Annotated in this window: 52 protein-coding genes and 1 riboswitch (1 of these 53 cut by a window edge); of the genes, 34 read left to right on the forward strand and 18 right to left on the reverse strand. The window is 41.6% G+C overall.

Annotated features, from left to right (window positions below; translation table 11 throughout):
- From BOD01S_RS17290 to BOD01S_RS17305, 4 genes are all read left to right on the forward strand, one after another.
- A protein-coding gene (locus BOD01S_RS17290; RefSeq protein WP_036151763.1) for a polysaccharide deacetylase family protein crosses the window boundary here: on the forward strand, positions 1-622 show its 3' portion. The gene continues 77 nt to the left of window position 1, outside the view; only the last 622 of its 699 coding nucleotides appear in the window; its start codon lies off the left edge, out of view; the stop codon is at positions 620-622.
- Positions 615-1,211, forward strand: coding sequence for a DedA family protein (locus tag BOD01S_RS17295; protein WP_036151766.1), 597 nt, complete (start codon positions 615-617; stop codon positions 1,209-1,211). Before BOD01S_RS17290 ends, BOD01S_RS17295 begins: the two co-directional genes overlap by 8 nt.
- Before the next feature lie 22 nt (positions 1,212-1,233).
- Positions 1,234-2,361 carry an MGDG synthase family glycosyltransferase gene (locus BOD01S_RS17300; protein WP_036151768.1) on the forward strand — a complete coding sequence of 376 codons (1,128 nt, stop codon included), beginning with the start codon at positions 1,234-1,236 and terminating at the stop codon, positions 2,359-2,361.
- 83 nt (positions 2,362-2,444) lie between these two features.
- Positions 2,445-3,317 carry a radical SAM/SPASM domain-containing protein gene (locus tag BOD01S_RS17305; protein ID WP_036151771.1) on the forward strand — a complete coding sequence of 291 codons (873 nt, stop codon included), beginning with the start codon at positions 2,445-2,447 and terminating at the stop codon, positions 3,315-3,317.
- Positions 3,318-3,471: 154 nt separating this feature from the next.
- On the opposite strand, the gene BOD01S_RS17310 is transcribed toward BOD01S_RS17305, so the two are convergent.
- Positions 3,472-4,062 (reverse strand): TetR/AcrR family transcriptional regulator, encoded by a 591-nt coding sequence (locus tag BOD01S_RS17310; RefSeq protein WP_036151773.1) that lies wholly within the window; start codon positions 4,060-4,062, stop codon positions 3,472-3,474.
- A gap of 106 nt (positions 4,063-4,168) precedes the next feature.
- Between BOD01S_RS17310 and kynU the strand changes: the two genes are divergently transcribed.
- Genes kynU through kynB form a run of 4 tightly spaced genes read left to right on the forward strand, consistent with a single transcriptional unit; the run spans position 4,169 to position 8,317 of the window.
- Complete coding sequence (gene kynU, locus BOD01S_RS17315) at positions 4,169-5,431, forward strand: kynureninase (RefSeq protein ID WP_036151775.1); 1,263 nt, start codon at positions 4,169-4,171, stop codon at positions 5,429-5,431.
- Positions 5,432-5,470: 39 nt separating this feature from the next.
- Positions 5,471-6,328 carry a tryptophan 2,3-dioxygenase gene (gene kynA / locus BOD01S_RS17320; RefSeq protein WP_036151778.1) on the forward strand — a complete coding sequence of 286 codons (858 nt, stop codon included), beginning with the start codon at positions 5,471-5,473 and terminating at the stop codon, positions 6,326-6,328.
- A gap of 17 nt (positions 6,329-6,345) precedes the next feature.
- On the forward strand, positions 6,346-7,692 hold the full coding sequence (locus BOD01S_RS17325) for a sodium-dependent transporter (protein WP_036151781.1): 1,347 nt from the start codon (positions 6,346-6,348) through the stop codon (positions 7,690-7,692).
- A gap of 10 nt (positions 7,693-7,702) precedes the next feature.
- Complete coding sequence (gene kynB / locus BOD01S_RS17330) at positions 7,703-8,317, forward strand: arylformamidase (protein WP_036151785.1); 615 nt, start codon at positions 7,703-7,705, stop codon at positions 8,315-8,317.
- A gap of 145 nt (positions 8,318-8,462) precedes the next feature.
- On the opposite strand, the gene BOD01S_RS22700 is transcribed toward kynB, so the two are convergent.
- Positions 8,463-8,615 (reverse strand): YpzG family protein, encoded by a 153-nt coding sequence (locus tag BOD01S_RS22700; protein ID WP_081977888.1) that lies wholly within the window; start codon positions 8,613-8,615, stop codon positions 8,463-8,465.
- A 285-nt stretch (positions 8,616-8,900) separates the two neighbouring features.
- Here BOD01S_RS22700 and BOD01S_RS17335 point away from each other — a divergent pair, with 285 nt between their 5' ends.
- Complete coding sequence (locus BOD01S_RS17335) at positions 8,901-10,655, forward strand: methyl-accepting chemotaxis protein (RefSeq protein ID WP_036151788.1); 1,755 nt, start codon at positions 8,901-8,903, stop codon at positions 10,653-10,655.
- A gap of 49 nt (positions 10,656-10,704) precedes the next feature.
- On the opposite strand, the gene BOD01S_RS17340 is transcribed toward BOD01S_RS17335, so the two are convergent.
- Entirely contained in the window at positions 10,705-11,322 is a 618-nt protein-coding gene (locus tag BOD01S_RS17340; RefSeq protein ID WP_322786766.1) for a metallophosphoesterase family protein, read from the reverse strand.
- A gap of 132 nt (positions 11,323-11,454) precedes the next feature.
- Between BOD01S_RS17340 and BOD01S_RS17345 the strand changes: the two genes are divergently transcribed.
- The 10 genes from BOD01S_RS17345 to BOD01S_RS17390 all read left to right on the forward strand — a co-directional run bounded on the left by BOD01S_RS17345 (position 11,455) and on the right by BOD01S_RS17390 (position 25,472).
- On the forward strand, positions 11,455-12,600 hold the full coding sequence (locus BOD01S_RS17345) for an acyl-CoA dehydrogenase family protein (RefSeq protein ID WP_036151792.1): 1,146 nt from the start codon (positions 11,455-11,457) through the stop codon (positions 12,598-12,600).
- Positions 12,601-12,656: 56 nt separating this feature from the next.
- Positions 12,657-14,147: a class I adenylate-forming enzyme family protein gene (locus BOD01S_RS17350; RefSeq protein ID WP_036151794.1), complete on the forward strand. Its 1,491-nt coding sequence runs from the start codon at positions 12,657-12,659 to the stop codon at positions 14,145-14,147.
- A gap of 20 nt (positions 14,148-14,167) precedes the next feature.
- Complete coding sequence (locus BOD01S_RS17355; RefSeq protein ID WP_036151796.1) at positions 14,168-15,349, forward strand: acetyl-CoA C-acetyltransferase; 1,182 nt, start codon at positions 14,168-14,170, stop codon at positions 15,347-15,349.
- Between the two features lie 186 nt (positions 15,350-15,535).
- On the forward strand, positions 15,536-16,765 hold the full coding sequence (locus BOD01S_RS17360) for a carboxylate--amine ligase (RefSeq protein WP_036151798.1): 1,230 nt from the start codon (positions 15,536-15,538) through the stop codon (positions 16,763-16,765).
- Positions 16,766-17,461: a cysteate racemase gene (gene cuyB, locus BOD01S_RS17365; protein WP_036151800.1), complete on the forward strand. Its 696-nt coding sequence runs from the start codon at positions 16,766-16,768 to the stop codon at positions 17,459-17,461.
- A 111-nt stretch (positions 17,462-17,572) separates the two neighbouring features.
- The gene (locus BOD01S_RS17370) at positions 17,573-18,814 is read left to right on the forward strand and encodes a DEAD/DEAH box helicase (RefSeq protein ID WP_052124723.1); all 1,242 of its coding nucleotides are present in this window, start codon (positions 17,573-17,575) and stop codon (positions 18,812-18,814) included.
- A 3-nt stretch (positions 18,815-18,817) separates the two neighbouring features.
- Entirely contained in the window at positions 18,818-20,047 is a 1,230-nt protein-coding gene (locus tag BOD01S_RS17375; RefSeq protein WP_036151802.1) for an aminopeptidase, read from the forward strand.
- Positions 20,048-20,149: 102 nt separating this feature from the next.
- The gene (locus BOD01S_RS17380) at positions 20,150-21,016 is read left to right on the forward strand and encodes an SGNH/GDSL hydrolase family protein (protein WP_036151805.1); all 867 of its coding nucleotides are present in this window, start codon (positions 20,150-20,152) and stop codon (positions 21,014-21,016) included.
- Positions 21,017-21,228: 212 nt separating this feature from the next.
- On the forward strand, positions 21,229-22,398 hold the full coding sequence (locus tag BOD01S_RS17385) for an exonuclease SbcCD subunit D (protein WP_036151806.1): 1,170 nt from the start codon (positions 21,229-21,231) through the stop codon (positions 22,396-22,398).
- Entirely contained in the window at positions 22,395-25,472 is a 3,078-nt protein-coding gene (locus tag BOD01S_RS17390; protein ID WP_036151808.1) for an AAA family ATPase, read from the forward strand. The genes BOD01S_RS17385 and BOD01S_RS17390 overlap by 4 nt, the downstream gene beginning before the upstream one ends.
- Before the next feature lie 392 nt (positions 25,473-25,864).
- On the opposite strand, the gene BOD01S_RS17395 is transcribed toward BOD01S_RS17390, so the two are convergent.
- The gene (locus BOD01S_RS17395) at positions 25,865-26,185 is read right to left on the reverse strand and encodes a DUF4870 domain-containing protein (protein WP_036151811.1); all 321 of its coding nucleotides are present in this window, start codon (positions 26,183-26,185) and stop codon (positions 25,865-25,867) included.
- Between the two features lie 118 nt (positions 26,186-26,303).
- A riboswitch (TPP riboswitch) is annotated at positions 26,304-26,413 on the forward strand.
- 82 nt (positions 26,414-26,495) lie between these two features.
- On the opposite strand from BOD01S_RS17395, the gene thiT reads away from it, so the two are divergent.
- Positions 26,496-27,050: an energy-coupled thiamine transporter ThiT gene (thiT, locus tag BOD01S_RS17400; protein ID WP_036151813.1), complete on the forward strand. Its 555-nt coding sequence runs from the start codon at positions 26,496-26,498 to the stop codon at positions 27,048-27,050.
- A gap of 107 nt (positions 27,051-27,157) precedes the next feature.
- Entirely contained in the window at positions 27,158-27,910 is a 753-nt protein-coding gene (map, locus tag BOD01S_RS17405) for a type I methionyl aminopeptidase (protein WP_036151816.1), read from the forward strand.
- Between the two features lie 160 nt (positions 27,911-28,070).
- Here map and BOD01S_RS17410 read toward each other — a convergent pair whose 3' ends face one another.
- Positions 28,071-28,802, reverse strand: coding sequence for a hypothetical protein (locus tag BOD01S_RS17410; RefSeq protein ID WP_036151818.1), 732 nt, complete (start codon positions 28,800-28,802; stop codon positions 28,071-28,073).
- A gap of 113 nt (positions 28,803-28,915) precedes the next feature.
- Here BOD01S_RS17410 and BOD01S_RS17415 point away from each other — a divergent pair, with 113 nt between their 5' ends.
- From BOD01S_RS17415 to BOD01S_RS17425, 3 genes are all read left to right on the forward strand, one after another.
- Positions 28,916-29,800 (forward strand): polyphosphate kinase 2 family protein, encoded by an 885-nt coding sequence (locus tag BOD01S_RS17415; protein ID WP_052124724.1) that lies wholly within the window; start codon positions 28,916-28,918, stop codon positions 29,798-29,800.
- A 111-nt stretch (positions 29,801-29,911) separates the two neighbouring features.
- The gene (locus BOD01S_RS17420; RefSeq protein ID WP_036151822.1) at positions 29,912-31,702 is read left to right on the forward strand and encodes a M3 family oligoendopeptidase; all 1,791 of its coding nucleotides are present in this window, start codon (positions 29,912-29,914) and stop codon (positions 31,700-31,702) included.
- On the forward strand, positions 31,662-32,276 hold the full coding sequence (locus tag BOD01S_RS17425) for a GNAT family N-acetyltransferase (protein ID WP_052124725.1): 615 nt from the start codon (positions 31,662-31,664) through the stop codon (positions 32,274-32,276). The genes BOD01S_RS17420 and BOD01S_RS17425 overlap by 41 nt, the downstream gene beginning before the upstream one ends.
- A 539-nt stretch (positions 32,277-32,815) precedes the next feature.
- On the opposite strand, the gene BOD01S_RS17430 is transcribed toward BOD01S_RS17425, so the two are convergent.
- From BOD01S_RS17430 to BOD01S_RS17435, 3 genes are all read right to left on the reverse strand, one after another.
- Positions 32,816-33,382 carry a beta-class carbonic anhydrase gene (locus BOD01S_RS17430; RefSeq protein WP_036151828.1) on the reverse strand — a complete coding sequence of 189 codons (567 nt, stop codon included), beginning with the start codon at positions 33,380-33,382 and terminating at the stop codon, positions 32,816-32,818.
- 218 nt (positions 33,383-33,600) lie between these two features.
- Entirely contained in the window at positions 33,601-33,756 is a 156-nt protein-coding gene (locus BOD01S_RS23410) for a hypothetical protein (protein ID WP_169745602.1), read from the reverse strand.
- A gap of 194 nt (positions 33,757-33,950) precedes the next feature.
- Positions 33,951-35,186 (reverse strand): aminopeptidase, encoded by a 1,236-nt coding sequence (locus BOD01S_RS17435; protein ID WP_036151829.1) that lies wholly within the window; start codon positions 35,184-35,186, stop codon positions 33,951-33,953.
- Between the two features lie 193 nt (positions 35,187-35,379).
- Here BOD01S_RS17435 and motA point away from each other — a divergent pair, with 193 nt between their 5' ends.
- The 4 genes from motA to BOD01S_RS17455 all read left to right on the forward strand — a co-directional run bounded on the left by motA (position 35,380) and on the right by BOD01S_RS17455 (position 39,168).
- Positions 35,380-36,180: a flagellar motor stator protein MotA gene (gene motA / locus BOD01S_RS17440; RefSeq protein ID WP_036151831.1), complete on the forward strand. Its 801-nt coding sequence runs from the start codon at positions 35,380-35,382 to the stop codon at positions 36,178-36,180.
- A complete protein-coding gene (gene motB / locus BOD01S_RS17445; protein ID WP_052124726.1) occupies positions 36,164-36,976 on the forward strand; it encodes a flagellar motor protein MotB in 813 nt (270 codons plus the stop codon). The genes motA and motB overlap by 17 nt, the downstream gene beginning before the upstream one ends.
- A gap of 195 nt (positions 36,977-37,171) precedes the next feature.
- Entirely contained in the window at positions 37,172-38,260 is a 1,089-nt protein-coding gene (locus BOD01S_RS17450) for a carbohydrate kinase (protein ID WP_036151876.1), read from the forward strand.
- The gene (locus tag BOD01S_RS17455) at positions 38,260-39,168 is read left to right on the forward strand and encodes a pseudouridine-5'-phosphate glycosidase (protein WP_036151834.1); all 909 of its coding nucleotides are present in this window, start codon (positions 38,260-38,262) and stop codon (positions 39,166-39,168) included. Before BOD01S_RS17450 ends, BOD01S_RS17455 begins: the two co-directional genes overlap by 1 nt.
- A gap of 94 nt (positions 39,169-39,262) precedes the next feature.
- Here the strand turns inward: BOD01S_RS17455 and BOD01S_RS17460 are convergent, their stop codons facing one another.
- Positions 39,263-39,484 (reverse strand): DUF1128 domain-containing protein, encoded by a 222-nt coding sequence (locus tag BOD01S_RS17460; protein WP_036151835.1) that lies wholly within the window; start codon positions 39,482-39,484, stop codon positions 39,263-39,265.
- A 124-nt stretch (positions 39,485-39,608) separates the two neighbouring features.
- Here BOD01S_RS17460 and BOD01S_RS17465 point away from each other — a divergent pair, with 124 nt between their 5' ends.
- From BOD01S_RS17465 to BOD01S_RS17475, 3 genes are all read left to right on the forward strand, one after another.
- Positions 39,609-40,310 (forward strand): SDR family NAD(P)-dependent oxidoreductase, encoded by a 702-nt coding sequence (locus BOD01S_RS17465; RefSeq protein ID WP_036151837.1) that lies wholly within the window; start codon positions 39,609-39,611, stop codon positions 40,308-40,310.
- 108 nt (positions 40,311-40,418) lie between these two features.
- On the forward strand, positions 40,419-40,748 hold the full coding sequence (locus tag BOD01S_RS17470) for a hypothetical protein (protein ID WP_036151838.1): 330 nt from the start codon (positions 40,419-40,421) through the stop codon (positions 40,746-40,748).
- 32 nt (positions 40,749-40,780) lie between these two features.
- Entirely contained in the window at positions 40,781-41,719 is a 939-nt protein-coding gene (locus BOD01S_RS17475) for a YihY/virulence factor BrkB family protein (RefSeq protein ID WP_036151840.1), read from the forward strand.
- A 114-nt stretch (positions 41,720-41,833) separates the two neighbouring features.
- Here BOD01S_RS17475 and BOD01S_RS17480 read toward each other — a convergent pair whose 3' ends face one another.
- On the reverse strand, positions 41,834-43,735 hold the full coding sequence (locus tag BOD01S_RS17480; protein ID WP_036151842.1) for a heavy metal translocating P-type ATPase: 1,902 nt from the start codon (positions 43,733-43,735) through the stop codon (positions 41,834-41,836).
- A 190-nt stretch (positions 43,736-43,925) separates the two neighbouring features.
- Positions 43,926-45,476 (reverse strand): fumarate hydratase, encoded by a 1,551-nt coding sequence (locus BOD01S_RS17485; RefSeq protein ID WP_036151844.1) that lies wholly within the window; start codon positions 45,474-45,476, stop codon positions 43,926-43,928.
- Between the two features lie 230 nt (positions 45,477-45,706).
- On the opposite strand from BOD01S_RS17485, the gene BOD01S_RS17490 reads away from it, so the two are divergent.
- On the forward strand, positions 45,707-46,480 hold the full coding sequence (locus BOD01S_RS17490; RefSeq protein WP_036151846.1) for a YwqG family protein: 774 nt from the start codon (positions 45,707-45,709) through the stop codon (positions 46,478-46,480).
- 129 nt (positions 46,481-46,609) lie between these two features.
- Here BOD01S_RS17490 and BOD01S_RS17495 read toward each other — a convergent pair.
- Positions 46,610-47,751, reverse strand: a protein-coding gene (locus BOD01S_RS17495) for an IS3 family transposase (RefSeq protein WP_156475394.1) whose coding sequence is annotated in 2 segments (ribosomal slippage) — positions 46,610-47,478 and positions 47,478-47,751 — 1,143 coding nt in all. Because the reading frame shifts where the segments join, the coding sequence is not laid out codon by codon here.
- A 110-nt stretch (positions 47,752-47,861) separates the two neighbouring features.
- Positions 47,862-48,056 (reverse strand): SE1561 family protein, encoded by a 195-nt coding sequence (locus tag BOD01S_RS17505; protein WP_036150644.1) that lies wholly within the window; start codon positions 48,054-48,056, stop codon positions 47,862-47,864.
- Positions 48,057-48,483: 427 nt separating this feature from the next.
- Here BOD01S_RS17505 and BOD01S_RS17510 point away from each other — a divergent pair, with 427 nt between their 5' ends.
- The gene (locus tag BOD01S_RS17510; protein WP_174523099.1) at positions 48,484-49,662 is read left to right on the forward strand and encodes an MFS transporter; all 1,179 of its coding nucleotides are present in this window, start codon (positions 48,484-48,486) and stop codon (positions 49,660-49,662) included.
- A 159-nt stretch (positions 49,663-49,821) separates the two neighbouring features.
- Here the strand turns inward: BOD01S_RS17510 and BOD01S_RS17515 are convergent, their stop codons facing one another.
- Together BOD01S_RS17515 and BOD01S_RS17520 are read right to left on the reverse strand one after the other, a co-directional pair.
- Positions 49,822-50,661 (reverse strand): DegV family protein, encoded by an 840-nt coding sequence (locus BOD01S_RS17515; protein WP_036150641.1) that lies wholly within the window; start codon positions 50,659-50,661, stop codon positions 49,822-49,824.
- 346 nt (positions 50,662-51,007) lie between these two features.
- The gene (locus BOD01S_RS17520) at positions 51,008-51,847 is read right to left on the reverse strand and encodes a DegV family protein (RefSeq protein ID WP_052124687.1); all 840 of its coding nucleotides are present in this window, start codon (positions 51,845-51,847) and stop codon (positions 51,008-51,010) included.
- A 223-nt stretch (positions 51,848-52,070) separates the two neighbouring features.
- Between BOD01S_RS17520 and BOD01S_RS17525 the strand changes: the two genes are divergently transcribed.
- The gene (locus tag BOD01S_RS17525; protein WP_036150636.1) at positions 52,071-53,066 is read left to right on the forward strand and encodes a M23 family metallopeptidase; all 996 of its coding nucleotides are present in this window, start codon (positions 52,071-52,073) and stop codon (positions 53,064-53,066) included.
- Positions 53,067-53,223: 157 nt separating this feature from the next.
- Here the strand turns inward: BOD01S_RS17525 and BOD01S_RS17530 are convergent, their stop codons facing one another.
- From BOD01S_RS17530 to BOD01S_RS17540, 3 genes are all read right to left on the reverse strand, one after another.
- Positions 53,224-54,615: a membrane protein gene (locus BOD01S_RS17530; RefSeq protein ID WP_036150633.1), complete on the reverse strand. Its 1,392-nt coding sequence runs from the start codon at positions 54,613-54,615 to the stop codon at positions 53,224-53,226.
- A 756-nt stretch (positions 54,616-55,371) separates the two neighbouring features.
- The gene (locus BOD01S_RS17535; RefSeq protein WP_036150631.1) at positions 55,372-56,580 is read right to left on the reverse strand and encodes a SpoIIE family protein phosphatase; all 1,209 of its coding nucleotides are present in this window, start codon (positions 56,578-56,580) and stop codon (positions 55,372-55,374) included.
- Positions 56,581-57,423 (reverse strand): alpha/beta fold hydrolase, encoded by an 843-nt coding sequence (locus BOD01S_RS17540; protein ID WP_036150628.1) that lies wholly within the window; start codon positions 57,421-57,423, stop codon positions 56,581-56,583.
- Positions 57,424-57,671 lie beyond the last annotated feature (248 nt).

Consider the following 57,671-nt stretch of genomic DNA (forward strand, 5'->3'; position numbering starts at 1 on the left):
ACGTAATCAGTCCTTTGTAGAAAAACGTTTTTCAGGGAAAGGAATTGCCCTGACGTTTGATGATGGTCCCCATCCGGTTTATACACCGCAACTTCTTGATTTATTAAAACGTTATGACATTAGGGCTACATTTTTCGTCGTTGGAAGCAAAGTCGAAAAGTACCCATATATTATAAAACGAATACATGAAGAAGGGCATGCTATCGGTATCCATCATTATGAGCATAAATCTAATTGGGTGCTTACACCGCGCCAGTTACAGAAACAGCTGGAAAAGACAGCCGCAGCTATTTCGCATTGCACAGGCAAAAGACCTATTCTGTATCGCCCGCCTTGGGGGCATTTTAATGCAACAACTCCTTTTATTGCGAGAAACTACCGGATGGTTTTATGGTCGCATATTTTTGGAGACTGGAAGGTTGAACGTGCGAAGATGCTTTATAATGATTTACACAATGCTGCAGAGGACGGCGCAGTATTTTTATTGCACGATTGTGGAAAAACGCTGGGGGCAGATGAGGAGGCACCAAAATACATGCTTGAATGTCTAGCTCGTTTTTTAGCGGATTGCGAGAAAATAAATGTCCCATTTGTACAGCTCGAAGGTTTGTACAATGGATGAGTTATTAAGACAAGTTGAATTGCACGGCTATACTGTTATTTTTCTTTCCTTATTTTTTGGGATTGTCGGTATACCAGCACCAGAAGAATCGTTGTTGTTTCTTGTCGGTATGCTCATCTGCTATGGTCAGCTGCAGCTTTTATTAACCATCTTAAGTTCTATGATAGGTGTCTTTAGCGGAATGGTAGTCGCCTATGTGCTTGGACGTAAAGTGGGGGAGCCGATCCTTTCGAGGTTTGGAAAGTATATAGGGCTGAATGAGGAAAATTGGGCACGTGTGAGCAGGGGATACAGCAAGAATGCTTTCCGCACGATTGTATTCGGGTTGTACGTACCCGGGTTGCGTCAGCTGAGCCCTTATTTTGCTGGCATGGTTAAGGTGCCATTTTTAAAATACTGCTTCTATGCTGCGTGTGGAACGATATTATGGACGATTCCCTTTATACTTGGCGGGTACTATTTAGGAACTGCCTTTCATATTAATCCAAAGTATACACCGTATATTGGTATAGTATCCTTTGTACTCTTTATTGTTTATGTCTTATGGAAAAAGGGGAAAGCGGGTAGAAATAAACGACGGGCTAATTAGCGGAAAAAGAGAGGTGGCTATAATGAGAAAAGCGCTATTTTTACCGTTCTTAACAATGCAAACAGGCCATCATCAGGTAGCGGATGCTTTAATGGCGCTTGTTGACCAACACATTGAAAATGTAGAGGTAAAGAAAATTGATTTATTACATTACGCAAATCCAACGATTGAAAAAATCGTTTCACAAAGCTATTTAAAATGGATCAGCTATGCGCCGGGCATTTTTAACCATGTCTATACAAGAATATACGATCAACCGGTAGAGGCTCAGCCGAACTTTAAAGTGTATGAACTTTTACTGAAATATTTGCAGGAGCTATTAAAGGAAGAAGAGCCAGATGTCATTTTCTGTACACATAGTGTACCATCCTATTTATTGAACGTATTGAAAAAGAAAAAAGAATGCGACATACCGGTCGTAAATGTATATACAGATTTTTTCGTCAGTAAATTGTGGGGGAAGGAATTAATAGATTACCATTTCCTCCCTATGGAAGAAATGAAGGAGACATTACGCCGCTATCATATAGATGAGTCACGCATGCTTGTAACAGGAATTCCTCTTCATGAAGAACTGATGAGAACAACTTCCATGTTTCACACCGGTCAAAATGTACTTATTGCCGGTGGTAACTGTGGTATTATCGATAATCATTTTCTATCCGGTCAATTGAAGAAGGAAAAGAAATTCCACTTTTATGTATTATGCGGGAATAATGGAAAGCTTTATCACAAAATTCTCCATTGGCGTCTGCCCAATGTCACGCCGCTTCGCTATATTTCATCCCGGTCGGAAATGAATGCTCTGTATGAGCGGATGGATGCGATTGTCACAAAGCCTGGAGGAGTGACGGTAAGTGAAGCGCTTCGGAAAAAACTGCCGATCTTTGTACACTCTGTTTTACCTGGGCAGGAGGAACGGAATTTTACTTATTTACTGAATCGGGGTCTTGCTTTCTCTTTGAAACAGCAGGGCTCACTGCAGGAACAGCTTGAACAAATTCTGCTGAATGAGCAGGCAATGCAGCATTATAAGCAGGCAGTCAATTTGTATCATGAAGAGCTGGCCATTAAAACGACAGATGATTTTATTAAGGTAATGCAAGGAATTCTCTACGGAAAAGTTACGCAGGTTTTTACTGCGGTGTAGACTTTGTAAAAATCCCCACTATCTTTCTTTTAAAAGTCTGTTAGAATAAATACGACTTAAGAAAGAAGAATGGTGAATGGAAAATGAAGACATTTAAAAAAGTATATATAGAAATTACGAGCGTATGTAATCTAGCTTGCAGTTTTTGCCCGCCGACGGAGCGTGCTAAGGGACTTATAAAGGTGGAGCAGTTTGAAAAGGTCCTGGATCAAATTAGACCTCATACAAAGTATATTTATTTGCATGTAAAGGGCGAACCACTGCTGCACCCCCGCATTGACCAATTACTAGATGCAGCTCATGAGCGCGGCTTTAAAGTGAATATTACGACAAATGGGACATTGATTAGAAAACAGCGGGAAAAATTGCTTGGGAAGCCGGCACTCCGCCAAATGAACTTCTCCCTGCATAGTTTCGACGGGCATGAAGGCTCTGAAAACAGGGAGAAATATTTAGGTGATATTCTGGAGTTTGTACGTGATGCCCGGGAGCATAATGTCATTTTTTCATATCGGTTATGGAACTTGCAGCGGGATGATCAGACGGATGTAGATCGCCGTAAAAATGCTGAGACATTGGAAATATTAGAAAAAGAATATGATCTTGATTTCAAAATTGAGGAGCGGGTCGAGCCGGGGAAAGGCGTGAAGATTGCTCCGAATATTTACCTAAATCAGGATCACGAATTTAAATGGCCAAGCCTGCTGGAGCCGGAATATACGGGGAAAGGCTTCTGCCATGCTCTGCGTAGTCAGGCGGCCGTACTGGTGGATGGTACTGTTGTTCCTTGCTGCCTGGATGGGGAAGGGGTCATTAAATTGGGGAATGTTAATGAACAGTCATTCTCGGAAATTATAGAAGGTGAACGGGCCAACAATCTGGTGGAAGGCTTTTCCCGCCGAGAAGCGGTTGAAGAGCTATGCCGTAAGTGCGGCTACCGTCAAAAGTTCGGATGAATATAGCTCATCTCTCTAAGCCGGGGAAAAAGTTGCGGCGTTTCCTGTCTAATAAAAGCACAGCCATATGGAGTCGGTAAACCGATTTTGGATGGCTGTGCTTTTTTATAACATATGAAAATAGAGGCGAGGATGCTGCCTGCTCAAACAGGGCTTACTGATAAAGTCCTTTCGTATACATTACGACAATCGTCTTTGCCACGTAAGAAACATCCGCTTCCTCCTGCTTAATAATAGAAAACAGCATTTGCTCATTTAGGTGAAACCAGCTTTCCGCGATGATGGAAATATCAAGCTGCTTAGCTAATCCAGCCTGCTGTACGTATTCAATATCCTTTTTAATCCCTTTTACAAAATGTTCACGCACAGTCTTCCATTTCTCTTCGACAATAGCAGAATGGCGGATTGCCTCCTCTATAATAATAAATACTTCACGGTCATTATAAGCTGCCTGCAGGAATGCTTCTGTCTGCTTTTCAATTCTTTCTACCGCTTCTTCTACTGAAGTAGGAGTAAAAGGGCAGCTGGCTACTTCAAGCATCTTCTGAATATATATGTCGATTACTTCGCAGAAGAGCGTATCCTTATTAGGAAAATAAACATATGCTGTCCCGTATCCCACATCTGCCTCTGTAATGATATCCTTCATCGTACAATGCTGAAATCCCTTCTCCGAAAATATTTTTCGTGCCGCTTCTACTAACCTCAGACGAGTCATTTGAGCCTTGCGCTGCTTATGTTTCATTTTATACACCACCTTCATTAAGTAGCCTAAATTGAAATTGACATCATGTCAATGACACGATATCATTTATTTTGAAAATACAGAAAATTAGATAGGGGGGCCAATTATGATGAATAAAGAAGCAGCAATTCGTATGGATGAGCAAGACCCATTAAAAATATACCGGGATGAATTTTATGTAAAAAAAGGCCAGTACTATTTAGACGGCAATTCTCTCGGCCTGCTGTCAAAGCGAGCGGAAAAAGCGGTGCTGTCATTACTTGATTCTTGGAAGGAATATGGAATAGACGGCTGGACGAAAGGCGATAACCCATGGTATTACCTATCAGAGAAATTAGGGGAAATGTGTGCACCGTTGATAGGAGCTAAGGCGGAGGAAGTCATTTTAACTGGATCAACGACAGCCAACCTTCATCAGCTGCTCGCTACATTTTATAAGCCGCAAGGCAAGAGGGTGAAAATTCTTGCAGACGAATTGAATTTTCCTACCGACTTGTATGCTATTTCGAGCCATCTAGCTGTTCATAATTATGATGCTTCTTATATGAAGCTTGTAAAAAGTGAGGACGGCCATTTACTACAGGAAGAAGCAATTATAGAGGCGATGACAGAAGAGGTGGCCATGGTCATTTTGCCGGGAGTGCTATACCGAAGCGGCCAAGTACTTGATATAGAAAAACTGACAAAAGCAGCCCATGAAAGAGACATTTTAATCGGATTTGATTTATGCCATTCAATCGGCTCCGTGCCACATGAATTGCATAATAGTGGTGTCGATTTTGCATTTTGGTGCAATTATAAACATCTTAACGGGGGACCGGGCTCTGTAGCAGGTATATTCGTTCATGAAAAACATTTTGGCACAAGGCCGGGGCTTGCCGGCTGGTTCGGCTCAGATAAGTCGAAGCAGTTTGACTTGTCTATCGAAATGACGCCCGCGGATACAGCCGGAGCTTATCAGATTGGAACCCCTCATATATTAAGCTTGGCCCCTATTTACGGCTCTTTAGAAATGTTCCGTGAAGTAGGAATCGAAGCTATCCGGAAAAAATCTTTACAGCTTACGCAATTTTTTATGGATTGTATTGATCAAGAGCTCGCACCGTTCGGTTTTACATTAGGCAACCCGAAAGATAAAACAAGAGGGGGACATATTTACTTAGTTCATGAGGAGGCAGCACGTATTTGCAGCGCATTAAAAGAGGCTGGGGTAACGCCGGATTTCCGTGCACCGAATGGCATCCGTCTTGCACCGGTAGCTCTCTATAATTCCTTTACGGATGTATGGGAAACGGTACAGATTTTAAAAGACATCATGGAAAATGAAATATATAAGAAGTTCGAAAATAAGCGGGGCGTTGTTGCATAGGTAAAAGCATAGAACTGTATACACAAAGGGGGATTCTGCATGGCTGAGCGTTCCATTTCAGAATTAGGGGAGAAAATTAAGCAGGAAAAGGGCATCCATACAAATTTTAAGGATGACATGACATATGGGGAATACTTATCACTTGAGCAGGTTTTAGGCAGTCAGAACCGGCTGTCCGATCATCATGATGAAATGTTATTTATCATTATCCATCAGGTGAGTGAGCTGTGGATGAAGCTCATTTTGCATGAAATGACCGGAGCTATAGCCGCTATTCAACGAAACGAAATGCAGCCTGCATTTAAAATGCTGGCACGTGTATCGAAAATACAGACGCAAATTATTCAGGCATGGGATGTACTCGCAACAATGACACCAGCCGAATATTTGGAATTCCGAGATGATCTGGGGAAGGCATCCGGCTTTCAATCCTATCAATATCGCCTCATAGAATTTGCGCTTGGGTATAAATCTTCTCATATTTTAAAAATATACGAGAAAAATCCGTCTCTCTCCGCTATTCTTAAAGAAGCACATCAAGCACCAAGTATTTATGATGTGACAATACAAGCATTAGCAAGAGCGGGTTTGCCAATCAATCCAGAACTGCTGACACGTGATACGAGCATCACGTACGGCGGGGACGAGACGGTTGCGAAAGCCTGGAAAACTGTATATGAAAATGTGAATCAGTACTGGGACCTTTATCAGCTAGGTGAAAAACTTGTAGATATTGAAGATTGGCTCCAACAGTGGCGCTTCCGTCATATGAAGACAGTAGAGCGGATTATCGGCTTTAAGGTCGGCACAGGTGGCTCATCAGGGGTCAATTATTTACGTCAAGTGCTGGATCACCGTTTCTTCCCTGAGCTTTGGGATGTACGTACAGTTTTATAGAGAGCGGAGGTTTTTGAGTGGAGAAGAGTAAAAATCAGTGGTCAAGCAAACTAGGGTTTGTCTTGGCATCAGCAGGAGCTGCTATTGGTTTAGGTGCTATTTGGAAAATGCCTTATGTAGCCGGCCAAAGCGGCGGTGGTGCGTTTTTCCTTATTTTTATCCTGCTGACATTATTAATCGGCTTACCGATGCTTTTGGCTGAATATATTATTGGGCGAGGCACACAGAAGGAAGCCGTAACAGCTTATAAAATATTAGCTCCGAATGCACCGGCCTGGTCCTGGATAGGCAAGATGGGCATTATCGGCTGTTTTCTATTATTATCATTCTATAGTGTAGTAGGCGGATGGATTTTCGTCTATAGTGGTGTATCTGTCGCTGGAAATATTATTGATCCAGCGGTCGATCCAGGTGCTTTTTTTGGAGAAGTAACAGGTACACCGTGGGTTGTGCTGATTGGCTTGGCCCTCTTTACCCTGGCGAATGTAGCTGTTATTGCATTGGGAGTTCAAAATGGTATTGAAAAGGCCAACAAATTCATGATGCCGCTTTTATTTATCATGTTCTTTATCCTTGTTATTCGGGCTGTGACATTGGATGGTGCTATGGAAGGTATCAAATTCTTCCTATATCCGGACTTCTCACATATAACAGGTGAATCTATTTTATATGCCCTAGGACAGTCATTCTTTGCGTTGGCAGTTGGATTTTCCTGTTTAGTGACGTACAGCTCCTATTTAAAGAAGGATGTAAGTCTGCCAAACTCTGCAGGCTCTGTTGTCGCATTAAGCTTATTCGTATCGTTTCTAGCAGGTCTTGCGATTTTCCCGGTTGTATTTGCATTTGATATGGAAGTTGCCAGTGGACCGCCATTATTATTCATGGTATTGCCTGCAGCATTTTCACAAATACCGTTTGGCGAAGTATTTTTAGCCATGTTCCTTATTCTTTTCCTGTTTGCTACATTGACATCATCTTTCAGTATGTATGAAATCATTGTGGCTGCTGTTGTAGAGAAATGGAAGATTTCACGTGGCAAGCTGACGATAATCATCGGCGTCCTTGTCTTTATTGCCTCGATACCATCGGCCTTGACGTATAGTACGCTGGCAGATGTCTCGATATTTGGCCGTAATATTTTTGATGCTACGGATTTTATCGTTTCAAACGTCATTTTGCCATTAGGTAACTTGCTGATCGCCATTTTCCTTGGGTATGTCATGGATAAACAACTTGTGAAGCAGGAACTGCTGCAGGGCAGTGAAATGAAAGAGGGATATTTCAATACGTTTTATACTTTGATGAAGTATGTTGTCCCACTAGTAATTCTCATCGTTCTGGGCTACTCGATCATTCAATATTAAGAGGTGCGATATGTGGATTGATATTACGCAGACTTTGAAAAGAGGCATACCAAACTGGCCGGGAGATACACCCTTTTCATTTGGGGTTTCGTATTCTAAAGAACAGACAGGATCGGTCAATATCGGAAAAATGGAGACATCGATGCATACAGGCACTCATGCTGATGCCCCATTCCATTTTGATTCTGCCGCTCCGACAATCGAGCTGCTTGATATAAACTTATTTATCGGGGATGCGTATGTTGTAGATTGTGTAGGGGTACAGGAGATTGGTCCGGAGCATATTGAGAACGTCAATTTACAAGGTGCACCGCGTCTATTGTTAAAAACTGTCCCTACGATTAGCAGTACATTTCCGGATGAGATTCCTATTATAAAGCCGGAGCTTGCTGATTACTTGAAAAAGCAGGGGGTCTTTTTAATCGGTGTTGATAATCCTTCTGTAGATCCTATCGATAGCAAGCAGGTGGCTGCACATCATGCGCTGTATCAGCATGGTATTACGATCGTAGAAGGACTTATGCTGGAGCATGTGGAGCCGGGTCTGTATGATTTTATTGCCCTTCCATTAAAAATAGAAGGGGCAGACGGTGCCCCTGTCCGGGCCGTTATCCGGAAAAAGTAAAGACTGGCCTGAGCGTCTTATAGACGGCTCAGGCTTTTTTATATATCCATGTAAAGATAAGGAAGACGAGAAGGAAAAATGTATATGCGAGAAAAAGCCCGGAAATATGCTTCCGGGCTTTCGTTTCATTCCATCCTTCATCAAATTAAAACTGTCTCGCTTTGGCTTCAGTTCTCAATATTTGGTTGTGGAGAGAAATCTCCGTTTCGCCATTTACTTGAGATTTTGAATGCTTTATTCTCGTCCAGTTCTGGCGGATCTTCTGAGATTTCGGATCTAATTGTTCCTTCTTGCTCATCGGTATCTCCTCCTTGTTGATGTTAGGACATATGTGAATGAAATCCTTATTAGTATGGTACCGCTTTTTTTCTTTATTCATCAGAGATATGTTCTTTTTGCGCAGGCATAGGTCGTTATTTAAAAAAAGGCAGAGAAGGATAGTAACAGTAAGTAGAAGAAGGAAACTTTAAAATTTTTTGAGAGGGAAATAATATCGAATATTTAGAATAATTTCTGCCGTTTTAAAGAAAAAATACATAAATAGGTATATAATATCATAAAGGAACCATGAGGAGGGAATCATATGTTAGGAAGAAAAAGTAAAAATTTAGAGAATTATGAGTACTTTTCGAAAGCTGCTTTTTCAGATATTGAAGCAAATGAGCGATTTAAAGAAAAACTAGATTTTCTGTCGCTCTCTCAAATCCGCCGTGAATCCGTTAATGATCTAAAAGAGATTTATGTACAAAATCGCGACTATATTTTAAGTAATTTTTACAGCCGACTGTTGGAAATCCCGGAATTCAATCAAATTATTAATACATACTCATCGGTAGAACGATTGAAAAAAACATTTGATCGACATTTTATGAGTTTATTTGAAGATGAATTGAATATTAATTATGTTTTCACACGGCGACGTATTGCTCATACCCATGCACGAATCGGCGTTCTTCCCAATTGGATGCTCTCTGCCTATACATTGATTAATCAGCTGATTGTGCCGCTCATCGTAAAGGCATGCCAAAGGGATCATTATAAAATGCTTGATATCCTTTTGGCTTATGACAGCCTGGTAACCATTGATCAGCAAATTATCGTAGAAACGTATATTGAGATTCAGGGAGGATCGGTAGTAAACGGTCTTGGAGAAATCATCCAATACAATGTACAGCTGGACCAAATTAAAGATTTACTGCAATTCCAGGAAGTACAACAAAAGGATGTGCTGCAGGCTTCGGAGCTGATGGAACAACTAGATACAAGCATCGAGGAAATCGCTGCATCTATCGGCGACATTTCTCAGCATACGCAAATCTCATTGGAGGAATTAAATAGTGATCTATCTTCCTTACAGCATGTGACAGTGATTCTGCAAAACACGGATGAAGGGCAGCAAAAGGTACAGCAGGATGTAGCTCATCTAGTGGAACGGGTAAACAGCGTGGCAAAGCTAATGGAGCTGATTAAAGGTATCGCTGATCAGACGAATTTATTAGCCCTTAATGCATCCATTGAAGCTGCACGAGCCGGAGAAGCAGGAAAAGGGTTTGCGATTGTAGCAGAGGAAGTACGTAAACTGGCTGATGGAACGAAAAAATCTGTAGAATCCATTAATACGGATATTCAGGAGTTACTGCAGTTGACAAACAGCATTAACCAGCTGACAAAAAATTCTGCTCAGGCCCTTCATGAAGGGGTGGAAGATGCGATGCAGGTGTATAGTACATTAGCTGAGCTGAATAAAACATTACAGACACAGGGGGCACGCTTTGAACAAATAGCCTTGACGACAAGACAACAGGCAGTATCGGCCTCCGAGATTACGAAAAGAAATAAAAATATCGCCCAAAGCACGGTACGAAGTAAGCAAATTGTATTTGAAACAGGAGAAGCAATTTATAAGTTAAGTAAGATGATCGACGAGTACCGTTCAACAACCATTTCCAAAAACTTTATTATTAGCCAGGAGGATATCATCGAACTGACAATCACGGATCACCTTCTCTGGCGTTGGAAAATTTATAATCTTATGCTTGGTTTTGAAAAAATGTCCGAGCAGGATGTTGGTTCGCCGCAGGAATCACGTCTTGGACAATGGTATTACGGCAAGGGACGTGAGCTTTTCGGGGGCGAGCGGGTATTTAAGGAGCTGGAAAAACCCCACTTCGAAGTGCATGAGATCGCCCTAAATGCAGTAAATGCTTATAATAGCGGGGATAAAGATGCAGCTGAGCAATACTTGCAGAAGCTAGCCGAAGTTTCTTTTACCGTCATCGAGAAACTGCAGGAGCTGCAAAAAATAATCCTTCATCAAAAAGAAACACATATGAAGTAATAAAAAAACGATCCAGGAAGGTTCCCGGATCGTTTTTTCTAAATACAAGTTATTTATGAAGAGGCGCCTGAAAGAAAGTGACTGTCATTTGCTCACTATCATACAGGCACCAGTCTCGCGATTCTACAACGGAGCCTACATTAATCTCATATGTTTGTCCATTCCCTACATGAATCGGTAGATTGTAATCAATTTTTGTCCGGATTTTTTCAATATAAATAGCTGCACGGTGGCTGTGTCCAAAAAATAACAGCGGTGTTTCATAAGTCGGAAAGCGCGGCTCAAACTTTTCATTCCAGTGAAATTGATGGCCGTGGAGCAATGTCGCTTTTTCAATGATAACTTGCTCCTTATATTGAAGAAACTTTTGTTCCCCGGTTACGTGTGCAATCCGTTCTTCTTGGTTGCCGATAATAGAAGGGAATGTAAGAAGCTTACAAAACTTTTCCTGTAGAATGACTGCCTCTTTGAGAGGAATAAGGCTTGTTAAAGAAGCGGCTTTCTTTTTGCCGATTTTACATTCGAATAAATCGCCTAAGCCGATTATCTGCGCATTCGGTGCTATTTCTCCGATATGGTATAGAACGGATTTTGTATTTTCGTAATGAGAGTGCAAATCTCCGAGCAATGCATACTGCATAGTGTTTTCCTCCATTTCTCTTTTCATTATAGTGAAAAAACAAGAGAGTAAAAGCTTCTTTTTCTTGTAAAACGGCGGAATTCTCATTGCCATGAATAGGTATTCATTGTTAAAATATCAATAAGTTTTAATTTTCTGACTTATAAGGGGCTGACAAGTATGGGGTGTTTGTTTACAGAAGAACATGAAATGTTTCGTAAATCGCTACGAAAAATGCTTGATAAGGAAGCATATCCTTATTTTGAAGAGTGGGAAAGAAAGCGGGACGTCCCCCGGGCGTTTTGGCACAAGCTTGGGGAGAATGGCTTTTTATGTCCGATGGTCAGTGAGGAATATGGCGGCCTTGGGCTGGATTTTGGCTACTCTATGATTTTGACAGAGGAGCTGGAACATGTCGGGGCAGGATTGGCAAGTGGCATTGCCCTCCATTCGGATATCGTTACCCCCTATATAGAAGCATATGGGACAGAAGAACAGAAACAACGTTGGCTGCCAAAAAGTGTGACAGGAGAGCTGGTTTCGGCAGTCGCCATGACAGAGCCAGGTGCCGGGTCAGACTTGGCGGGAATCGGTACGACCGCTAGGAGAGAGGGGGATTACTACATTTTAAATGGTGAGAAAACCTTTATTACGAATGGGGTCAATGCTGATTATGTAGTAGTAGTCTGTAAAACCGACCCGCAGGCAAAACCTGCCTACAAAGGGATCAGCCTTCTTGTAGTGGAGACAGGAACACCTGGCTTTAAGCGGGGGAAAAAGCTCGATAAAATCGGCATGCATTCGGCAGATACTGGAGAGCTGATTTTCGAGGATGCGAAGGTGCCTGCTGAAAACCTTTTAGGAGAAGAAGGAAAAGGCTTTTATTACTTGATGGATAAACTGCAGCAAGAACGTCTCATTGTAGCGATTGAGGTACAGGTTGAGGCTGAAGCGATGCTGAAGCTGACAATGGACTATGTGAAGGAACGAAAGGCATTCGGCAGCCGTATAGCAGATTTTCAGAATACACAGTTCAAGCTGGCGGAGATGGCAACAGAAATCGATATTGGCCGTACATATGTAAATTCTTTAGCTGCCAAGCATATTGCCGGTGAGGAAATTGTGAAAGAAGTATCGATGGCCAAGTGGTGGATTAGTGAAATGGCCAAACGTGTGGCGAGTGAATGTCTACAGCTTCACGGGGGATATGGCTATATGGAGGAATACGAAATTGCCCGCCGTTACCGGGACATTCCTGTTGCGGCGATTTACGCAGGTACAACCGAGATTATGAAAAACATCATTGCAAAACAAATTTTAAAATAGAAACTGGTAAGCATGTAAGAGAAATTGAAGGCTTTAAATTAGGGGGAGGGCTTCAAATGTTTATGACAAATGTATTAACACAGCATGCACTCGACAGACCAGAAGAAACGGCAATTATATTTGAGGGCAATGAATGGTCGTACCGTGAACTTTATCATCATGCAAAGAAAATTGCTGGCTATCTGCAAAGCCACGGTTATCAAAAGGGGGATATTATCGCCCAGTTTATGCTTAATTCAGATTTATTCATGGCTGTTTATTACGGAGTGCAGCTGGCAGGATGTACCGTAATGCCGGTCAATACAAAGCTTGCAGCACCCGAAGTGGATTATATTTTCATGCATTCGGAAGCAAAAGCAATTTTTTATGATGATGCCATCGCCCAAACACTTGAGGCGACAAACTACCATTTTAAAGAAGAGCTGAATCTACAGGATATCCGTTCTATTTTAGAGGGCGATTCTTTTGAAGGTGAGGATTTCATTTCCCTGGAAGCTGATGATACGGCAGTCGTCATGTATACATCAGGAACGACTGGCAAGCCGAAGGGTGTGATGCTGTCGCACCGGAATATATACGAAACGGCAGAAATATGGTCAGAGTCTATGAACATGACACATGAGGACCGCATGTATATTTGTACGCCGCTGTTCCATTGTGCAGGAAGCCATGTATTTGCAGTCCCGACAATGTACCGCGGCGGGACAGTGATCATAGCAGAAAGTTTTTCAGCTGACCATACACTTACACATCTAGTAGAAACAGAGGCCACTATTTTCTTTGGTGTACCTGCTATGTATACAATCCTTCTTAATAAGCCTGAGTTGAAAAACTATAATTTTGAACATCTCCGCCTGTTCTGCTACGGGGCAGCGCCGATGCCATATGAACTAGTGAAACGCTTAAAGGAGGCATTTCCAAAAGTAGCCGTACAAAACTTATACGGCCAGACGGAAAATACCCCGGCAGCGACTTCGTTACTTGATGAGGCAGCTCTTGTAAAAATAGGTTCGGTTGGAAGACCGCTTGCAAGAACAGATGTAAAGCTTGTTGATGCTGAGGGAGAGGAAGTACCAGTTGGGGAAGTAGGAGAAATCTGTGTTCGCGGACCTCAAGTAATGAAAGGGTACTTGCGGAATCCGGAAGAGACATCTGCTGCAATCCGGAATGGATGGCTTCATTCAGGAGATTTAGGGAGATTTGACGAAGAGGGCTATCTTTATATCGTAGATCGCAAAAAGGATATGATCATCCGGGGCGGAGAGAATATTTATCCGGTTGAAATCGAGGAAGTGCTTTATCAAATGCCGGAAGTTCTGGAGGCAGCAGTAGTCGGTATACCGCATGAAGTTTACGGAGAAGTGGCCAAAGCTTTCGTCGTCCTAAAGGAAGGGGCATCACTTACAGAAGCAGATATTTTACAACATGCAAGAACACAGCTGGCAAAATATAAAGTGCCTGCCGATATCGAATTTATTAGTAGCCTGCCGCGTAATGCTTCGGGGAAAGTGCTGAAACATACACTGCGCCCAACACAAAATGTTTAAATAAGCAAAGGGGATTTGACATGACAAATATATATATAGTAGATGGAGCAAGAACTGCCTTTACAGCATTCGGTGGTTCGTTTGCAGGAATGGATGCTGTACAGCTCGGAACAGCCACAGCAGTGGAAGCGTTAAAACGTTCGGGAATAAAGCCGGAGCAGGTGGATCATGTAGTATATGGGGGAGTTATAACAACGGGGCCGAATTCGGCTTATTTAGCAAGACATATCGGTTTATATGCCGGTGTACCGCAGGAAGTACCTGCCCTTACACAAAATAGACTTTGTGGTTCAGGTATGCAGTCTGTCATAACTGCTGCCCAACAAATCCTGCTTAAAGAGGCCGATGTCGTATTGGCAGGCGGGGCGGAAAATATGTCGCAGTCACCTTATTCGAATTTTACACAGCGGTTTGGCGGTGCGAAAATGGGGGATTTAACATTCATTGATATGCTGTCGGCGACGTTAACAGACCAGTACACAGGCAACGGCATGGGGATGACAGCGGAAAAGCTGGCAGAGCAATACGATATTACGCGAGCGGAGCAGGACGAATTTGCTTTATTGTCCCATGCACGTGCGGCGGCTGCCCGCCAAGCAGGGAAATTTAAAGAAGAGATAGTACCAGTGACGATCACAACACGTAAAGGTGATATCGTGATCGATACAGATGAACATATTAAAGAAGGCGGGACATTGGAATCGCTTGCGAAGCTCCGCCCGGCATTTAAAAAAGACGGGACAGTAACAGCAGCCAATGCTTCCGGTATTAATGATGGGGCTGCTTCCGTTGTTGTCGCAAGTGAGCATTTTGTTGAGGAAAACAGACTGAAGCCGATTGCCCGCATCGTATCATGGGGAGTAGCCGGCGTTGACCCTACTGTCATGGGAATTGGCCCTGTACCTGCTATTAACCAGGCATTGGAGCGTGCAAATCTACAGCTGGAGGACTTGGATTTAATAGAGGTAAATGAAGCGTTCGCAGCACAGTATTTAGCAGTGGAAAAAGAGCTTGGACTGGACCGTGAAAAAACAAACGTTAATGGCGGGGCGATTGCTCTTGGTCATCCGGTTGGAGCAAGCGGTACACGGGTCATCCTCAGTGCAGCGTACGAACTGCGCCGCCGTGGAGGCAAATATGCAGCCGCGAGCTTGTGTATTGGCGGAGGGCAAGGGATCGCTTTAATTATCGAGGCGGTTTAGTTTTTTCACATAATGTGCATGAAAAGATAATTATTTGATAGGAAAACTAGTGTGATGATGTTCATCATGCTAGTTTTTTGTTTATTTCTGCGTATCAAATCTTGCAATACTTTCCGCGTAACCGTAGTATAAAATGTGATAAAATAAACTTTAACGAAATTAAAGCCAAAGAGAGTTGAATAGATAATGGTAGTAAAAGAACAACCATTTTTACCGATATTATTAGGTTCGGATATGAATGCATATGGGATGGCACGGGCTTTTTATGAAGCGTATGGTTTAAAGCCGGTCGTACTGGGCCGTTCCCATTTAACACCAACACAGGACAGCCGTATTTTACATTTCCAGCAAATCGATGATCTTAACAGTCAGGAAGTGTTCGTAGGAGCAATGGAAAAAGTAGCGGCACAGTATCCTGACAAAAAGCTATTGCTTTTAGCCTGCGGAGATGATTATGCAAAACTGATCATCAAAAATAAACCGACATTGCAGCAATGGTTCACTGTTCCATATATTGATGAATCATTGATGGATCAAATCCTGTTAAAAGAAAACTTCTATAAAATGTGTGAGAAGTACGGATTCAAGTATCCGGGTACAACAACGGTTACAGCAGAAGATTATGAATCTTTCATCCCGCCTTTTGATTATCCGATTATTTTAAAAGCATCCAATTCCGTGGAATATTGGGCTTGTAAATTCCCGGGGAAAAAGAAGGTGTTCATTGCTCATGATGAGGCGGAAAAAACGGCGATTTTAAAAGCGATTTACAGCTCTACATACCAGGACACAATGATTGTCCAGGAATTCATCCCAGGTGACGATTCCTATATGCGCGTGCTGAATGCTTATGTAGGAAAAGACGGAAAAGTAAAGCTGATGTGTCTTGGTAACCCGATTTTAGAAGAACATTCCCCGGAAGGTATTGGCAGCTATGCAGCTATTGTCACAACATACGACAAGGAATTGATGGACCAGGTGAGATTCTTCTTGGAAGATATCGGTTATGTAGGGTTTGCAAACTTTGACATGAAATATGATGTACGTGACAAACAATATAAGCTCTTTGAAATCAACCTCCGTAATGGACGTTCAAGCTATTATGTGACAGCTGCCGGCTATAATTTGATGAAATACGTAGCGGATGACCATATGCTTGATATTAAGCAAAATCTGACATATGCAGATAATGAACATTTATGGATGATCATTCCAAAGGGTGTACTGTTCAAATATGCCTCTAACGAAAAATTAAAATTGAAGGCGAAAAGCCTGATCCGTGAAGGGAAATATACAAATTCCCTGTTTTTCAATCAGGATATGAATGTGAAACGGTGGACTAAATTGTCGTTAAACAGTTTAAACTATTACCGTAAATACAAAAAATACTTCAACAATAAAGGTCTGTCTGAATAAATGAAAAAAGTTTTAGGAATTATAGGCGGAGTTGGTCCGCTTGCTACAATGCTGATCGGTGAGATGATTGTGCGCCGTACAAAAGCAAAAAAAGATCAAGAACATATTCATACGATTATCGACAATGATACGTCAATCCCTGATCGTACAGCATATATACTGGACGATTCAAAGGAGAATCCTATGCCGTATTTAGCCCGGGATGCAAAAAAACTTGCGGAATATGGGGCAGGGGTCATCTGTATTCCGTGTAATACAGCCCATTCGTTTTATGAGGACCTTCAGCAGGCATCCCCTGTGCCGGTCCTCCATATGATTCGTGAAACGGCTGAACGTGCCAAAAAGCTTGGCGCAAAACGTGTCGGCATTTTGGCTACGGACGGGACACTGATGGCTGGTGTCTATCAAAAAGCGCTGGAGGAACAGGGGTTAGTACCGGTCACACCATCTGCTGATATCCAAAAGCAGGTGATGTCTGTTATTTATGATTATGTCAAGGCTGGCCGTGAGGTGACGGAAGAAATATGGGCACCGATCGAGCAGGCAATGGAAGGGTGCGATTATGTCGTACTGGGGTGTACAGAGCTCTCCATCGTCAATAAAGAGCTAAAGCTTGGTGAGCATTATATTGATTCGCTCATTGTGCTAGCAGAAGCGGCTATTACTGCCTGCGGATACGATGTATGCGCAAACTAGCACAAGTTATTTTCATCTGAATAAGCTTCATAAAGACCTGTCGTTAAGGCAGGTCTTTTGCTACGTATATATGTTACACTAAACTCAAGTAAACAAAGGTAGGTATAAACAATGTCAGTTATTCAACTTTTAAATGAAACGCTACAGAAGAAATGGCCGTTTGATTCTGAAATGAAAATACAGCAGGAAATGATTCCGACTATGCTGGAAGGGAAAGATATCGTCGCAGAATCTCCGACAGGCTCGGGAAAGACCCTTGCCTATGTGCTGCCTATTTTAAATAAGGTAGATGGCTCGAAAAAACAGACGCAGGCCTTGATTGTGGCACCATCTCAAGAGCTGGCTATGCAAATTGTAGAAGTGATCCGTGAGTGGACAGCTGGAACGGATATTACAGTGCAGCAATTAATTGGAGGGGCTAACTCAGCGCGCCAAATTGAAAAACTTAAGAAAAAACCGACAATTGTTGTCGGGACACCCGGAAGATTAAATGAGTTGGCAAGAAGTGGGAAGTTAAAGCTCAAGGAAATTGAAACGATTGTGCTTGATGAATGTGACCAGTTGCTGAGCCGTGAATATCGGGTTGTAGTGAAATCATTCATTGATGGATCTGCCTGGGGACGCCAAGTTGTGGTTGTGTCTGCGACGATAACTGAGGAAATCGAGCTTGTGGCGGAGCGAATGATGTTTGATCCAGCCCGTTTTAAAATTAAACCTGAAGAAATGGTGAAAGTAGGGGAAGTAGTCCATTCCTTCGTAAAGGTAGAGGAACGGGATAAAACAAATATGCTTCGGCGCCTGGCTAACCAAGAGGGAATGCATGGTCTGGCCTTTGTTAATAACATTGATCAAGTATTGATGAAAGAAACAAAGCTGAAATATAAAGAAACACCGATTGTTACCCTTCATTCTGATATGAAAAAGGAAGAGCGGAAGAAAGCTCTGGATGCTTTTCGTAAAGGGGAAGCCCGTATTTTAATCGCTACGGATATTGCAGCACGCGGACTTGATATTGCTGGACTGACACATGTTATTCATGTGGATGTTCCCCGTACAATTGAGCAGTATCTTCACCGTTCAGGACGTACAGGACGGGCCGGAGCCGATGGAGAAGTATTGACGCTTCTTTCCTACAAGGATGAGAAGACATACAAAAAATGGACGCGTGAAATTTCAGCGAAGCCGGTCCAAAAAGTATGGGCCCAAGGTATGTTAATTGAAGGAAATGCAAAAACTGTAGAAAAAACGTTGAAGAAGGATATAAGCAAGGAAGACAAGAAGCCGGCAAAAAAGCCATATAAGTTAAAGGATGGCGCATTAAAAACAAAAAGAACATTTAAAAAGGGGCAGTAATCTATGACGTTTGGGGAGAAATTGTCTGCGTTTGCAGAGCTGGTTGTAAAGATTGGAGTAAATATTCAACAAGGGCAGTATCTATTAATCAACACTTCCACAGATACGCTTCCGTTCACACGAGAAGTGGTGAAAAAGGCGTATGAAGCTGGTGCAGGGCGGGTTCATGTCAATTTGACAGATGATGTGTTTGAACGCGCTTTTTTTGAAAATGCGACAGTTGAGGAGCTTGAAAAATTTCCGCGGTGGATTGTTGAGCAGCGTCAGGAACTCATCGACCGCCATGGCGCATTTTTATGGATTGATGCGGCAGACCCGGATTTACTGAAAGGCATCGATGTAAAAAAGATTTCTACTCACCAAAAGGCAGCGGGTACAGCGCTTGCAGGGTATCGAAAGGCTGTCATGAATGATGATGTAGCGTGGTCTATTGTAGCGGTACCTTCACAGGAATGGGCAGCGAAAGTATTTCCCTCTTTACCGGAGGAAAAGCAGATGGATGCCCTTTGGGATGCAATTTTCCAAACTGTACGTATCGGCGAAGGGGATGCTGTGCAAGCTTGGCGTGAGCATGTAGCTAACTTAGAAAAGCGGGCAGCCATGCTGAATGAAAAGCGCTATAAAAAACTGCACTACAAAGCTCCGGGAACAGACTTAACAATTGAGCTGCCGGACAAGCATATCTGGCTGACAGGAGGAAGTAAATCCCCGCAAGGAGTAACATTTATTGCAAATATGCCGACGGAAGAAGTTTATACAATGCCAGCCAAGTACGGCGTGAATGGGACAGTATCCAATACAAAGCCGCTTGCTTATAAAGGTAATATTATTGACCAGTTTTCTTTAACATTTGAAAAAGGAAAGATCATAAAGGCACATGCGGAAGTAGGAAACGATCTGCTGCAGCAGCTTATTACAGCAGATGAAGGGTCTGGCTATTTAGGGGAAGTAGCCCTTGTTCCACATGAATCACCTATTTCTTCTTCTAATATTTTATATTACAATACATTGTTTGATGAAAATGCCTCCAATCATCTCGCTATCGGCGAAGCATATCCTACTTGCTACGAAGGCGGGCGCACATTAGAGGAAGGACAGCTTGAAGCACTTGGTATTAATACATCCATCACACATGAAGACTTTATGATTGGCAGTGCACAAATGGATATTGATGGGGAGTTGGCAGACGGAACATTGGAGCCGATCTTCCGGAACGGAAGCTGGGCATTCTAACGAAGCCTTTGTTTTTGTTAAAAAAGCCGTATTCTATCGCCGCCAACCTGGGCAGCCGTACAAATAATATTTATTAAATACAGTAAAAGGGAGGGGTGCAGGATGAAAAAGGTGTTGATTGTTCTCCTTGCATCTTTTCTGTTCACATCTAGTGCTTCAGCCAAGGAATTGTATGTTGCACTTGGAGATTCACTAGCGGCCGGGCAAACACCATATGCAGAAATTGATAATGGCTATACCGATTTAATTGCTATGCAATTAATGCGCTCCGGCCAGCTGGCATCATTTACAAAGCAGCTTGCCTTTCCGGGTTATACAGTAGGGGATGTTCTGGAGCGGGTTCAGACGGAAGAAGCACGCCAGTTATTGAAGAATGCAACCCTTGTTACTATTTCAGCCGGCGCGAATGATTTGCTTTCCCTTGTATCGCATAATTCTGCGACCGGCTCCATTAGCTACTCTCAACTAACGGCTAATTTTGCCTTGAATAAGGCAAGGAAAGATTATACAGAGCTTTTGATGCAGGTGAATAAGCTTGCACCGCAGGCAAAGGTATATGTAATGGGATATTACTTCCCTTATACAAGTGTACATGAGACGCAAATACAAGGAGTCAAAGAGCAGCTTAGTATATTGAATAACATTTTACAGCGTATAGCTGAGCAATCCGAAGCTGAGTTTGTCCCTGTAAGCTTTGGCGGGGAAGAAGCCAGGTTTTTGCCCAATCCTTCTGATGTTCACCCTAATATGGAAGGATATATGTTGATGGCAAATGCATTTTTGGAAAAACGCGGCTTGCAGAAGCTAAGTGCAGCAGAATTGCCGAAACCAAATCCGGTGACTTTTAAAGAACTGTTAAAGCAGCGGGAGCATCAGCAGACAAGGGAAGAAAAGAGCCAGGTAGCAAAACCGATTGAAGAGGTCGTAGGCTATTATGGCTATGAACGTTGGAAGCGATTCTTTCTATAAGAAGGAGTCGCTTTTCCCTTTCCGGCAAAACAAAAAATGAATGCTTAAAAGTGCCTGGGGAGAAAATCCTCCTCTTAGCGAAATAGCAGGAAGTGATGTCGGGAAAGGGCCAAAATAATAATTTCGGACATAAATAGAACGTATGTTTTAATTATCGTTGACATGATGTATGATATTGGTAATTCAACGGAGATTGAAAGGAGGCAAATAGTATGAAAATCTTTCATACGGCTGACTGGCATTTAGGAAAGCTGGTCCAGGGTGTGTACATGACAGACGACCAACGATATATTTTACAGCAGTTCCTGGATGCCATTGATAAAGAAAAACCAGATGCCATCATTATAGCGGGAGATTTATACGACAGGGCCATCCCCCCGGTGGACGCTGTGAATTTACTGGATGATACTTTTGCGGAAATCGTGTTAAAGCGGAGAATCCCGGTAATCGCTATTTCGGGTAATCATGATAGTCCAACACGACTGCAGTTTGGCAGTAAGCTTATGCAAGATGCTGGGCTTTATCTGGCAGGGGAGATGAGTGGAGATCTGAAGCCGGTTGTGCTGGAGGACGAGCATGGGGAAGTGCATTTTCATCTTATTCCGTTTGCTGAACCGAGCATTATTAGACAGGTATTTGGCAATCGTCAGGTGTCGACTTATGACGATGCGATGAAAGAAACGATTACTCATATACAGCAGAACATGAAGCAAGGAGTCCGTCATGTTGCAGTTGCCCACGCTTTTGTGACCCCTTACGGAGAGGACGCAGAAAACACAAGCGATTCTGAAAGACCGCTTGCTATTGGTGGTTCAGAATGCGTAAACGCTGAGCATTTTGCTGCGTTTCATTATACAGCATTAGGGCATTTGCATAAGGCACATTATGTGTTGCATGAGAAAATCCGCTATGCCGGCTCACCATTAAAATACTCATTGTCCGAAGCAGTTCATGAAAAAGGCTTTTATGTAGTAGAGTTAGCGGCAGATGGAAGTGTGCAGGTAGAAAAGAGAAAGCTCATTCCACGGCGTGACATCCGCGTCGTAGAAGGGGAAATCCAGCAAATTTTAAGGCATGAGGAAAGCGACGATTATGTTTTTGTTCGTCTTACTGATCCAGCGCCTGTCATTAATGCGATGGAGCAGGTTCGTACAGTATATAAAAATGCTTTGCATGTAGAGCGTAAAACGATTCGCCTGTCACCGAACGAGGAAAAAGGACTACCGAAACGTGAGCAACTGGATGATTTCACCTTATTTAAAGCTTTTTATGGAGAAGTAACAAAACAGGAGCCGAGCGATATGATGCTGCAATTATTTAAGGAAGCGTTAAATGAATTGCTGGTAGAAGAACGGGAAGGGCAGGAGGTAGGAACAAAATGAAGCCTCTTAAACTCATGATGCGTGCGTTTGGTCCTTATAAAGGCGAGGAGATAATTGATTTTACACAGCTTGAAAACCATCGATTATTTGTTATTTCCGGAAAGACAGGAGCAGGAAAAACGACGATCTTTGATGGCATTGCCTTTGCTTTGTATGGCAGCGGCAGCGGTTCCGACCGGAAGGATCAAAAGTCGCTCCGCAGTCAATTTGCTGAAGACAAGGTACATACCGCTGTTGAGCTGTTATTTGAAGTGCATGGACGGACTTACCGTGTATTCCGTCAGCTTCCACATGTGAAAAAAGGAAGAAAAACAGCGACAGGCGAAGACTATGCATTTTTTGAAATTGGACCTAAAGGCGAAGAAATTAAAGTAGTGGAACGGCAAAAGGCAAAGGAAATCAATACAAAAATTGAAGAAATCATAGGGTTAACCTACGATCAATTCAATCAGATTATTATGCTGCCGCAAGGGGAATTCCGTAAGCTATTAACCTCACAGACAGAAAATAAGGAAGCTATTCTACGTAAAATATTTAAAACAGAACGATATGGAGAAATGGCGAAAAAGCTGGAAGGGAAAAAGCAGGCTGCAGAAGAACAGGCAAAAATGGCAAAGGCGCTGCGTGACCAATATATCGACCAAATTTCCGGAGCTTTGCCAATGCGTGAATCTTCCTTATTTGAACGGATAGAAAACCATGCAAATGTCCATCAAATTTTGCACGCACTTGATGAAGAGAAGCGATATTATGAAGAGAAATCTTTAACGGATGAATCGGCTTATACCGCAAGCTTCAAAGCACATAATGAGATGCAGGAAAAGTGTATTGAAGGGGAAAGAACAAATGAACGCCTTTACAATTTACAATTAAAGCGTGATTTGCTTTTCGAAAGGGAAAATGAACGTCCGCTATTCGAGCAGAAGAATAAAGAATGGGAGACTGCCGTAAAGGCGGCCGGTATTGTCCCGCTATATGAGGCTTGCAGTACAATGGAGCAAGAGCTTACTGCTGTTTCTAAAAGACTGATTACTTATGAGGCAGACTTACAGCGTTTTGAAACGCAATTTTTAGAGGCCGAGGTGCGTCTAAAGCAAGAGCAGGCCCGGGAACCCGAAAGAAATAGCCTGTCACTCGAGATGAGTGAGCTTGAAAGAGTTAAGCCGATTTACGAAGAAATTGATAAGCTTTCCCTCCTTCTTCCTCTGTTGCAAAGTTCGGCTAAACAAGTGGAACAAGAGGTAGTGGAAGTAACAGCACATTTTCAAAAGAATAAAAAGCTTTTAGAAGAACAGACCCGGCAGATGGAAAACATTGAAGAGCAGGTCATTATATTACCGGAGAAGATAGCACTCGAGCAAAGACTGAGAGAAATAGTCCTTGGATTCGACAAGCTGGAGAAAGTGACCGAGCAGGTTGCCAGTCTAGAGATGGAGGAAGAGCAGGCAAGGACAGCTTATGAACATGCCCTACAGCTTTATGAAGAGCAGGAGCAGAAATGGATTCACCATCGGGCATATGAGCTAGCTGTAACACTTGTACCGGGAGATGCTTGTCCGGTATGCGGCAGTATAGAACATCCAAATGTCCGAATTCATGCAGAAGAAGCAATTGACAAAACGGTACTGCAGCAAATGAAGGAAACAGTAGCCCATTCCCAGCACAAGCAATCGTTTATAGTCGGCAGACTCGAAGCGGCCAACGGACAGCTGCTTGATCAGCAGGAAGCACTACTTGCGCTGGGCGTGAACCTTTCCAACGCAGAGGAATACCAAATGCAATATAAAAAAGCAGCCATTGAAGTCAAAGCATTGCATGAGAAGAATGGGGAACTTACAACATTGAAGTCAAAAGTAAAACAAACGCAGCAGGCTTTGGCTCAGTGTGAAGAGAAGTTAGAAGTATTACGAGCGAAGCATGAAGAGAAGAAGCAAGAGTTCATTCAACAAGAGACTATCTTGCTGGAAAAGCAGCGTAACATTCCTGAACAATTAAAGACACTCGGACAGGTAAATGAAGCTTATAAGCAGGCACAGCAAAAAATGACTATCCTGCAGCAAGCGTTAAAAGAGGCGGAGCTGCAGTATGAACATACCCATACTGATTTTGTGAAGGCGCAGGAGGCAGTAAAGCATACTGTAGAATTGAAGCATTCACTAACCGATAAGCTTTCAGCTGCAAAAACGAAACTGCAGATTGCTATTATTCAAGCAGATTTTACAGATGAAGAAGCATTCAAGTCAGCACTGCGGACAGCGGAACAAATGGATGCACTAAAGCAGCAGTATATGGATTTTATAAAAGAAATCCATACTCTCCAGGAATTTGTAGAGTCAGAACAGCAGGCGCTCGAAGGAAAGGAATGGACGGATATAGAAGCAATGCGCCTGCAGCTGCAGGTTTTAAAGTCAGCATATGAGGCGGCGTTTAATACGTTAAATAAGACAAAAGAGCATGCTGTCCAATGTGAGTACTATGCACAAAAGCTTGCTGAGGCAGCCGAAGAAATTGACCGGCTTGAAAAAATTTCGGGGGAAATTGTCCAGCTGTATGATGTGCTCCGTGGGAAAAATGAACCTCGTATTTCTTTCGAACGATACGTGCAGATGGGGTATTTAGAACAAATTACGGAAGCTGCCAATATGCGGTTAAATCATTTATCAAATGGCCAGTTCAGGCTGGAATGTTCTGAACGGCAGGAATCACATGGCCGACAAAGCGGCCTGAGTCTTGATGTATATGATGGCTATACGGGGCAGGCACGGGATGTAAAAACCTTATCCGGCGGAGAAAAATTCAATGCTTCCCTCTGTTTAGCACTTGGGATGGCTGATGTCATCCAAAGCTTCCAGGGAAATGTCCGTATTGATACAATGTTTATTGATGAAGGGTTTGGTTCGCTTGATGAAGAGTCATTAGTCCGAGCGATTGATACGTTGATTGAATTACAGAAATCCGGACGTATGGTAGGGGTCATCTCCCATGTGGCAGAGCTGAAAGAAGCAATGCCTGCTATTTTAGAGGTAGAAAAGCTGAAGGAAGGTCATAGCCGTACGAAAATTGTATTAAAGTAGAGCATTGCAAAGTAATTGCAGCAATGGTTCCGAAAGAGCAGGCTGTGACAATCTCTCGACAGGACGGATTAGGAAAAACAAGGCAGTCCGGGAAGTCGGGCTGCCTTTTCATTTTTAACAAATGATAAATCCATTTGGTAATCGGAAGAGAAAGTGTCCGATTGGAAATATTCTGCTGTGAAACACAGTTATGACCGACGTGTCATCGAGGAGGCTTTTGATTTTCGGTTATCCAGCATTTTTTTTATAATGGGGTATACTACAGGAGCCCACTTAACAGCTGTTTTGAATAGGTTTTTCATTTTCATATATGTCAGTCTCCTTTAGCTTTTGTGATGATGTTTAGTATGTTTCTTTTTTTAATACCCAAAACACCTCTTTACATAAACTTATTAGCGGAGAACTTTTATCCCTTGGACCACATTCCAAATAGTAATGGCTAGATAAAGGATACCGTAACCTAGAACAAATACTACCCACATAATAAATACTGTGTCTTCGCTGCCTTGTGCACCGAATAATCCAGCAGCAAATAATAATATAAACAGCACAATACCAAGTATAATCGGGATTATATGAGATAGTAAGGCCCGCATTGCATGACGTTTAACTTCAGGATCGGAACTTACGAAATAAACAATAATCGGAACAATGAACGGGGCGAAAAACACACTGAAATAATTTAATGCACTTAATCCTTTGTTAGTATCCATTTTTTCGTCTCCTTTTAATTTCCAGTTTATATTATTTACGCATGAATTATTCAGAAGTTTCATAAATTTGGGTACTTGAAAAATGTATCATACTCTCGTACAATAAAGGAAATTTAAGATGTACCACAAGGGGAGCCGAGTAAGTCGGCTGAGATTGTGCACAGAATCTGCACTGACTCTTAGAACCTGTAAGTTAACACTTGCGTAGGGATGTGGATGGAAACCGACTTCAAACGATGTCAGGCTCTGTCCTGGGGTCGTTTTTTTCTATTCCACCTTCTTGTGTTCTACATCTAAGGGGGACATTAGAATGGATAAAAAGAGATTATTAATGCTTGTGGAGATTGCTGTCTTCGCAGGTGTGGGGGTTATTTTAGACACCCTGACAATCAGTATGCCTCAAGGAGGATCGGTCAGCTTCGTAATGGTGCCGATTGTATTAATGGCGATCCGCTGGGGTTTAGGAGCGGGACTGACAACAGGGCTGCTCATTGGTATATTGCAAATGATGTTCGCACCAAAAATTTACCATTGGGTACAGGGACTTCTCGATTACGGTCTTGCATTCACGGTTGTCGGACTAGCGGCAGTTGTAAGAAAACCGTTACTTGAAGCAGCCCGTAATTCTGTAAAATCCAGAATTATTCTCTATATTACTTTAGGGACAGTCATTGGGGGACTTCTTCGTTATGCAGCACATACCATTGCAGGAGCAGTCTTTTTTGCCGAATATGCAGGAGACCAAAATGCATGGATTTACTCTATTGTTTATAACGGCACATACATGATTCCAGCTATTATCCTAACAGCAGTAGTAGCCAGCCTGTTATTTACAGCTGCGCCAAAATTACTGAAGCAGGCATAGGCAGATTTGGGCTTTCTATGTAAATGGTCGAGAAACTCTGCTGTGTCACGCTCGAATTCATATGATATAGTAAGAAGGGACATTTTAATCAAGAGAGGAATTTGAGCATGATTGTTAAAACACAGGAAGAGCTAGATGCATTTAAAAAAATCGGCCGGATCGTTGCTGAAATTCGCGAAGCGTTAAAAGCAGCAACAAAGCCGGGTGTCACAACACGGGAGCTAGATGAAATTGCCGGCCGTATGTTCGAAGAGGCGGAAGCGGTATCGGGGCCTAAAGGAGAATACGATTTTCCAGGCTATACATGTATTTCAGTAAATCATGAGGTAGCGCATGGTATTCCAGGAGATAAAGTTATTCAAGAAGGCGACATTGTGAATATCGATGTTTCCGGATCATGGAATGGTTATTTTGCAGACACTGGTATTTCCTTTGTTGTCGGTAATGGCTATGAAGAAAAAGAGAAGCTTTGCGCAGTGGCGAAATCTGCATTTGATCGAGCAATGACAAAGGTTAAAGCAGGTTCAAAACTAAATCAAATCGGCAAAGCGGTCGAACGAGAAGCACGTGACCACGGTCTGACGGTTATTATGAACCTGACAGGACATGGTTTAGGGCGTTCCCTGCACGAATCACCAGACCATATTTTAAATTATTATGATGCATGGGATACAACGATTATGAAAGAGGGCATGGTGCTGGCGGTTGAGCCTTTCATTTCAGCCAAGGCGGAGCATATTGTAGAAGCCGGTGATGGCTGGACATTCATTACGCCGGATAAATCATTAGTGGCCCAAATCGAACATTCGATTATCGTGACAAAAGATAAACCAATCATCCTTACGTCATTAGAGGATTAATAGTGAGCTGCGGACAATATCCATAAGTCCGCAGCTTTTTTAACACCCTGAAATCCTATTAGAAGAAGTGTTCTTTCATTTCAGGCACCTTGAAATGAATAAAAAAGAAAGGTTGTATTCTGTTGCCTGAGTTATTCTGACAGCAGTATGCGGCCTAATCTTAAGTGTCCTTTTTCTTATTTTTCTCCATAAAGATAATCCCCGTTACCATAACACCACATAAAAACAGCGCGGCAGCTGAGACAAGAAGCTCCTCAAAACCATTGGCAACTGCAATGCCTATATAGCAAAATGCGAAAATAGCCGGTGTAACCCGGTCAAAATGGTAGTAACGTAAATGAATGGCAGCCGCCGCTCCGATAGTTAGAAGGATAACAGCCCATAACGCATTACTTAAACCGAAGCCATTCCATTCATAATATAAAATAATATAGCTAAAGATGATCAGAATGAAGAACAGATTCCATCCAAGCCACATTGCTATAGGTAGGCGTAATGAAATAGTTTTCTTATAAAAAGGGTATGTAAGATACAAACCAAATAAAGAAAGGAGCTGTAGTGCCAGCAGAATAAAGGAAGTCGTATAGTGTCCATATTGCCACATATGAAAAAAGGCGATTTGGAGTCCACAGGCAATAGTAAATAAAGAAACTTGTAATTTAGTGATGACAAAAGCAGTTTGGCGGTTTTGATAGGCCTGCCAAACATAAATGAAAAGGCCTGTATATAAAACAAAGGAAAATAAATAGACGAATTCAGCCGGCGAAAAGATAAGTGGCAGCCGTTCTATAACATTGATAGCTGTAATGCCATTTATTCCGATCCATAACGCAGCTATGGAATAGGCGATCAATGCAAGTGTTACTATAGCGAGTATAATGATACGCCCCATAACTTTCTCTCCTTTCGTTAAAATTATATACAATTATAGGAGTACCAACAAGAAACACCATTGTTATCCAATTTGGTTTACAATAAAGATATCAAGGTTTGAGGAGTGATTAGATGAAAACGTTAGAAAATTTAGACCTCACTGTAGAAATGGACAAAAAATTATATAGGAAAAAATTGAAAGTATTACAATATGAAATGTTAAACGCTCAGCAGTTTTTATTCAACAATAAAATAGGGTTAATATTAGTCTTTGAAGGAATGGATGCTGCAGGTAAGGGTGGTGCCATTAAACGTTTAACGGAACGGTTAGATCCCCGTGGTTATGTTGTTCATCCTATTTCTGCTCCGCAGCCACATGAACAACGTTATCACTATATGCATCGCTTCTGGCGTAAACTGCCTCAGCACGGGCAGATTGCTATCTTTGACCGCTCTTGGTATGGCCGGGTATTAGTAGAACGCCTGGAGGGATTTGCAACAGAAGAGGAGTGGAAGCGGGCATATAAGGAAATCGGTAATTTTGAAGATCTTTTAACTGCCGGAAACTATATTGTTCTGAAGTTTTGGATTCATATTGATAAGGATGAACAGCTAAAGCGTTTTAATGACCGGGCGAATGATCCCTATAAATCTTGGAAGCTTACGAATGAAGACTGGCGCAACCGTGAAAAATTTGATCAGTATGTATCAGCAGCGGATGAAATGTTTGCAAAGACAGATTTGGATTTCGCTCCGTGGGTTTTAGTTCCGGGTAACAATAAATATCATGCCCGCATTAAGGTCCTTGAAGAAGCACTCGCTCATATAAATAAAGAAGCAAAAAGAAGAGGGCTTGAGATTGTGAACGTTTTTGAGCAAGAGAAAAAGGAGGCCATTGCTGAGCTGAAGCAGGCAGAAGGAGAAGTAGCTGCTGACATAGAAATAAAGGAAAAGAAAGCAGCAGATCCTTCAAAAAAAACAGCAAGAAAAAATAGATCGAAAAAGAAACGAAAATAGCCTATAATAAAAATATATTTCGAGATTCGGACTAAATAGCAAACTAGGCTCATTAGTCTGAATTTTCTTGAATCAAGCACCAAAGAAAAAGAGAGATGGGAGAGAAGCAAGATGGCAACAACATATCCAGAGGTATGGGATTTAGATGTATTTTTTGAGGGAGGCAGTGAATCTCCTGCTTTCCAGCAGTTTATTAACAATTTACCGCAACAGGTGGAGGCGCTTATCGGGCAAACAAAATCATTGACGACAGAGGTCTCAGCAGGTGAACTCCGACATACAATTGACCAATTAAAAGAATTGATGGAGCAAATTATGCATGCAGGCGGTATGCTTTCCTGTTTAACCGCACAAAATACGAAGGATGTGAAAGCACTGCAGCTGCAGGGACAGTTAAGTGCTATTTCGGCAAGCTATTCTCCAGCGGTTCTTCGCCTGCAGCAATTATTAGCAGAAATTGATGAAGCACGATTTTCGGAGCTGCTTGCCTCGCCGGAACTGAACGAATTTTCGTTTATCCTTTCGGAATGGCGCGAACAAGCAAAGCAAAAGCTCTCTGAGGAAGAAGAAGCGCTTATTTCTGCCTTGAGCGTAGATGGCTATTCTTCATGGGGGCAGCTTTACAATATGTTTATTGGGGACATCAAGGTTGAAGTTGATGTAGAAGGTGAAAAAAAATCGCTTTCCGTTGGCCAGGCGAATAATTTAAGCTCCCATCCAAATGAACAAGTGCGGAAAAGTGCGTTTGAAGCGCTGGAAAAAATCTTTACCGAAAAAGAAGAATTTTTTGCGAAGACATTAAACCACCTTGCTGGTTTCCGTTTGACAACTTACAAAAAGCGGGGCTGGGAGGAAGTACTGCAGGAGCCTTTACAAATTAACCGAATGAAGCAAGAGACACTTGATGCTATGTGGAAGGCTATTTCAGATCACAAGGAGCCGTTTGTAAAGTTTTTAGAGGCAAAGGCCAATATGCTTGGAAAAGAAAAAATGGATTGGTACAACTTTGATGCGCCTGTTACCTCCTCTACAGCTAAAATTTCATATCAGGAGGGGGCAGAATTTATCCTCAAGCATTTTGGAAAATTCGGTCCTGAATTAGAGAACTTTGCACGTATGGCATTTGAAGAAGGATGGATTGAAGCGGAAGACCGTGACGATAAACGTCCTGGCGGTTTCTGTACAGGGCTGCCGCTTGCACAGCAGTCACGTATTTTTATGACATATTCAGGGACAATGTCAAATGTTTCGACATTGGCACATGAGCTTGGACATGCATTCCATACATATGCATTACGTCCAATGAATGCATTAAACCGCCGTTATGCGATGAATGTAGCAGAAACAGCATCTACTTTTGCAGAAATGATTGTGGCAGATGCAGCAGTAAATGAAGCTTCTTCCAAAGAAGAGAAAATCGCACTGCTGGAGGATAAGATTCAGCGCTCTGTGGCATTCTTTATGAATATCCATGCACGCTTCCTATTCGAAACTCGTTTTTATGAAGAGCGAAAGCAAGGGATTGTTTCCACAAAACGTTTAAATGAGTTAATGGAAGAAGCACAGCGTGAAGCGTATGCAGGGGCATTGGGGGAAACACACCCTCATTTTTGGGCGTCTAAAATGCACTTCTATATTACAGGGGTGCCGTTCTATAACTTCCCATATACATTTGGCTACTTGTTCTCATTAAGTATTTATGCCAAAGCCAAAGAAGAAGGAGCAGCATTCGAAGAGAAATATATGGCGCTGCTCCGCGATACAGCGATCATGACAGTGGAAGACCTAGCAATGAAGCATCTAGGGGAAGACATTACGAAATGCGAATTCTGGGAAAAGGGCATTGCGCTCTGTGTGAAAGATGTTGAAGAGTTTATTCAGCTTATTTCGAAAGAAGGGTGATCGGGTAGTGAGGCTTGACGGAGAAAAATGCAACTTGCAGACGTTCTCAGAATCGGATGCGAAAGATCTCGCTGCACTTCTGTTGAACAACAAACACTTTTGGTCGACGTATGAGCCTATACACCGGGATGAATTCTATACTGAAGAAGCACAATATAAAAAAATCCTTGAAGGAATACAGCTGCTGGCTCTGAATCGGGAGTTTTCCTTTGGGATCTATGATAAAGAATCAAATCAATTAGTGGGGCATATTTCCCTTTATGCTATTAAACGCATGCCATACTCAAGCGCCTTTATCGGGTACTCGATGGATAAAAATTTTGTAGGAAGAGGAATGGCGACAGAAGCGGTCAAGCTTGTGGTGGATTTTGCCTTTACCTCGCTCAAGCTCCATCGCGTAGAGGCATATATAGCTCCTGAAAATACGCCTTCTATACGGGTAGTAGAAAAGGCGGCATTTGTGAGGGAAGGCCTGCTGAGAAAGCTATTGTATATTAACGGGGAATGGGTAGACCATTATATGTATGCGATTTTACAGGAAGATTATTTACAGCAGAAAAAGAGGCTGGGATAAAACCTCAGCTGAATAATAAAGGCAACCATGATTTTTTATATCATGGTTGCCTTTTTTTCTATGGAAATGTTGTTTTCCCTTCCGGCCGACGTTTTTCGCGAGAACGCAAAAAAAGTGAATCTTCCACCCGTGTTTATTCCCGCAGAAGTCACGGTCTCCACTATGAACAACTTCCAACTATCCCCACTTAACGTTTGACGATAAAAAAAGGATATTCTTCGTTAAAATGTGAGAAGAAGAAACAGCAGTGCCCAACCATAAAGGTAAAAGGAACTGAATCCATTTTTAGGATTTTCGAAAGCGAAAATGAAATAGACCGCGCATTCATAGCTGCAAACGTAAGAAAGGGACACACTGCGAGAGGTGTAATCCCCCCGTTTTCGCATGAAAAATCCAAAGGGTGAGTTGTCAGAGACAACTCACCCTTTGATAAGAGGCGGGACAAAGCTATGCCCTGCTCTCTTTTTAATAAGCAAAACTCCTGCTGCTAAACGGAAAATATAATAGAGCATATATAGATCATTCCGATAGAACGATTCTTACAAGTTTTTATTGCCATCGCTTATTAAATCAAGGCGTCCCGTACCTGGGTCAATGATCAGGCCATGAACAGGCACTCCCTTTGGCATAAGCGGGTGTGTACGAACAAGGTCAACACTTTTTAGGACGCTTGTTTTCACATCCCCAAAACCGCGCAGCCATTCACGTAAATCGAGAGCAGAATAAGTGATTGTATCAATTGTCTCTTGCTTAATACCACGCTCAATCATATGGCCAAGCATAACATCCGGATCGATCGCACTCATGCCGCAATCATAATGTCCAATGATATATACTTCATCTGCTTTCAGCTCATAAACAGCTACGAGCAAACTTCTCATGATTCCACCGAATGGATGGTTCACAATTGCACCAGCACTTTTAACAATTTTCATGTCACCGTTGCGCAGGTTCATGGCTTTAGGCAAGAGCTCTACTAACCGTGTGTCCATACAGGAAAGGACAACAATCCGCTTATCTGGAAACTTTGTTGTGATGTAAGGTTCGTATTTTTTCTCCTCTACGAACGTTTGATTGAAATTGAGAATATCGTGTAATAAAGACATAGATGAATCTCCTTTCTTTTACCTGATATTATTGTAGTGTAAAAGTAAGAGAATTCAAATAATAATGTCACAAAACAGTTGAAAATTTGTAAAAAAAGCGCCGCTATTTATTGAACTAGAGAATTTCAGTAGCAGCATACATAGCAACTTCAGCTTTGAAAGGCTGATTCGTTTAAAAATAAAAAACAGCTGCGGCGTACGCAGCTGTTTTAGAAAACTTATTTGTGAGCGTCGGATTTCGAATCAATACGCACTGCATCATGTGAGTTTAATCCCACACGTAAAAAGTGGATAAAGAACATTAAGCAAATAAGAATGACGACAGAGAATCCTAATACTGTTGTATAGTACTCTGGAAGATTTGGATAATGCATTGTCGAATAACCCCTTCCTGAAAATAAGATAATCATTACAACCAATTATACCTTAAGTAAATGGGTGATAGATAGGTTTATTTAAGGAAAATAAACAAATGTGACGAGATGATGAAGGCGATAATAAGGAATAGATCCTTATTCATCCACTCTCCTTGATATCCGGTGTGTCAGAAAACTAATATCACGTCAGTTTAAAAGGCCCAATTGCCATTACGGAAAACAGGTTCCCGCTGTCCATCTTCCGTGATTCCGTCGATATCCATCTCTGCAGAACCGATCATAAAGTCTACATGGGTAATACTTTGATTCAGTCCGTTTTTCATTAATTCCTCTGGAGACATTGTTTTTCCGCCCTCCAAGCAAAATGCATAAGCACTGCCGATTGCTAAGTGGTTTGAAGCATTTTCATCAAACAATGTATTAAAGAATAACAGACCTGAATTCGAAATAGGGGAGTCGTGTGGAACAAGAGCCACTTCTCCTAAACAATGGGACCCTTCATCTGTTGCAACAAGGTTTTTCAGCACTTCTTCCCCTTGTTCAGCTTGTACTTTGATAATACGCCCATTTTCAAATGTAATCTTGAATTGGTCAATAATATTCCCGCCATAGCTTAATGGCTTTGTGCTGGAAACATAGCCATTTACCCCGTCCTTGTGTGGAACTGTAAAGACCTCTTCTGTAGGTAAATTCGCCATGAATTCATCACCGCGTTCGTTGATGCTTCCCGCCCCGCACCATAGATGTCCCTTTGGCAGCTCGATTGTTAAATCGGTACCAGGGGCTGTATAGTGAAGTTTGGCATATTTCTTTTTGTTTAAATAATCCACTTTCTCGTGAAGGGCATCATTATGCTCTGCCCAGGCCTGCACAGGAGTTTCTAAGTCTGCACGTGTTGCTTTAAAGATCGCATTCCATAAAGCAGTCACTTGTTCCTCCGGAGGCAATTCCGGGAAAACTTTCGCTGCCCAGCCAGCTGAAGGGGCAGCTATGACTGTCCAGGAAATTTTGTCTGATTGAACGTATTGACGGTATTTGTTCAATGCTCTGCCTGCTGCTTTTTGGGCAGCAGCAATTCGTGTGGGCTCGATGCCCTTTAACAGATCCGGATCCTGGGAAACGATACTCATGAAAGCTGCTCCTTGTTCTGCCAGCCACTCACGCTCTTGTACCTTCCATGGAGGGAAGAAATCAAATGAGTCTTCGGGCGCTAATTTATAACGAGAGCGTCCTACTACATCATCGGAAAAATCGACAAAGACTTGTTTGGCGCCAACCTTATAAGCAACCTCTGTAACAAGGCGAACAAATTCTACTGTATCTGTGGAGGCAGCAATATAGAGGTATTGGTCCTTTTGAATATTTACTCCAACTTTTACAGCCAGCTCGGCATATTTTGATAAATTACTAGAAAAAATTGAATCCATTTTTATCACTCCTTCATAAGGATTATAGCTTTAAAACTGCAGATGATTCAATATAATCAGAAAATATAATATTCAGAAGATGGAATTCTATATGTCGAAATAGATGGAACATTTATATTAAATTAAAACGGAATGTTAATAAAAAACAGATAAAGTCGAAATAAAAGAAGAATGAGTCATTGGAGGTACTATCATGGATATTTCGTCATTAATGGGTATTATACTGGCGGGCGTCTCTCTGCTTGTAGGGATGTATTTTAAAGGGGTTGGACCTGGGACACTTGTCAATCCCGCCGCAATTTTTATCATTATCTTCGGTACGATTTCAGCTGTTGTCATCGCCTTCCCGATGAAGGAGCTAAAACGTGTGCCGAAACTGTTTGGCAAGCTTTTTAAGGAGACGAAGCTTGCAGATGACATCGAAATTATTAAGATGTTTTCGCAATGGGCAGATTTAGCGCGTCGTGAGGGATTACTTGCACTTGAAAGTAAGGCAGCAGAAATTCAAGATCCATTTTTGAAAAACGGCTTAACGCTTGCAATCGATGGACAAAACGCAGATTATATCCGCGATGTTCTGACAGAAGAAGTAGAGGCGATGGAAGATCGCCACGCAAGCGGTGCCCAAATTTTTTCACAGGCAGGTACATATGCTCCTACATTAGGGGTACTTGGTGCGGTGGTTGGTTTAATTGCCGCCTTGAAAGATATGTCGGATATTGAAAAACTTGGTCACGCAATTTCTGCTGCCTTCGTTGCAACACTGCTCGGTATCTTTACGGGTTATGTGCTGTGGCATCCATTCGCTAACAAATTAAAGCGAAAGTCGGCGTTAGAAGTAAAACAGAAAATGATGATGATCGAAGGAATTCTTTCCGTATTAGAAGGGGAAGCGCCTCGCGTAATCGAGCAAAAACTGGCTTCATACTTACCGATGGAAGAACGGAAGAAAATCACAGAAGGCGGGGCGGGTGGCCTTGGCAAAGAAGAGTAAACATAAAAAGCACGAGGAGCATATAGATGAGTCCTGGCTCGTCCCATATGCTGATGTATTGACACTTTTACTGGCACTATTTATTGTACTATTTGCTTCGAGTACAGTAGATCAGCAAAAGCTGGATAGAATGTCCCAAGTTTTTAATCAGATATTTGATGGAGGAACAGGTGTAATGGAGCATACATCACCTGTAGCAAATCCGGACGGTTCTGTCGACGAAGTGGAGTCAGCGGCTTCCCGTTATGCAGAAGATCAGGCCCAGCTCGAGGAGACAAAGGAGCGGGTTGAAGAATTGATTGCGATCAATGAGTTGGAGAGTCAATTCCAAACAAAAATGACAGATGAGGGACTATTAATTACAATTCGTGATAGTGTACTATTTGATCCAGGAAGCGCAGATATTAAACCTCAATATGCCGAAATCGGCGATGAATTGGCCGAGATCTTAGCTTTTGATCCAGCGCGAAATGTTATCATAACAGGGCACACAGATAATGTCCCAATGAATAACGCTAAATTTGGTTCGAATTGGGAACTTTCTGTCATGCGGGCAGTGAATTTCTTGAAAATCATTGTAGATTCCAATCCAAACCTGGACTCCAAATATTTCAGTGTCAAAGGATTTGGGGAATACAGCCCGATCGCAACAAATGATACTTCAGAAGGGAAATCTCAAAACCGCCGTGTTGAAGTGCTGATCCAGCCGCGTGTAGCGGAGGATGGAACTGATCTTCCGGTAGGAACGGAAAATCCTGTAACAACTGAAGTTGAGAGTGGAACGAATAATAAATAGTTAGAATGAGAGCTGTCCGGGAAGCCTTACCTTTCCGGGCAGCTCTATTTTTGTGGAATGGAAGCGATACAAAGAGGATATTTTAGAAGAAAAATAGGAGCATTCCGAAAGAATTTCGAAATGTTCTTATTTTTTATTGCATTATTACAAACAAAAGTTTATTATATAAACAAATGTTTAGAAGAGGTGAATGCCTTGAATGAAAAAGAGCATCTTGTATTAGGGCTGATAAGAGAGAATCCTTATCTATCCCAGCAAGAAATGGCGGAAAAGGTAGGGCTATCACGACCGGCTCTCGCTAATATAATTTCCTCGCTCACAAAAAAAGGAGAGGTTTTAGGCCGTGCCTATATACTCCCGGAGAAAAAAGCCATTGTGGCAATAGGCGGTGCGAATGTTGACCGGAAATTTCATATTGAAGGAACGGTACAACTGGAAACTTCAAATCCGGCCAATGTGACAGCAAGTGTTGGCGGTGTAGCACGTAATATTGCCGAAAACTTAGGAAGACTCGGTAATGAAGTCAAGCTTCTTACGATGATTGGAGCCGACCATGACGGAGAAAAAATTAAACAGCATTCGGAGGAGTTTATATCCTTTGAGATGACAGAAGTTTTGACAGACAAATCGACTGGTTCTTATTCAGCGGTGCTGACACATGACGGCGAATTAGTCATCGCAATGGCGGATATGGAAATTTATAAAGAGCTGGTGCCTTCAACACTTGCAAAATATGAATCCAGAATTGTAGATGCACGCTGTATCGTTGTAGATTTAAACGCTCCGCGCGAAACAGTTGAATATATTATGAACCTTGCCCGTACAAGGAAAGTCCCGCTTGCTGTTATTCCTGTATCTTCCCCGAAAATGAGTCATATGCCGGAAGATCTACACGGATTGACATATTTTATTAGCAATAGAGATGAAATAGAAACATATTTACAGTGCAGCTTGCAAACCGAAAAGGATTATGAAAAAGCTGTGTCTGAATTATTGAAAAAGGGTGTCGACCATGTGGTGATCACACTTGGAGGTAATGGAGTAATCACGGGGCATAATGGCAATATCGAACGGCTGGATGCTTTACCTATCGAGCGTATAGTCGATGTCACAGGAGCAGGTGATGCTTTTGTCAGTGCTTTTCTTCATGCCATCCTGCATAAGGAACCGTTCAGGGATGCTGTAAGTTTTGGTCTTTATAATGCATCAAGAACACTGCAATGCAAGGCGACAGTAAGAGAAGATTTATCAGTAAATGAACTATCTATCTGGAGGGAATTATAATGGAAGCGTATTTATCCTATTCACAAGAAGTAATGGAAGCAAAAGAGAAAGGGCTGCCGATTGTTGCGCTTGAATCGACAATTATTTCACACGGTATGCCGTATCCGCAAAACGTACAAACGGCAAGAGAAGTGGAGGAAATCATCCGGGAGAATGGTGCTGTTCCAGCGACTATTGCTATCATTGATGGAAAAATCAAAATCGGATTGTCAGATGAAGAATTAGAAATGTTCGGTAATGCACAAGGCGTGGCAAAGGCTTCACGGCGTGACTTAGGTTATTTGCTTGCTACGAAAAAGCTGGGTGCTACAACAGTCGCAGCAACAATGATTTGCGCAGAGCTTGCGGGAATTGAACTGTTTGTTACTGGGGGTATTGGTGGCGTACATAGAGGTGCTGAAACAACGATGGACGTTTCTGCCGATTTGGAAGAATTAGCAATGACAAATGTAGCAGTTGTTTGTGCAGGAGCAAAATCGATTTTAGATATCGGTTTAACACTTGAATACTTAGAAACAAAAGGTGTACCAGTTATCGGCTATGGTACGGATATGTTGCCAGCATTCTATACACGTGATTCCGAGTTCAATGTTAATTTCCGTGTAGATTCTCCGGAGCAAGTAGCAAACATGATGCGTGCAAAATGGGATTTAGGCCTGCGAGGCGGAGCGGTTATTGCAAACCCAATTCCTCAGGAAGACGCAATGGAAACAGCTTTCATTAATGAGATTATTGAAAAGGCATTGGCTGAAGCAGAGGAAAAAGGCATCGCCGGTAAAGAAGTAACGCCGTTCATGTTAGGGAAAGTAAAGGAACTGACAGAGGGGAAATCACTTGATGCGAATATCGCACTTGTGAAAAATAATGCACGAATTGGCGCTGCAATTGCAGTCGCGCTGAATAAGTAAGCAAAATTCGCACAAACTATACAGGAAATGACACACATTTCCCAGGAAATAAGACAAAAAACAGAGCGTCTAGACAAAGTTAGACGCTCTGTTTTTATTTGCGGAATGTCCCCAGCTCAGCAACAATTGCCTGCATTTCGCTCGGGCTGAAGGAATCGCGCTTCATTACCATTTCATACAGATCCAGCAAATCCTCATAGTTTTCTTCGCTGAAATGCTCAGATTTCATAGCATCTACGTTTACCATGCGAAGCTTGTCTTTCATCTGCTCAATCATGTACACAACATTTTCTTGTGAGGGTGTCGATAAGTCCAATTTTTTTGACCTGCCTTTCTACATATACGAAAATATCATTTCATTTTGCTGCCCTAAAGTCAACTATAATCGAATTGAAAAATTGACAAACAAATGATACGTTTTCAAGTGAGGAGGCGATTGAATGTTTCGAGAAAAAGTAGTTATTGTAACAGGTGCGGCCCAGGGCATAGGCAGAGCAATTGCCGATGCCTATAGCAGGGAGGGAGCTATTGTCATTGCAGCCGATATAAACAAGTCAGCTGGAGAAGCAATCGATTTTATCCAGACGGATGTACGTCAAGAAGCGGATATTCAATCACTGATGGCACAAGTGGCAGAGCGTTATGGAAAAATCGATATTCTCATTAATAATGCCGGCAAATTTGTCGTCACGCCACCTGCGGAGCTGGAGGCGGCTGTTTGGGATGATGTTATCAATACAAATCTGCGCAGTGTCTTTCTTTGCTCGCGAGAGGCGGCAAAATATATGCAGAGAGGTTCCATCGTATCGCTTGCCTCTACACGTGCTTTTCAATCTGAGCCTTATACAGAGGCCTATGCTGCGAGTAAGGGAGGGATTGTCGCGTTAACGCATGCCTTTGCCAGATCGTTTGCCGAGAAAAATATTACGGTTAATTGTATCTCTCCAGGATGGATCGAAACAGGCGATTATGAGAAGCTGCGAAATATTGACCATACCCAGCATCTCTCCAATCGTGTTGGGAAGCCTGAAGATATTGCCCGGGCATGTTTATATCTTACCCATCCTGAAAATAATTTCATAACAGGGACCAATTTGACGATTGATGGGGGAATGACGAAAAAGATGATTTATGAAGAATGATTTACCGCCCATTGCTTTCAAAAAGTTGGAAAACTGTTTAAAATATATATAGGATCATTGTTTTACACAAGTAATTTAGGGTAAAAATCAAATACGGGAGGAATAGATATGGCGAAAAGCAAGTTACTACCTGCAGTTTTATTAGGAGCTCTTACAGGAGCAGTGATTAGTATGTTGGACAAGAATACACGCCAGCATACGATGGAAACATCTAAAAAAGTAAAAGAAACGGTAATGTATTATGCAAAAAATAGCGATGAGCTAGTACAACTGATTGAGACTAAAGCCGAACAGGCACAAAATTTATATTCATCTGCACAGAAGAATATGGAATCCATCATGTCACAGGTGGAAGATGCGAAAGCTTTGCCTGATACAATTATGAGTATGGTGACAGAAACAAAAGAAGCGTTTACAAAGCCTGATACAAAAGCGTAAATGTATAAGATAAGAGGAAGGGGTGAACGTGTATGAAAGAAGAAAATTCTGCTCCTAAAGAAGCGATTGCCTTCGTCAAATCATTTGTAGCACCAAGCCAGTCTGAGATCGACAGAACGACTGCAAAAGGGTTTTTCCAAGATTTAATATCAAGTGTGCAGCGTGTTGATATGTCTGGCATGGGTGCGCAACTCGCTTACTTCTTCCTATTATCATTTTTTCCTTTACTGATCTTTTTAGTGACATTACTGCCATATCTGAACCTGGAACAGGGGCAGGTGTTTGATTTTATGGAGGATGTCATGCCGGCTGAAGTGTTTTCATTGATTGAAGGAACTTTAGCAGAAGTGCTGACGAATCAAAACGGCGGGTTACTATCTATCGGGATTATCGGTACAATCTGGTCAGCTTCAAAAGGGATTGACGCTCTTATGAAAGCGTTGAACAGAGCGTACGATGTGGATGGGAGAGCCGGTTTAATTAACCGTTCTCTATCATTACTATTTACTGGAGCATTTGTTGTTATCATTTTACTCGCTTTAGTATTTCCTATTTTCGGACAGCAGCTTGGCAATATTTTCTTTTCCTATTTAGGTATAGAAAGCTCGTTTGGATCAATTTGGGCTTTCATCAGATGGCTGATGCCTCCATTGCTTATTTTTGTAGTGATGGTTCTTATGTATTGGATTGTTCCGAATACTGATCCACGGCTTAAGTTTATCAGCGTGATGCCGGGAGCAATTTTTGCTACAGTTGGCTGGTTAGTATTAACGTACGGTTTTTCATTCTATGTCAATAATTTCGGAAATTATAGTACCACATATGGCAGTATTGGCGGCGTTATCATCTTGATGCTCTGGCTGTATTTTACAGGGATGATTTTAATATTTGGCGGGTTAATTAACGCATCGATGCAAAAACGCCAAGTCGCCTTAAAAAGTAAGGAAACAAGCAAATCACCAGTATTTTAAAAGAAAACACGATCAAGGATAATCCCTTGATCGTGTTTTTTATTATGAAAAGGTGGAGTGTTAAATAAATCATGCTAGCAGCTGCTTTGACCAGCGGGAATGAACATGTGCTTCTTATATATTTTTTAGCATTCGAAGCCCATTTAAAATGACAAGAATTGTACTTCCTTCATGTCCAATCACTCCAAGCGGCAGATTGATTGCCTGGAAGAAATTCGAGATGACGAGCAGGAGAATGACTCCAATCGAAAACACTATATTTTGCTTTACGATACGCTGCATCTGGCGTGACATCCGGATGGCATATTCAATTTTTATCAGATTATTTTTCATGAGAACGATGTCAGCTGTTTCGAGTGCGACATCTGTTCCATCCCCCATAGCTATACCAACTGCGGCAGTAGCGAGCGCGGGCGCATCGTTGATACCATCACCTACCATGCCTACAGCTTCATACTCCTTGTTGTATTTCTGAATATACTCTACCTTTGTTTCTGGTAAGCATTCTGCCATATATTCATTTACACCTGATTCTTTTGCGATAACACTGGCTGTCTGGTTGTTATCTCCTGTAAGCATTACGACATGAATGCCCAAATCCTGTAGAGAGGCAATTGCTTTTTTTGCCTCATCTCGAACAGTATCCTTTAAAGCGATAAGACCCAAAATTCCTTGCTCATCTCGTATAAAGGTAACTGTTTTTCCTTCAGATGCCAGCTTAGCTAATGCACCATCTACAAAAAGATCAGCTTCTTCTCTTCCTACAAAGTGCGGCTTACCAACTTTGTATTCAACACTCTCTACCGATGCTTCGATTCCTTGCCCGGGGATGTCTTGAATAGAAGCCTGTTTACTTACAATGATGCCATGTTCGGCTGCGTACAGGGAAATAGCCTGGGCAAGCGGGTGTGTAGACTGGCCTTCAATGGCTGCCAAAATAGCAAGCACTTCCTGGCTATCCATGTCTTCTCTTACATAAAAATCCGTAACAGCAGGCCTACCCTCTGTCAGTGTCCCTGTTTTATCGACAGCCAAGGCTTTAATACTTCCTATATTTTCAAGGTGGATACCACCTTTAAATAAAATGCCGTTCCGTGCTCCATTTGAAATAGAAGCCAATGTTGCCGGCATGACTGAAGCAACCAGGGCACATGGAGAGGCAACTACAAGTAAAACCATGGCACGGTAAAATGTTGTCGACCAGTCCCATTCGAATAAATAGTGAGGGAGGAAGAACATAAGTAAAACGACAGCTAGAACAACTTTTACATAGGTACCCTCAAAGCGTTCAATAAATTGCTGAGAAGGGGACCGTTCACTCTGTGCCGATTCTACCAGCTTAATGATCTTCTGAAACATCGTTTCACTGCTATGTTTCGTCATTTTAATGGTCAGAGGACTGCTTAAATTGACAGTCCCTGCATATGCCTGTGCACCTGCCTCTTTCGACACGGGCATTGATTCCCCCGTAATGGCTGCCTCATCTACTGTTGAGTGTCCTTTAAAGATGACCCCATCGACCGGAATACGTTCCCCTGGCTTTACGAGCACATGATCTCCAATTTTCAGCTCACTAACAGCCATTTTAATAGGTTCAAAGCCACCCCGTACAAGCCATGCTTCCTCAGGCTGCAGCTCCATTAGGGCAGAAATTTCGCGGTGGCTTTTATTCATTGCATAGGTTTCAAGTGCTCCGCTCATTGCGAATATGAAGATGAGTACTGCCCCTTCTGTCCAATAGCCGATGACCGCAGAGCCGATTGCCGCTAGAATCATTAGAATTTCTACGTTCAGCTTCCGCAGCCGGATTGTTTCTGTTATTCCTTCTTTGGCTTTGGCGTAGCCCCCTGTTATATAAGCAGAGAGATAGGCAATAACAGCAGCTGTCTCCAGTCCTACTGAGTCCATTCTCCATGCAAAGAAAATGATAATACCTGACAAGAGTGCGGCAATCAGTTCCTTATGTTCTTTTATTTTCTCATTTAAAGGTATATATTCTCGATTAGAGTGCTCCATACAATCCCTCCTTGATAATGAAAATCAGTATCTCTACTTATAAATTAACTAATTGATAGAGGTTTTCAATTAAGCTCTAAAAATATTAATTTAGAATTATTATAAATAAGGATACCTCTTCAATGAAAGAATTGCAATTAAAAAATCGCAACGGATAGTCCGTTGCGATTTCTCTAAGTACACCTTGCAATTAGAATACGCGCTCTGCATGCATTGCTAATTTATCTAATGATGATTTTTCCACATCAGCGTGCAATGAGTTGCCGTGTGAATCCATCGTTACAACTGCTGTAAAGTCTTGAACGTTTAAGTGCCACATTGCTTCAGGGATACCGAATTCCATTAAGTCAACACCATCAACGCCTTTAATACAGTCAGCATAGTACTGGGCTGCGCCACCGATGGCATTTAAGTAAACGCCGCCGTGTTCTTGAAGAGCTGCAAGCGTTTTTGGTCCCATACCGCCTTTACCGATAACAGCACGAATACCGAACTTTTTCATAATATCGCCTTGGTATGGCTCCTCACGAATGGATGTCGTTGGCCCGGCAGCTTTAACTGTCCAGTTGCCTGCTTCGTCTTTTGCCATAACAGGCCCACAGTGGTAAATAATTTGGCCATTTAAGTCAACAGGTGCATCATGACTCATTAAGTGATGGTGGATTGCGTCACGGCCAGTGTACATACGGCCGGAAATTTTCACTACATCGCCTACTTTTAATGAGCGGATTTGCTCTTCTGTAATTGGTGCAATCAATTCTACTACTTTGCTGTCAGAGGTAGCAGCTTCCTGTGCTTCATCACGGAATGTGATTTTTTCGCCGTCTTGGTAGTGCCAATTGATAATTTCGCCAGTTGCCGGGTTAATATCCACAGCCATACGACGGTAAGCCCAACAGTTATAAGCTACAGATACATAGAAAGAAGCAGGGATTCGGTGCATCACACCAATTTTACAGCCTAATAATGTTGCCTCGCCGCCGAAGCCCATTGTACCAACACCAAATGTGTTTGATGTTTTGACGATATAGTCTTCTAATTTTGCTAAATCCTCGTTTGGATTAACATCATCTACTGAGCGGAATAATTGCTCTTTTGCAAGATCATAGCCGCTTGAGCGGTCGCCGCCGATACCGACTCCGATGAAGCCGGCTGAACAGCCTTGTCCTTGCGCCTGCCATACTGAATGAAGGATACATTTACGGATTCCGTCTAAGTCACGACCAGCACGGCCTAATCCTTCCAGTTCACAAGGAAGGGAGTACTGGATGTTTTTGTTTTCACAGCCGCCGCCTTTTAGGATGAGCTTGATTGTGATGTAGTCATTTTCCCATTGTTCGAATTTAATAACCGGTAGGCCGTCACCTAAGTTGTCGCCGGAGTTTTTACCAGTTAATGAATCTACTGCGTTTGGACGCAATTTTGCATCAGCAGTTGTTGCTACGATTGCTTTTTTAATAGCTGCTTTAATTTCCAGTTGGTTGACACCTACAGGAGTATATACTTTAAATGTTGGTAAACCAGTATCTTGACAGATTGGAGAAACGTTATCTTCAGCCATAACGATGTTGTTTGTAATTGTGTCTAAAGACATTGCTGCACGAGTGCCTGCATTTTCCGCTTCTTTTGCCGCTTTAATGGCACGACGAACGTCTTTTGGTAAATTAGTAGACGTTTCAGTTACTAAATCATATAGGCTTTTCTCTAAAGTTTCTAAGTAAGTCTTAGTCTCTACTGCCATAATATTTTTCCCCCCAGAAAAATAAGAATTATTTTAAACCAATAATCATTATAACTGTTTAAAACAATAAAAAAAAGAGCGCTTACTCGATTACAACGGCGATAAATGAAATAATTCTGCTATTTTTACTTAGAGGAAATAGTCTATTTTGTATGCTTTTCACAGGAAATGAATAATGATAAGGTGGAAGAGAACGTATAGAATTTCCAATTTTGACTGGAGTGAAGAAGATGGATATACCGAAAGCGCTGGAGGTCTACCGTAATACGATTACCAAGACAATGGAACCGGTTGTTAAAGTTACATTGAGCAAGGAGGCAGTCGGCATCACATCGAGTAAGGTAGGGGGAGACCCTTATTTCTTAAAGGACGTACCGTACCCTGTAAATGAAGAGGGAAAACCGCTGCATTTACTAGCCCAGATTAATTTTAGTGAAGTTATAAAGTTTAATGATGACTTTCCGAATACAGGCATCCTGCAGTTCTTTATTGATGGCTATGATGATGTACTCGGGTTGAATTTCGATGACCAGACAAAGCAAAGCCGCTTTCGTGTTATTTACCATGAGCAGATCGAAAAAGACGAAAGCAAGAGGTTGCAGGACTTCTCCTTTTTAATGGAGGGGGAAGAGGAATTGTATTTGCCGTTTCTTCCAGATAGCGAATATAAGATGGTTTTTGAAAAATCGGAGACACCGGTTTCCATTAGTGACTTCCGAATTGAACAAGAAGATATAGAGTTTGACGAGGCTTTATGGGAGGCATATGAAGAAGCTTATCCAAGCCAAGGTCATAAAATCGGAGGCTATCCGTTCTTTACACAAGGCGATCCGCGGGAGTCTAAAAAGTACGGCGATAAGTTGATTTTACTATTCCAGCTTGATTCAGATGAGCAAAATGAGATTATGTGGGGAGACATGGGAGTAGGGAACTTTTTTATCAGTAAGGAAGATTTACAGAACAGAAACTTTTCACATGTCCTGTATAACTGGGATTGTTACTAAAATAATTGGCCGAGCGGTAAGCAGTTATTTTAAGGCGTGTATATAATTGCTGCTTCTGTTGCCTAAAGTAAAAAAACTGCCCTTTACAGGCACTGAGTGTCGTTTTTGAGACAGTAAGAAAACACCTTATTAAACTGCCAGTTGGCGGTATTTTACCGGCGACTGGTTGTTTAATTTCGTTTGAATCCGGATATTGTTATAATAGGTAATATAGGTTTCGACGATTTCTTTTACGTGCGCATTTGTCGTACTGTAAATGTCGTCGAGATAGAACGTTTCTGACTTTAGCGAGGAGTGAAACGTTTCGATCGGGGAATTATCAGCAGGCGTGCCCTTACGGGACATGCTCATGGTAATTCCTTTTTCTTTTACGGCTTTCTGATAGGCATAGGATGTATAGACAGATCCTTGGTCACTATGCAATAAACAATCTTTTGACAAGTTATCTAGCTGTTGAAGAGTATCTAATACAAGGGTAACATCTTGGACAGATCCAATCGTATAGGCAATGATTTCACCATTATAAAGATCCATTATGCTTGAAAGATACATCATAGATTGACCAAAAGGCAAGTACGTAATATCTGTCACGAGTTTCTGACATGACTTCGATGCGCCAAAGGCGCGTGCTAATTGATTTTCAGCCACATGCTTTGGCTGCCCCGTTCGCTTTCTCTTTTTTACTTTTACCCGGCAAGACCAACCGTATTTTTGCATGATGCGTTGGATTGTTTTTTCACTGATTCCTGGGAATAGTGCTGCGATTTTACGATAGCCATATCGGAATTTATGCTCGGCGCACACCTTCCCAATTGCTTGGTCACGTTCATTCTTCTTGGAAAGGCACTGTGCCTCTTTTCTCCAGCGGTAATAGGAGGAACGGGCTACACCTAAATGCGCACACACTGTTTGAATCGGCATGATCTCCTTCAATTCATCTACTAATTCTACAATGATTTTCCCAACCACTTCCTCTCCAATTCGGCGTACTTTTTTAATACTTCAATCTGTTGTTTCAAATAGCGGTTCTCAACTTGTAGTCGCGCTTCTTCTGAATCATATTCTGGCCCTTTACCGAAGGTATATTGCTTACCTACTGGTTGATGGAAACGATGCATTTCTCCGTTTTTGTACCATTTCATCCAAGTCATTAATTGTGTTTTATTTTTGATATTCAATTCCTCCATTACCTGTTTAACCGAAATGCCTGCTAGTCTCATTTCGATTGCTTTCATTTTAACTTCAGCCGGATAACTTACTCTTGTACCCATAAAAAAACACCTCCACATTGATTTCCTGGTATTCAATACCCGTTTTCAACGTAAGGTGTTTTTAAATTGTCTCATTTATTTAGGTCAGTGCAACACTCGGGCAGTTTTTTTTATTCACTTATCTCAGGGCGATTCTGGAATTGATCCATCTTCTCCTCTAAATCATCTACCATTTTGATTAAACGATCGATATCTTCCACTTCTGCTGTTTCAGGATCGATTGCATCCAGCACTTCTAGGAAAATTTCCAACCGCTCTTTTAAGTAGGTTACCTGCTGTTCTTTGTTAGTAATGGGATTTGACATAATAGGGCCACCTTTCACATGTTATCGTTATCGTAGCTGATTTTCATACAAATTTCAACGCTTGTACATAACAATGGAAGTTCCCTAGTACTTATTAATTAATTTAATATTTTATATATTTAGAATATTTACAATAATGATACTGTATGTTATAGTTAATTCAATTAAAGAAAAGGAGGGATGGTCGAAAATACGAAAACAATACTCATTCCAAATGAAGAAAAGGAGGGAGTTTTAACACGTTTTTCGGCTAGACTTGCCGATGAAGTAGTTGAATGATTATGGTCCATAATGATATGTAAAGCTCTAGTAAACTTTTAAATAAAAAGGTTTACTAGGGCTTTTGCTATGTTGGAAGGGGTACCGCTTGCTAGACTTCCTATGGTAAGATAATACGGATACCGAAGTAAGCGGAGGAGTTAGGAACATGATGTTGAATTATGAGCAACGGAAGTTTTGGATTTTAGTTATTATTGTTTCCATTTCCGGCTTTTCTCAAGGAATGCTAATGCCGCTGATTTCCGTAATTTTTGAAACAGATGGTGTTTCTTCTGCATTGAATGGGTTGAATGCGACGGGGATATACATAGGTACATTGCTCATCTCCCCATTTATCGAGCAGCCGCTGCGCAAGTATGGCTATAAACCAGTGATCATTACAGGTGGTGCACTTGTATTTGTTTCTCTTTTTCTGTTTCCTTTTTGGAAAAGCGTCATCTTTTGGTTTATCTTGCGCATGCTGATCGGTATAGGGGATCATGCCCTGCATTTTTCTACACAAACGTGGATTACGTCAGATGCGGAAAAAGGGAATATCGGAAAGAGTATGTCTATTTACGGGCTTTCGTTTGGTATTGGTTTTGCAGTCGGTCCGCTTTTCGTACCGCTTATTGAATTTTCAGAGGTGCTGCCGTTTGTCATCTCGAGTGCCCTATGTCTCACAGCATGGTCACTTGTTTTCCTTGTTAAAAATGATAAGCCCGAAGCTTTGACAGGCGATGCAAACAAAAGTGGGTGGAGCCGGTACCGGTTAGCTTTTAAATATGGATGGATTGCTTTTTTACCGCCATTTACCTATGGATTTCTTGAATCATCCCTTAACGCACTATTTCCTGTATATGCCCTGCGGATGGATTTTGGAGTTTCGTTTGTTTCCATTTCACTGGCTGCCTTTTCAATCGGTGCCATAATCACGCAAATACCATTAGGAATGTTGGGGGATAGAATAGGGAGAAGCAATGTTATTATGGGTGGACTTCTGCTTGGGACGATTCTGTTCTTTATTGGGAGTCAGCTCGAGCATTCAGCAACGGCTGTAACAGTATCATTCGCACTGGCTGGTATGAGCGTAGGGTCTTTGTTTTCCATGGGAATTACCTATATGACAGATTTGACGCCAAAGGAACTGTTGCCAACGGGGAATCTGCTTTGTGGCATTTTCTTCAGTCTGGGAAGTTTAAGTGGCCCTATTTTCGGCGGATACTATTTACAGGTAGCACAAGGAATCAGTTTCTTACTGCTGATTGCCGGAGTGTTGTTCGCTGTTTTATGTACAAACGTATTTTATAGAAAGGCCTCGTCAAAAAAGTTTGCGGCAGGCCGGTAATAATGAAAGAGAAAAGTCCGTCTCCTGTCGTTAATGAGAGCGGACTTTTATTATATGGACAGAGCTGTTACTATCTTTCCCAAATTAAAAAAGAATTATATGGAAAAGAAAAAGTTTTTTGCCGAAAAGTATAGAGTAAAATTTTCGGCAATAGGCAAATTATTTTGTTTTATATAAAATACCCAATGTATTGGGTCCGCAATGAGCGGAAATCGTACAGCCAGCGGAAGTTTCAATGACTTCCTCGAATTCGGTATATTGGGCAATCCAGCCGCGTACTTTCTGGACGGTTTCAGGCGGGCACATAGAATGAGTGATGAAAATTCGGCTTTTATCAATCTTGTCGTCTTGCTGCAAGCGATCTTTTATGTATTTTTCTAGACAGTTTTCGAAGTTCCCTCGATATTTTTTTCCTACCGCCATTTTTCCATGTGTTACCTCGATTGATGGCTTAATTTTTAAGAGAGTTGCACCGAATGCTTCCATGCTTGAACAGCGTCCGCCCTTTTTCAAATAATCCATCCGGTCAATAACAAAGCTGGCATTGACTTTCGGAATAAGTGCTTGTACCTTTTCAACTATCTCGTGTGCAGTACGTCCTTCCCGTGCAAGAAATGCCGCTTCATATACAAGGTGACCGCTTCCTGTTGAAAGATTTTGCGAGTCAATGACATATACATTGTCAAAGCTCTGTGCTGCAATTTTTGCGTTTTGGTAGCAGGAGGAAAAATCCGAGCCAAGATTAATATGAATGACTGCCTCGTATTGATCTACAAATTGTGAAAAGAACTCTTCGTATTCATAAGTGTTAATAGCTGCAGTTGTGCATGTTCGGTTATGTTCCCCGACATGCTTGAAAATATCTTGCGGGATAATATTGATGCCATCCCTGAAATCCTCTTCATCGATTAAGACATGCAGGGGAGTCAATGTGATGTCCAATGTATGGAGTAGTTCAGGAGAAAGATCGCAAGTGCTATCTGCCGTAATTTTAATCATCGTATTGCACCTCCATTATTATAGGGATATCCATATTATAACATAATACTAAAATAATTTTTGTGAAAAGGAAGAGAAGCAGATGTAGGGGTTCAAAAAATCTGCTGATCGTTTGAGCGTTTTTTTTCTGGAGCATGTTACTTGAATAGTAACAAACAAAACAGCTCTTTTTATAGTAAGAAAAAAAGAGGCAGAGAAAGCTCAAATACGATAATAAATTTATATAAGTAAGTATGATAAGAAGTAAGAAAACATTCCTGTCGTTTCTATAAAAAATAAAAGCTATAGATTATCAGCTTGCCGGTTGTAGTATTCAAATAATGAAAGGGAGCAGCTTTTGTTTACTTTATTTCCGTTTATAGAAAAGGCCTAATGCATAAGGGCCGGAGTGAACAGATAGGGTAGTTCCGGCATATGTTTCAATGATTTCATCAAAAGTACCGTACTCGGCGACCCAGGCCTTCACTTTTTCAACGATTTCAGGGGGGCACATGGCATGTGTAATAAATAACCTGCTATAATCAATTAAATTATTATTTTCAAGACGTTCTTGAACGTATTTTTCGAGACAGCGTAATAATGGCCCGCGGTATTTTTTGCCGATTGCCATTTTGCCATCCTTTACCTCAATCGAAGGCTTAATTTTTAATAATGCTGCAGCAAGTACTTCTACATTTGAACAGCGCCCTCCCTTCTTTAAATAGTCGAGCCGGTCCAGAACGAAGCTTGTATCGAGCTTTGGCACAATTGCTTTCAGATTCTGGATAATTTTTCTAGCGTTCTGTCCATCCTTTGCCATAAGAGCTGCATCGTATGCAAGATGTCCGCTGCCTGCCGAAAAGTTTTTAGAGTCAATAATATAGACATTACTGAATTTCTCTGCAGCGAGCACAGCGTTCTGATAACAGGAAGAAAAGTCAGATCCTACTGTAATGTGAATGATTGCCTCGAACTCCGCGGAAAATAAGGAGAAAAACTCCTCATATTCATATACATTTATCGCTGCTGTTGTACATTTCCTATTCTCCTCTCCAACATATTTAAAAATATCCTGTTGTGTAATTTCAGCGCCATCCCGAAAACTTTTTTTGTCTATGAGGATATGTAGAGGGATCACACCAATATTTAGTTCTTCAATAATTGCTGCCGGCAAGTCGCAAGTGCTGTCCGCTGTAATTTTAATCATCATCACGCCTCCTATAACAATCTAATCTATCCGAATGGGAGCAGTAATAGCTGCACAGTAGAAAGGCAGCTGAACTATATAGCGGTCAAAGTTTAATGCCCATACATAAATAATATGTAATCAAAAGATAAAAAGACACTCCGCTATATCTCTTGCTGATCTAAAAACTCATGGAAAATTGAATTCCGGTTATTCTAAGGAGAGAAGAGAGGAGGGTTTATTTTTGGGTCGATATCTCATTCCCTTTTTGATAGCAGCTATCATATATGTTACTTCCGGTTCAATTGATGCATCAGCAAATGAAGAGCCATCCAAAGAAGATACGATGCAGCAGCGTATGGCTTATTATGTTCATTTTGGAGACCTGCTTGTTCCGTGGTATTATTTAGCGGCGATTGATCAATATGAGCGCAACATTCAATCCGTTCGTTCCGATATCCCTAAAAGAGAAGGGATCATTGCCATCCAGTTTTCTGAAGAGGACTGGGCAGGGCCGCTGAATCCGACAGATAAGGATACCTCCCCCTTCCATATCAACTACTTTGGGGGGATGGGCATGGACGGAAACGGTGACGGCATTGCCAGCCCTGATGACGATGATGATATATTATTTACAATGGCGAGCCATCTGAGCCGGTATGATTTGGATGAAGAGGGCTTCAAGCTAGCGCTATGGGAGTATTATAAAAATGAGAAAGTCGTTAATCAAATTACCACTATTGCCGCTCTTTATAAGCATTTCAATACCATTGATCTTGATGCTCATGTGTTCCCGCTTCCTGTACAGCATCATTACAGCTATAAAGGAACATGGGGGGCAAATAGAGGATGGGGCGGCAGAAGAAGTCATGAAGGAACAGACCTTTTTGCCGGGTATGGTACACCGGTTGTTTCCGCTTCTTACGGGATTGTAGAAGTAATGGGATGGAATGATTTCGGCGGATGGCGCATCGGTATACGGGATAACCATAACTCGTATCATTATTATGCCCATCTCGGGTATTATAATAAGGAATTAAAAGTAGGGGATGTTGTAGAACCGGGCATGATGATCGGAGTGGTAGGCAGCTCGGGCTACGGTAAAGAGGGAACATCCGGGAAATTCCCCCCGCACCTGCATTACGGTATTTATAAATTTGACGGCCGTACGGAGTGGGCATTTGATCCATATCCTTCACTCCAACAGTGGGAGCGGCAAACTAAAAGTAAGAAGGACTGATAGTAGTTATCATAGTACGCTGAGGAAAATCTTTTTGTGTAAAATAACTGAAAAATGTAAATTTAAAATCGCGAAGCAACTTTGTCTTCAATCTGAACAGACGGCGAAGGCCGTCTGTTTTATTTACTGTATGGCGGTAAATAACAATGACTTATTCTTATATTAGGAATACAGCAACAATCGTTGTGACTAGGAGACCGATGATCACGGGGACTAGATTTCTGCGGGCGAGCTCGAATGGACTGACATTACAGATGGCGGCAGCCGGGATGAGAGCCCAAGGAATGAGCGTTCCGCCGCCAATCCAGATGGCAGCAATTTGGCCAAGCGCCGTTAATGTAGCAGTGCCTTCCCCAATGGCAGTGCCAAATAGGTTTCCAATGGAGCCGACTAGTGAGATTCCGGAAAAACCGGAGCCGTCCAGCCCTGTAATCGCCCCGACACCGGTAAGCGTGATGACGGCAATTTCCTTTGTTAATGGTACGACTGAAGCAAGGGCAACACCGAGGTCATTGACAATACCGTGAGACGTTTCTGGTAAGTAATCGCCGAGGATTGTATTAAAACCGGCATCCCCAAGGTAAAAGAAAGCGGCTATTGGAATAACGGGTCCGAATACTTTAAAACCAAACTGAAAGCCCTGTATTAAATAATTGGTTGACTCCTCAAGCCCCTTCTTTTTATGGGCTGACATACATAGCAGCAACAGAATGAATACGGCCGTTCCTCCGACCAAAGCGGTAGCATCTCCACCCTGCAGATCAAAAGCAGCCATCGCTGCAACATCTACCAAAAAAGCAACAGGAATAAGGAAGGCGAAAAACTTTCTCTGACTTATTGAAAGTAAGTTTTCTACTTTTTCTTGCTCGATTTGCCTGCTATGTGTACCGACTAATGCCAAATTCCCTTTTTTCATATCACGTTTTAGCATAATGAAGGCGATAACTGTCGTGACAATACCCATTGTAATGACAAGAGGTATACTGGCAGCTACGACATCCCCAACAGGAATACCGGCAGCATCTGCTGTAAGCTTAGGCGCTCCTTGAATAACAAAATCACTGGATAACGCAATTCCATGACCGAATAGGTTCATCGCCATGGCAACACCGAGAGCAGGAAGTCCGGCTCTTATAGCTACGGGCAAGAGGACAGCACCTAAAAGTGCTACGGCTGGTGAAGGCCAGAAAAACCATGAAATGATCATCATTAAGATTCCAATTGTCCAATAGGCGAGTGTCGGATTTTTAATGATTCTTGTAAACGGTGCGACCATAGTCTCGTTAATGCCTGTTTTTGTCATGACCCGGCTCATCGCCACAATAATAGAAATGATTAAAATAGTAGGTAAAAGTTCTGTAATGGCGAATATGAAGCTATTGAAAATTCCGCTGATGGAAGATGTCAGGTTTTCTGTGGCTACAATCGAAATGATAAAAATTCCTAAAATCGAAATAAGTGTTGTATCAAGGCGCTTTATCATAAATCCAATAATCAATACAATAAACACAAGGTATATCGAATGCAGAGCCGACAATTCGACATTCATAGGCATGTTCCCCTCTATTTGTTTATCCGTAGAATATGAAGTAAAGGAACAATGGGTGTATTTTGAAGCATCATATTGCCATGGAACTTATGCTTTAATTGTTTCGGTGGGGGGGAGGCTGTATCTTTCATAGTTGAAATAGAGAAAAAATGAGGAGGAAAGCGGTCAGGCCCGTAAGAGAAGAGTCTTTCAGGAAAGGGACTCACTACACATAGTAGCATAAAGTATTTACATAAAAGCATCGCCGGCGGTTTTAGCAGGTTATGGGGGGACTTAGGTGTAGCTTATAAAAAATCCGGAGAAGTTCCAAAAGAATGGGGTCCAAATAACATGCGGAGGATACCTCCAATATGCACACTTTCCGTTAAACATTGCGTTATATAGGCAAAGGGAGTGAAAGCCGGGAACTGTATAACTGTAGGATTTCCATTCAATGGCTTAAAGGCCCCATTTCTTACCCTATGTGACTGTTGATGAGTAGTACAATATCTGTCTTAACAACTATAGCAAATTACTTATAAACGAAAAGCAATTTTAGGTGTTAGCGGAAAGCCCTCTTTCGTCCAATATGCTTTGGCGGCTGAATGTACCTACTGTATACGTTCCCGTTCACTATTCCTTTTTACGCCCTAGTTTAATAGATTAACCTGGTTTTAATAGACAGGTCTTTATAAAAAATCTCCATTAATAAAATAATAAAGGATGAAAAGCTATTTTGAACCAATCTACATAACCCGCTGTTGATGAATCGATTTATTACAGCTCTATCAAAATAAAACATTGGTCATCGTTGTTATATTTCTCGAATTTATTTGCTTCATCCTCGAGTGCTTTTTGAATAAGCTCTTTTGTCTCTGCTAAGGAGACAAGTGATGAACCAGATAATAAGCAATGTAAAGTATTTGGCATAAAGGCTTCCGAGACGCCATCTGTATAGAGAAGAATTCTTGTCCCGCGCGTATAGCTTGAAGTCTTTGATTGAAAGGAGATATTTTCAAATGTTCCTAATGGGGGATTAGTTGCTAATAACTCCTCTAGGACTCCATTTTTTTTCTGTAAAATAGCAGGGGGGTGTCCTGCATTAATGTATTCAACAGTCTGTGTACTTGTATCAATAGTTAAGTAAATAGCTGTACAATAATGCCAGGCATCTTGGTTGTTTTGGAATAATTCGTGTAAGTATCCATCTAACTCTCGCATAACTATTTCAGGTGCTACTCCTTGTGAAATCAATTTTTGAAACAAGGATTGAAGAGACATGGTAACCAATGCTGATGAAATTCCATGTCCCATTACATCTAATAAAATAATCCCGTATTTTTCGGGAGTAATTTGGTAAAATCCATAAATATCTCCCGATAATGCTTTAGAAGCATGATAATAAGATAAAATTTTAATATTGTCATTTATTATATTTTGGGTAAGCGCTGTTTCCTGAATCTTTTTTGCTAATTGCAATTCACGTTCGGTATCTAGTTTAAATTTAGCATTTTGCTGATTGCTCTCCAGCAGCTCCTGTTGCTGGCTCTTTAATATTTTGAGAGCCTCTTCCAATTCTAAAAGAGCCTTTTCTTTTTCATGAGAGGCCTTTTCAGCCGCTTTTCTTGCGTTTATGAGTTCATCCTCCAGTGCATTTCGCTTGTGCATTGGGACAATTACACAGATGATTTCATTATTTTTTTGCAGGGATGCATTTAACAAGATAGGAATTTCTTCTCCATTTGCAGACATTAAAGAAAGATACATTTCCTCCACAGAGTGCTTTGCTTTAATAAGCGGTAAAAAATAAAGTTGAATAAAAACTCGGGAAGAATTGGATAGCACAATATTTAAATGTTTACCTATTAGCTCCTCGGATGATGGATATTGCAATAATTTAACTAATGTCTCATTAATAGATAGAATTTTGCTGTCTTTCGCAAGTGTTATGAATCCACATGGTGCATTTTCTATTAATCTATCCATTTAAACTCCACCTGTACCCTCCCCAACTAGTAGCTCAGTTTGATTAATTAAGTAATTTTTAATAGATAGAATAGTTTCATCAGGGTCACTTATATGTGGACAATGACTAGAAGTATTCATATATGTGATTTCACTGTTTGGCAGATTTCTTTTTAAGTACTCTCCAACTCCTTTAGGAGCAATAATATCTTCCGTACATTGCAAGATAAGAGAGGGAACCTTCGCTTTAGTAATATCCTGGCGACTATCCGTAAAGAAACATGCTTTTGCAAAGGTAGTTGCGATTAAAGGATCAGTGGAACAAAACCGGTCTTCTAACTCTTTTGCCGCATCCGTCCGCTCTGCATTATTTATGAGAGTACTGGAGAAAACATTAGCCCAGCCAATGTAGTTTTTCTCCATCATATCAATCAGATTTTCTAAATCTTCTTTTTCAAATCCCCCATAATAATCAGGAGGATCATTCAAATAACAAGGTGATGGGCCTATCATAATCAAGTGTGAAAAATGGCTTTGTTCTGCATTGGATGCTAATAAACCAATCATACTGCTAACAGAATGTCCAACAAATATTGCTTCCTTTAAATCCAATACAGCACACACATCCAGGACATCCTGTACATAACCGGATAGTTTACCATATTTAACAGAGTTAAAAGCAGATATATCTGAACCTCCAAAACCAACATAATCAAACAAAATAACTTGATAATCCTCTTCAAAGGCTGGTAAAACATCTTTCCATACCGTTTGGTCACATCCAAATCCTGGAGCGAAAATTATTGGCTTCTTACCTTTGCCGCTAATATTTATGTTATTTCGCTTAATAATGTTTTGGTTCATAAAGCAGTCTCCTCTCTATTAGGTATTTTTTCGTTTTAATCTTTATCATCATATCATTTTATTCAGTCTTATGTGTCTGAACCCTTTCAACTATAATATTACCTATATATCCCACTTTGAGTTTGTAGTATGCTGGTAATTAAACAAAGAGATAAGATTTCTCCTTATTGAAGGCTCAGGTAATTGAATGGGTATCCTATTTTTTTATTTAGAAGAGAAAGGGAAGTACTGCTTTCTTAAAAGTTGTA

This window comes from Lysinibacillus odysseyi 34hs-1 = NBRC 100172 (assembly GCF_001591965.1).
Taxonomy (GTDB): Bacteria; Bacillota; Bacilli; order Bacillales_A; family Planococcaceae; genus Lysinibacillus_B; species Lysinibacillus_B odysseyi.

What these genes read in the sequence shown, in the direction of transcription:
- BOD01S_RS17295 (WP_036151766.1), top strand. Translation starts at nt 615, where the DNA reads ATGGATGAGTTATTAAGACAAGTTGAATTGCACGGCTATACTGTTATT.
- BOD01S_RS17300 (WP_036151768.1), top strand. Translation starts at nt 1,234, where the DNA reads ATGAGAAAAGCGCTATTTTTACCGTTCTTAACAATGCAAACAGGCCAT.
- BOD01S_RS17305 (WP_036151771.1), top strand. Translation starts at nt 2,445, where the DNA reads ATGAAGACATTTAAAAAAGTATATATAGAAATTACGAGCGTATGTAAT.
- BOD01S_RS17310 (WP_036151773.1), bottom strand. Translation starts at nt 4,062, where the DNA reads ATGAAACATAAGCAGCGCAAGGCTCAAATGACTCGTCTGAGGTTAGTA.
- kynU (WP_036151775.1), top strand. Translation starts at nt 4,169, where the DNA reads ATGATGAATAAAGAAGCAGCAATTCGTATGGATGAGCAAGACCCATTA.
- kynA (WP_036151778.1), top strand. Translation starts at nt 5,471, where the DNA reads ATGGCTGAGCGTTCCATTTCAGAATTAGGGGAGAAAATTAAGCAGGAA.
- kynB (WP_036151785.1), top strand. Translation starts at nt 7,703, where the DNA reads ATGTGGATTGATATTACGCAGACTTTGAAAAGAGGCATACCAAACTGG.
- BOD01S_RS22700 (WP_081977888.1), bottom strand. Translation starts at nt 8,615, where the DNA reads ATGAGCAAGAAGGAACAATTAGATCCGAAATCTCAGAAGATCCGCCAG.
- BOD01S_RS17335 (WP_036151788.1), top strand. Translation starts at nt 8,901, where the DNA reads ATGTTAGGAAGAAAAAGTAAAAATTTAGAGAATTATGAGTACTTTTCG.
- BOD01S_RS17340 (WP_322786766.1), bottom strand. Translation starts at nt 11,322, where the DNA reads ATGAAAAGAGAAATGGAGGAAAACACTATGCAGTATGCATTGCTCGGA.
- BOD01S_RS17345 (WP_036151792.1), top strand. Translation starts at nt 11,455, where the DNA reads ATGGGGTGTTTGTTTACAGAAGAACATGAAATGTTTCGTAAATCGCTA.
- BOD01S_RS17350 (WP_036151794.1), top strand. Translation starts at nt 12,657, where the DNA reads ATGTTTATGACAAATGTATTAACACAGCATGCACTCGACAGACCAGAA.
- BOD01S_RS17355 (WP_036151796.1), top strand. Translation starts at nt 14,168, where the DNA reads ATGACAAATATATATATAGTAGATGGAGCAAGAACTGCCTTTACAGCA.
- BOD01S_RS17360 (WP_036151798.1), top strand. Translation starts at nt 15,536, where the DNA reads ATGGTAGTAAAAGAACAACCATTTTTACCGATATTATTAGGTTCGGAT.
- cuyB (WP_036151800.1), top strand. Translation starts at nt 16,766, where the DNA reads ATGAAAAAAGTTTTAGGAATTATAGGCGGAGTTGGTCCGCTTGCTACA.
- BOD01S_RS17370 (WP_052124723.1), top strand. Translation starts at nt 17,573, where the DNA reads ATGTCAGTTATTCAACTTTTAAATGAAACGCTACAGAAGAAATGGCCG.
- BOD01S_RS17375 (WP_036151802.1), top strand. Translation starts at nt 18,818, where the DNA reads ATGACGTTTGGGGAGAAATTGTCTGCGTTTGCAGAGCTGGTTGTAAAG.
- BOD01S_RS17380 (WP_036151805.1), top strand. Translation starts at nt 20,150, where the DNA reads ATGAAAAAGGTGTTGATTGTTCTCCTTGCATCTTTTCTGTTCACATCT.
- BOD01S_RS17385 (WP_036151806.1), top strand. Translation starts at nt 21,229, where the DNA reads ATGAAAATCTTTCATACGGCTGACTGGCATTTAGGAAAGCTGGTCCAG.
- BOD01S_RS17390 (WP_036151808.1), top strand. Translation starts at nt 22,395, where the DNA reads ATGAAGCCTCTTAAACTCATGATGCGTGCGTTTGGTCCTTATAAAGGC.
- BOD01S_RS17395 (WP_036151811.1), bottom strand. Translation starts at nt 26,185, where the DNA reads ATGGATACTAACAAAGGATTAAGTGCATTAAATTATTTCAGTGTGTTT.
- thiT (WP_036151813.1), top strand. Translation starts at nt 26,496, where the DNA reads ATGGATAAAAAGAGATTATTAATGCTTGTGGAGATTGCTGTCTTCGCA.
- map (WP_036151816.1), top strand. Translation starts at nt 27,158, where the DNA reads ATGATTGTTAAAACACAGGAAGAGCTAGATGCATTTAAAAAAATCGGC.
- BOD01S_RS17410 (WP_036151818.1), bottom strand. Translation starts at nt 28,802, where the DNA reads ATGGGGCGTATCATTATACTCGCTATAGTAACACTTGCATTGATCGCC.
- BOD01S_RS17415 (WP_052124724.1), top strand. Translation starts at nt 28,916, where the DNA reads ATGAAAACGTTAGAAAATTTAGACCTCACTGTAGAAATGGACAAAAAA.
- BOD01S_RS17420 (WP_036151822.1), top strand. Translation starts at nt 29,912, where the DNA reads ATGGCAACAACATATCCAGAGGTATGGGATTTAGATGTATTTTTTGAG.
- BOD01S_RS17425 (WP_052124725.1), top strand. Translation starts at nt 31,662, where the DNA reads ATGTTGAAGAGTTTATTCAGCTTATTTCGAAAGAAGGGTGATCGGGTA.
- BOD01S_RS17430 (WP_036151828.1), bottom strand. Translation starts at nt 33,382, where the DNA reads ATGTCTTTATTACACGATATTCTCAATTTCAATCAAACGTTCGTAGAG.
- BOD01S_RS23410 (WP_169745602.1), bottom strand. Translation starts at nt 33,756, where the DNA reads ATGCATTATCCAAATCTTCCAGAGTACTATACAACAGTATTAGGATTC.
- BOD01S_RS17435 (WP_036151829.1), bottom strand. Translation starts at nt 35,186, where the DNA reads ATGGATTCAATTTTTTCTAGTAATTTATCAAAATATGCCGAGCTGGCT.
- motA (WP_036151831.1), top strand. Translation starts at nt 35,380, where the DNA reads ATGGATATTTCGTCATTAATGGGTATTATACTGGCGGGCGTCTCTCTG.
- BOD01S_RS17455 (WP_036151834.1), top strand. Translation starts at nt 38,260, where the DNA reads ATGGAAGCGTATTTATCCTATTCACAAGAAGTAATGGAAGCAAAAGAG.
- BOD01S_RS17465 (WP_036151837.1), top strand. Translation starts at nt 39,609, where the DNA reads ATGTTTCGAGAAAAAGTAGTTATTGTAACAGGTGCGGCCCAGGGCATA.
- BOD01S_RS17470 (WP_036151838.1), top strand. Translation starts at nt 40,419, where the DNA reads ATGGCGAAAAGCAAGTTACTACCTGCAGTTTTATTAGGAGCTCTTACA.
- BOD01S_RS17475 (WP_036151840.1), top strand. Translation starts at nt 40,781, where the DNA reads ATGAAAGAAGAAAATTCTGCTCCTAAAGAAGCGATTGCCTTCGTCAAA.
- BOD01S_RS17480 (WP_036151842.1), bottom strand. Translation starts at nt 43,735, where the DNA reads ATGGAGCACTCTAATCGAGAATATATACCTTTAAATGAGAAAATAAAA.
- BOD01S_RS17485 (WP_036151844.1), bottom strand. Translation starts at nt 45,476, where the DNA reads ATGGCAGTAGAGACTAAGACTTACTTAGAAACTTTAGAGAAAAGCCTA.
- BOD01S_RS17490 (WP_036151846.1), top strand. Translation starts at nt 45,707, where the DNA reads ATGGATATACCGAAAGCGCTGGAGGTCTACCGTAATACGATTACCAAG.
- BOD01S_RS17505 (WP_036150644.1), bottom strand. Translation starts at nt 48,056, where the DNA reads ATGTCAAATCCCATTACTAACAAAGAACAGCAGGTAACCTACTTAAAA.
- BOD01S_RS17510 (WP_174523099.1), top strand. Translation starts at nt 48,484, where the DNA reads ATGATGTTGAATTATGAGCAACGGAAGTTTTGGATTTTAGTTATTATT.
- BOD01S_RS17515 (WP_036150641.1), bottom strand. Translation starts at nt 50,661, where the DNA reads ATGATTAAAATTACGGCAGATAGCACTTGCGATCTTTCTCCTGAACTA.
- BOD01S_RS17520 (WP_052124687.1), bottom strand. Translation starts at nt 51,847, where the DNA reads ATGATTAAAATTACAGCGGACAGCACTTGCGACTTGCCGGCAGCAATT.
- BOD01S_RS17530 (WP_036150633.1), bottom strand. Translation starts at nt 54,615, where the DNA reads ATGAATGTCGAATTGTCGGCTCTGCATTCGATATACCTTGTGTTTATT.
- BOD01S_RS17535 (WP_036150631.1), bottom strand. Translation starts at nt 56,580, where the DNA reads ATGGATAGATTAATAGAAAATGCACCATGTGGATTCATAACACTTGCG.
- BOD01S_RS17540 (WP_036150628.1), bottom strand. Translation starts at nt 57,423, where the DNA reads ATGAACCAAAACATTATTAAGCGAAATAACATAAATATTAGCGGCAAA.